The 57,671-nt window shown below is 36.8% G+C and carries 46 protein-coding genes and 1 tRNA gene (1 of these 47 running past the window's edge); 25 read left to right on the top strand and 22 right to left on the bottom strand.

Going from position 1 to position 57,671, the window contains the following annotated elements:
• A protein-coding gene (locus tag ACFIM1_RS04800; protein WP_375609378.1) for an AI-2E family transporter crosses the window boundary here: on the bottom strand, positions 1 to 840 show its 5' portion. 372 nt of this gene lie to the left of the window's left edge; the window shows 840 of its 1,212 coding nt (coding positions 1–840); the start codon lies at positions 838 to 840; its stop codon lies off the left edge, out of view.
• Between the two features lie 158 nt (positions 841 to 998).
• Between ACFIM1_RS04800 and purM the strand changes: the two genes are divergently transcribed.
• On the top strand, positions 999 to 2,090 hold the full coding sequence (gene purM / locus ACFIM1_RS04795) for a phosphoribosylformylglycinamidine cyclo-ligase (RefSeq protein WP_375606627.1): 1,092 nt from the start codon (positions 999 to 1,001) through the stop codon (positions 2,088 to 2,090).
• Entirely contained in the window at positions 2,087 to 2,698 is a 612-nt protein-coding gene (gene purN, locus ACFIM1_RS04790; RefSeq protein WP_375606628.1) for a phosphoribosylglycinamide formyltransferase, read from the top strand. The genes purM and purN overlap by 4 nt, the downstream gene beginning before the upstream one ends.
• Before the next feature lie 284 nt (positions 2,699 to 2,982).
• On the opposite strand, the gene ACFIM1_RS04785 is transcribed toward purN, so the two are convergent.
• Positions 2,983 to 5,517: a response regulator gene (locus ACFIM1_RS04785; RefSeq protein ID WP_375609377.1), complete on the bottom strand. Its 2,535-nt coding sequence runs from the start codon at positions 5,515 to 5,517 to the stop codon at positions 2,983 to 2,985.
• 218 nt (positions 5,518 to 5,735) lie between these two features.
• Between ACFIM1_RS04785 and ACFIM1_RS04780 the strand changes: the two genes are divergently transcribed.
• Entirely contained in the window at positions 5,736 to 6,212 is a 477-nt protein-coding gene (locus ACFIM1_RS04780; RefSeq protein WP_375608311.1) for a hypothetical protein, read from the top strand.
• Positions 6,213 to 6,269: 57 nt separating this feature from the next.
• On the opposite strand, the gene dksA is transcribed toward ACFIM1_RS04780, so the two are convergent.
• Positions 6,270 to 6,686, bottom strand: coding sequence for an RNA polymerase-binding protein DksA (gene dksA / locus ACFIM1_RS04775; RefSeq protein WP_015856486.1), 417 nt, complete (start codon positions 6,684 to 6,686; stop codon positions 6,270 to 6,272).
• Between the two features lie 308 nt (positions 6,687 to 6,994).
• Positions 6,995 to 7,534 carry a flavin reductase gene (locus tag ACFIM1_RS04770; protein WP_375606632.1) on the bottom strand — a complete coding sequence of 180 codons (540 nt, stop codon included), beginning with the start codon at positions 7,532 to 7,534 and terminating at the stop codon, positions 6,995 to 6,997.
• Between the two features lie 146 nt (positions 7,535 to 7,680).
• Here ACFIM1_RS04770 and rpe point away from each other — a divergent pair, with 146 nt between their 5' ends.
• The 10 genes from rpe (at position 7,681) to ACFIM1_RS04720 (ending at position 16,775) form a co-directional block, all read left to right on the top strand.
• Positions 7,681 to 8,367, top strand: a complete 687-nt coding sequence (gene rpe / locus ACFIM1_RS04765; protein ID WP_375608312.1) for a ribulose-phosphate 3-epimerase — start codon at positions 7,681 to 7,683, stop codon at positions 8,365 to 8,367.
• Positions 8,367 to 9,674, top strand: a complete 1,308-nt coding sequence (gene purB / locus ACFIM1_RS04760) for an adenylosuccinate lyase (RefSeq protein WP_375606722.1) — start codon at positions 8,367 to 8,369, stop codon at positions 9,672 to 9,674. Before rpe ends, purB begins: the two co-directional genes overlap by 1 nt.
• A 68-nt stretch (positions 9,675 to 9,742) precedes the next feature.
• Positions 9,743 to 10,291 (top strand): RBBP9/YdeN family alpha/beta hydrolase, encoded by a 549-nt coding sequence (locus ACFIM1_RS04755; protein WP_375606634.1) that lies wholly within the window; start codon positions 9,743 to 9,745, stop codon positions 10,289 to 10,291.
• A gap of 173 nt (positions 10,292 to 10,464) precedes the next feature.
• A complete protein-coding gene (purC, locus tag ACFIM1_RS04750) occupies positions 10,465 to 11,229 on the top strand; it encodes a phosphoribosylaminoimidazolesuccinocarboxamide synthase (RefSeq protein WP_375606723.1) in 765 nt (254 codons plus the stop codon).
• 79 nt (positions 11,230 to 11,308) lie between these two features.
• Positions 11,309 to 11,548, top strand: coding sequence for a phosphoribosylformylglycinamidine synthase subunit PurS (gene purS / locus ACFIM1_RS04745; RefSeq protein ID WP_375606635.1), 240 nt, complete (start codon positions 11,309 to 11,311; stop codon positions 11,546 to 11,548).
• Between the two features lie 11 nt (positions 11,549 to 11,559).
• Entirely contained in the window at positions 11,560 to 12,231 is a 672-nt protein-coding gene (gene purQ / locus ACFIM1_RS04740; protein WP_375608313.1) for a phosphoribosylformylglycinamidine synthase subunit PurQ, read from the top strand.
• Positions 12,232 to 12,512: 281 nt separating this feature from the next.
• Positions 12,513 to 14,723 carry a phosphoribosylformylglycinamidine synthase subunit PurL gene (gene purL, locus ACFIM1_RS04735; RefSeq protein ID WP_375609376.1) on the top strand — a complete coding sequence of 737 codons (2,211 nt, stop codon included), beginning with the start codon at positions 12,513 to 12,515 and terminating at the stop codon, positions 14,721 to 14,723.
• Between the two features lie 59 nt (positions 14,724 to 14,782).
• Positions 14,783 to 15,016, top strand: a complete 234-nt coding sequence (locus ACFIM1_RS04730; RefSeq protein ID WP_375606724.1) for a BolA/IbaG family iron-sulfur metabolism protein — start codon at positions 14,783 to 14,785, stop codon at positions 15,014 to 15,016.
• 98 nt (positions 15,017 to 15,114) lie between these two features.
• Positions 15,115 to 15,447, top strand: coding sequence for a Grx4 family monothiol glutaredoxin (gene grxD, locus ACFIM1_RS04725; protein ID WP_375606638.1), 333 nt, complete (start codon positions 15,115 to 15,117; stop codon positions 15,445 to 15,447).
• Between the two features lie 71 nt (positions 15,448 to 15,518).
• Complete coding sequence (locus ACFIM1_RS04720) at positions 15,519 to 16,775, top strand: multidrug effflux MFS transporter (RefSeq protein ID WP_375609375.1); 1,257 nt, start codon at positions 15,519 to 15,521, stop codon at positions 16,773 to 16,775.
• 553 nt (positions 16,776 to 17,328) lie between these two features.
• Here ACFIM1_RS04720 and parC read toward each other — a convergent pair.
• The gene (parC, locus tag ACFIM1_RS04715; protein ID WP_375609374.1) at positions 17,329 to 19,578 is read right to left on the bottom strand and encodes a DNA topoisomerase IV subunit A; all 2,250 of its coding nucleotides are present in this window, start codon (positions 19,576 to 19,578) and stop codon (positions 17,329 to 17,331) included.
• 797 nt (positions 19,579 to 20,375) lie between these two features.
• Positions 20,376 to 22,169 (bottom strand): aspartate--tRNA ligase, encoded by a 1,794-nt coding sequence (gene aspS, locus ACFIM1_RS04710; protein ID WP_375609373.1) that lies wholly within the window; start codon positions 22,167 to 22,169, stop codon positions 20,376 to 20,378.
• Between the two features lie 132 nt (positions 22,170 to 22,301).
• On the opposite strand from aspS, the gene rnd reads away from it, so the two are divergent.
• From rnd to ACFIM1_RS04695, 3 genes are all read left to right on the top strand, one after another.
• The gene (rnd, locus tag ACFIM1_RS04705) at positions 22,302 to 23,456 is read left to right on the top strand and encodes a ribonuclease D (RefSeq protein ID WP_375606642.1); all 1,155 of its coding nucleotides are present in this window, start codon (positions 22,302 to 22,304) and stop codon (positions 23,454 to 23,456) included.
• 146 nt (positions 23,457 to 23,602) lie between these two features.
• Complete coding sequence (locus ACFIM1_RS04700; protein ID WP_375608318.1) at positions 23,603 to 23,746, top strand: hypothetical protein; 144 nt, start codon at positions 23,603 to 23,605, stop codon at positions 23,744 to 23,746.
• A gap of 345 nt (positions 23,747 to 24,091) precedes the next feature.
• Positions 24,092 to 24,295 (top strand): DNA-binding protein, encoded by a 204-nt coding sequence (locus ACFIM1_RS04695; RefSeq protein ID WP_375608337.1) that lies wholly within the window; start codon positions 24,092 to 24,094, stop codon positions 24,293 to 24,295.
• Between the two features lie 270 nt (positions 24,296 to 24,565).
• Here the strand turns inward: ACFIM1_RS04695 and ACFIM1_RS04690 are convergent, their stop codons facing one another.
• Together ACFIM1_RS04690 and ACFIM1_RS04685 are read right to left on the bottom strand one after the other, a co-directional pair.
• Complete coding sequence (locus ACFIM1_RS04690) at positions 24,566 to 26,083, bottom strand: Ppx/GppA family phosphatase (protein ID WP_375609372.1); 1,518 nt, start codon at positions 26,081 to 26,083, stop codon at positions 24,566 to 24,568.
• A 6-nt stretch (positions 26,084 to 26,089) separates the two neighbouring features.
• Positions 26,090 to 28,270, bottom strand: coding sequence for an RNA degradosome polyphosphate kinase (locus tag ACFIM1_RS04685; protein WP_375609371.1), 2,181 nt, complete (start codon positions 28,268 to 28,270; stop codon positions 26,090 to 26,092).
• A gap of 327 nt (positions 28,271 to 28,597) precedes the next feature.
• Here ACFIM1_RS04685 and ACFIM1_RS04680 point away from each other — a divergent pair, with 327 nt between their 5' ends.
• Positions 28,598 to 28,846 (top strand): zinc-finger domain-containing protein, encoded by a 249-nt coding sequence (locus tag ACFIM1_RS04680; RefSeq protein WP_375606646.1) that lies wholly within the window; start codon positions 28,598 to 28,600, stop codon positions 28,844 to 28,846.
• Between the two features lie 52 nt (positions 28,847 to 28,898).
• On the top strand, positions 28,899 to 30,149 hold the full coding sequence (locus ACFIM1_RS04675; RefSeq protein WP_375609370.1) for an FAD-binding protein: 1,251 nt from the start codon (positions 28,899 to 28,901) through the stop codon (positions 30,147 to 30,149).
• A 191-nt stretch (positions 30,150 to 30,340) separates the two neighbouring features.
• On the opposite strand, the gene dnaE is transcribed toward ACFIM1_RS04675, so the two are convergent.
• Positions 30,341 to 33,829, bottom strand: coding sequence for a DNA polymerase III subunit alpha (gene dnaE, locus ACFIM1_RS04670; RefSeq protein ID WP_375609369.1), 3,489 nt, complete (start codon positions 33,827 to 33,829; stop codon positions 30,341 to 30,343).
• 366 nt (positions 33,830 to 34,195) lie between these two features.
• On the opposite strand from dnaE, the gene recG reads away from it, so the two are divergent.
• Complete coding sequence (gene recG, locus ACFIM1_RS04665; protein WP_375609368.1) at positions 34,196 to 36,304, top strand: ATP-dependent DNA helicase RecG; 2,109 nt, start codon at positions 34,196 to 34,198, stop codon at positions 36,302 to 36,304.
• Between the two features lie 388 nt (positions 36,305 to 36,692).
• Here the strand turns inward: recG and glmS are convergent, their stop codons facing one another.
• The 5 genes from glmS to ACFIM1_RS04640 all read right to left on the bottom strand — a co-directional run bounded on the left by glmS (position 36,693) and on the right by ACFIM1_RS04640 (position 42,252).
• Complete coding sequence (gene glmS / locus ACFIM1_RS04660) at positions 36,693 to 38,516, bottom strand: glutamine--fructose-6-phosphate transaminase (isomerizing) (RefSeq protein WP_375609367.1); 1,824 nt, start codon at positions 38,514 to 38,516, stop codon at positions 36,693 to 36,695.
• A gap of 172 nt (positions 38,517 to 38,688) precedes the next feature.
• Positions 38,689 to 40,053 carry a bifunctional UDP-N-acetylglucosamine diphosphorylase/glucosamine-1-phosphate N-acetyltransferase GlmU gene (glmU, locus tag ACFIM1_RS04655; RefSeq protein ID WP_375609366.1) on the bottom strand — a complete coding sequence of 455 codons (1,365 nt, stop codon included), beginning with the start codon at positions 40,051 to 40,053 and terminating at the stop codon, positions 38,689 to 38,691.
• 14 nt (positions 40,054 to 40,067) lie between these two features.
• Positions 40,068 to 40,856, bottom strand: a complete 789-nt coding sequence (locus ACFIM1_RS04650; protein ID WP_375609398.1) for a cytochrome c biogenesis CcdA family protein — start codon at positions 40,854 to 40,856, stop codon at positions 40,068 to 40,070.
• Positions 40,857 to 40,899: 43 nt separating this feature from the next.
• Positions 40,900 to 41,889, bottom strand: a complete 990-nt coding sequence (locus ACFIM1_RS04645; protein ID WP_375606727.1) for a carboxypeptidase regulatory-like domain-containing protein — start codon at positions 41,887 to 41,889, stop codon at positions 40,900 to 40,902.
• Positions 41,890 to 41,928: 39 nt separating this feature from the next.
• Positions 41,929 to 42,252 carry a HesB/IscA family protein gene (locus ACFIM1_RS04640; RefSeq protein WP_375609365.1) on the bottom strand — a complete coding sequence of 108 codons (324 nt, stop codon included), beginning with the start codon at positions 42,250 to 42,252 and terminating at the stop codon, positions 41,929 to 41,931.
• A gap of 108 nt (positions 42,253 to 42,360) precedes the next feature.
• Here ACFIM1_RS04640 and ACFIM1_RS04635 point away from each other — a divergent pair, with 108 nt between their 5' ends.
• The 3 genes from ACFIM1_RS04635 (at position 42,361) to ACFIM1_RS04625 (ending at position 48,019) form a co-directional block, all read left to right on the top strand.
• Positions 42,361 to 43,563 (top strand): deoxyguanosinetriphosphate triphosphohydrolase, encoded by a 1,203-nt coding sequence (locus ACFIM1_RS04635; RefSeq protein WP_375608325.1) that lies wholly within the window; start codon positions 42,361 to 42,363, stop codon positions 43,561 to 43,563.
• Between the two features lie 30 nt (positions 43,564 to 43,593).
• Positions 43,594 to 45,351: an arginine--tRNA ligase gene (gene argS / locus ACFIM1_RS04630; protein ID WP_375609364.1), complete on the top strand. Its 1,758-nt coding sequence runs from the start codon at positions 43,594 to 43,596 to the stop codon at positions 45,349 to 45,351.
• Between the two features lie 151 nt (positions 45,352 to 45,502).
• Positions 45,503 to 48,019, top strand: coding sequence for an SPOR domain-containing protein (locus ACFIM1_RS04625; protein WP_375609363.1), 2,517 nt, complete (start codon positions 45,503 to 45,505; stop codon positions 48,017 to 48,019).
• Between the two features lie 183 nt (positions 48,020 to 48,202).
• Here the strand turns inward: ACFIM1_RS04625 and ACFIM1_RS04620 are convergent, their stop codons facing one another.
• Positions 48,203 to 48,478, bottom strand: a complete 276-nt coding sequence (locus ACFIM1_RS04620) for a hypothetical protein (RefSeq protein WP_375609362.1) — start codon at positions 48,476 to 48,478, stop codon at positions 48,203 to 48,205.
• Between the two features lie 288 nt (positions 48,479 to 48,766).
• On the opposite strand from ACFIM1_RS04620, the gene ACFIM1_RS04615 reads away from it, so the two are divergent.
• On the top strand, positions 48,767 to 49,873 hold the full coding sequence (locus tag ACFIM1_RS04615) for a branched-chain amino acid aminotransferase (protein WP_375609361.1): 1,107 nt from the start codon (positions 48,767 to 48,769) through the stop codon (positions 49,871 to 49,873).
• Positions 49,874 to 49,983: 110 nt separating this feature from the next.
• Here ACFIM1_RS04615 and glpX read toward each other — a convergent pair whose 3' ends face one another.
• Complete coding sequence (glpX, locus tag ACFIM1_RS04610; RefSeq protein ID WP_375606658.1) at positions 49,984 to 50,970, bottom strand: class II fructose-bisphosphatase; 987 nt, start codon at positions 50,968 to 50,970, stop codon at positions 49,984 to 49,986.
• 143 nt (positions 50,971 to 51,113) lie between these two features.
• Positions 51,114 to 52,430, bottom strand: coding sequence for a homoserine dehydrogenase (locus tag ACFIM1_RS04605; RefSeq protein ID WP_375606659.1), 1,317 nt, complete (start codon positions 52,428 to 52,430; stop codon positions 51,114 to 51,116).
• Between the two features lie 1,121 nt (positions 52,431 to 53,551).
• Between ACFIM1_RS04605 and ACFIM1_RS04600 the strand changes: the two genes are divergently transcribed.
• Positions 53,552 to 53,626, top strand: a tRNA-Glu gene (locus tag ACFIM1_RS04600).
• Positions 53,627 to 53,786: 160 nt separating this feature from the next.
• Here the strand turns inward: ACFIM1_RS04600 and ACFIM1_RS04595 are convergent.
• On the bottom strand, positions 53,787 to 53,954 hold the full coding sequence (locus tag ACFIM1_RS04595) for a hypothetical protein (protein ID WP_375609360.1): 168 nt from the start codon (positions 53,952 to 53,954) through the stop codon (positions 53,787 to 53,789).
• A 117-nt stretch (positions 53,955 to 54,071) separates the two neighbouring features.
• Here ACFIM1_RS04595 and ACFIM1_RS04590 point away from each other — a divergent pair, with 117 nt between their 5' ends.
• Positions 54,072 to 55,985 carry an ATP-binding protein gene (locus ACFIM1_RS04590; protein ID WP_375609359.1) on the top strand — a complete coding sequence of 638 codons (1,914 nt, stop codon included), beginning with the start codon at positions 54,072 to 54,074 and terminating at the stop codon, positions 55,983 to 55,985.
• A 287-nt stretch (positions 55,986 to 56,272) separates the two neighbouring features.
• Here ACFIM1_RS04590 and ACFIM1_RS04585 read toward each other — a convergent pair whose 3' ends face one another.
• The 4 genes from ACFIM1_RS04585 to ACFIM1_RS04570 form a co-directional block, all read right to left on the bottom strand.
• On the bottom strand, positions 56,273 to 56,476 hold the full coding sequence (locus ACFIM1_RS04585; RefSeq protein WP_375614107.1) for a hypothetical protein: 204 nt from the start codon (positions 56,474 to 56,476) through the stop codon (positions 56,273 to 56,275).
• The gene (locus tag ACFIM1_RS04580) at positions 56,409 to 56,636 is read right to left on the bottom strand and encodes a hypothetical protein (RefSeq protein WP_375614106.1); all 228 of its coding nucleotides are present in this window, start codon (positions 56,634 to 56,636) and stop codon (positions 56,409 to 56,411) included. Before ACFIM1_RS04580 ends, ACFIM1_RS04585 begins: the two co-directional genes overlap by 68 nt.
• Positions 56,633 to 57,295, bottom strand: coding sequence for a lysozyme (locus ACFIM1_RS04575; protein WP_375609357.1), 663 nt, complete (start codon positions 57,293 to 57,295; stop codon positions 56,633 to 56,635). The genes ACFIM1_RS04580 and ACFIM1_RS04575 overlap by 4 nt, the downstream gene beginning before the upstream one ends.
• 63 nt (positions 57,296 to 57,358) lie before the next feature.
• Positions 57,359 to 57,671, bottom strand: a 313-nt coding sequence (locus ACFIM1_RS04570) for a hypothetical protein (protein WP_375609356.1), incomplete at its 5' end; no start/stop codon positions are given.

Here is a 57,671-nt window from a genome sequence, read left to right as displayed (position 1 = left end):
CATACCCATCAAAAGACTAAAATTGAGTCCTGCAATCGTTAAACCAATAGCATAATAGCCTCCCAATATGAGACAAACTGTTCCTTGTCCACGAACAAAGCCTGCAATAGCTCTATCCATTTCATGAAAAATACTACGGACGGTTTCAAGATGATCACGCGGTATTAACGAATCGATTGCTGTTACCATACGTGGCCAATCTAATAACATATAAAATGCCACCACAGGTGCCACAACAAATAGGCTAACGATATTAACGATAGATTTTCCTGACTTTAAAAGTGAATTCAAAAGAGACGTAATAAAATCCGAACCTTCGCCCAAAAATCCTTTAATATTATTCCGTAATTCATTTGGATCACTTCCAAAATAGCGCCTTAACCAATCAAAATCATGCTCAACAAAAAAGGTTTGAATACGATTAATATAAACAGGTAAACCATCACTCATAAATTGCTGTATTTGCCAACTAATAACAGGAATCAAAATAACTAAAGAAGCAACAAAGGTAATAACAATAAATAAGGTAATAAGGACAGTCCCAAACACACGACGAATACCAAATTTTTCAAGTAATTGAACAATGGGATTGAGAAAATAAGCCAACACAATCCCTGCCACAAAAGGAAGCAAAATCGATCCAAAAACAAACATAAAAAGAATGAAAAAAATCAGCGTACCCAGCCAAAAAAAGATTTGTCTTTTCATATTATTCGGCAACGGTAATTGAGTATACGCTGGCACATAAGTCTTATAACGATCACGAGATGTATTCTCACTCACTTTCTTTCTCATAAGTTTCCAAGAAGACTGTCCGTGATTATCTGATATCTTGCTCATAAAATATCCTAAAAAAAACTTCACAAAGAATTATAAACAACTTCAAAATAAGCTACAAGAAAAGTTGCTTATTTTCTTATCAATATCTCTTGCAGAGAGAACTCTATCATGGCATTGCATAATATCAAAACCTGATTTTCCATTAAAGGAAGGCTCCAATGAGCAATCAAGATCTTATAAAGAATAAATCCAAAGTCGGCCTTACCTACGCAAAAGCCGGTGTAAACATCGATATGGGTAATGCCATGGTAGAAAAAATCAAACCCTTTATACGCGCTACAAAACGAGCCGGAGCAGATGCAGAAATTGGTGGGTTTGGTGGCCTTTTTGATTTAAAAGCCGCTGGCTTTACAGATCCTATCCTCGTAGCAGCCAATGATGGAGTGGGAACAAAATTAAAAATTGCTATCGAAGTAGGTCACCATAATACTGTAGGTATTGATCTCGTTGCTATGTGTGTCAATGATTTACTTGTACAAGGAGCTGAACCGCTTTTTTTTCTGGATTATTTTGCAACTGGAAAGCTCGACCCTGAACAAGGGGCTGCGATTGTTTCTGGTATTGCAGAAGGATGTAAACAAGCCGGTGCTGCTCTTATTGGAGGAGAAACTGCAGAAATGCCAGGAATGTATGCAGAGGGAGATTATGATCTAGCCGGTTTTGCTGTAGGAGCATGCGAACGCAGCAAGCTACTCCCTTCAAAAGATTTGATAGAAGGTGATGTTATATTAGGTCTAAGCTCCTCTGGAATTCATTCCAATGGCTTTTCGCTTGTTCGACGAATCATCCAGCAAAATTATCTCAAATGGAATGACCCTGCCCCTTTTTCCCCTGAAAACAGCCTTGGTATAGCACTTCTTACACCAACACGCATTTATGTAAAATCGCTTCTTCCCATCATGCGAAAATATGAAGGGATTAAAGCTCTTGCTCATATTACGGGTGGAGGCTTTCCTGAAAATATTCCACGTGTCCTTCCATCTTCTCTCTGCGCTGAAATTAATCTTTCTACCATCAATGTTCCAGCAGTATTTTCATGGATTGCCAAACAAGGTAAAATAGAAGAAACAGAAATGTTAAGAACATTCAATTGTGGTATTGGCATGATCATTATCGTAGCACAGCATGCAGCTGAAGCAATTACACAAGCTCTTGAAAGAAAAGGAGAAACTGTAACTCCACTTGGCATTTTAATAAAACGCCAAGATCAAAATAAAGGAATACTTTATAAAGGGGTACTGAATTTATGAAAAAAAAAATTGTCGTTTTTATTTCTGGTAATGGTTCGAATATGGTCGCCCTTGCTCAAGCAAGCCAACAAACGGAATATCCTGCTGAAATTGTCGCTGTTATTTGCGATAATCCGCGTGCAAATGGTATTGAAAAGGCACAAAATCATAACTTACCCATTCATATTGTTGATCGTAAAGTTTACAAAACAAAAGAAGAGCATGAAGAAAATATTTTTACGATTTTAGATCAATATAAACCAGATTTTCTCTGCTTTGCAGGGTATATGCGCCTTATCTCACCACGTTTTGTAAAACTTTATGAAGGACGAATTTTAAACATTCATCCTTCTCTTTTGCCTTCATTTAAAGGCTTAAACACACATGAAAAAGCTTTACAAGCAGGTGTAAAAATTACGGGTTGCACTGTTCATCTTGTTACAGAAGACGTGGATGCAGGAAAAATCCTTGCCCAAGCAGCCGTTCCAGTCTATCCCCATGATACTGCTGAGCGCTTAGCAGAAAGAGTTCTTAAAGTAGAGCATAAACTCTACCCCGAAGCCTTAAAAGCATTTATTGAAGGAAAGAGCAAAATGATAGATACGCAACAACAGCTTTTATCTTTTTGAGTGTATCAACAATCTATTAATCAGCATATTTCAATGCTTTACACATAGTTTCTGCTCAGTATCTACAATTGAAAATCTCTATGAAATGTTGACATAATAGAGCCCATCTCTTCAATAAATTTTTGCACAAAACATGTGATTTTTTTGAATTTTATTTCATTTTCAAAATTCTTCTTCTTTATTTAATTCTATGACATTATCATAAGCTCTATTTATCAAAATGCTCTCGTATTTAGCCTAAAAAATCTTAAAATACGCACTTTTTCTATTGCATAAATTTTTGCTCATGACGAAAGTGTTTCTTTAACTGTTACAGCTAACTGTTTGAGTGTAAAAGGTTTAGATAAAAAACCAAAAACAGCATCTTGTGGAAGATTTTTAGCAAAAGCATCTTTTGCATATCCAGAAACGAAAAGAAATTTGATACCAGGATAGTTTTTACGGACTTCCTTCAATAAAGTGGGCCCATCCATTTCTGGCATCACCACATCGGAAACAATAATATCAACATCTCCTTTTTGTTCCTCAAGAATAGAGAGTGCTTCCACCCCACTTGCAGCCTCTAAAACCGTATATCCTCTCATTTGAAGAGCTCTTACCCCCCCCATTCTGACCGCATCTTCATCTTCAACCAATAAAACAGTCGCAGATCCTGTTAAGTCTATATTTTTATCTTTCTCTTCATCTTTTTCAACCTTTTGAGAAATTTCTCCTTTTATATTGGGGATATAACGGGGAAGAAAAATATGAAATGTTGCTCCTTCACCTTCTTTACTTTCACAATAAATATACCCACCGCTCTGCTTGATAATTCCATAAACCATTGATAAACCAAGTCCTGTTCCTTTTCCAACTTCTTTTGTTGTAAAAAATGGCTCAAACATTTTTTCTTGTATAGCAGCAGATATACCAGCTCCTGTATCTGAAATAATCAATTGCACATACTCGCCAATTGCTAATCCAAGATGATTAAATTCAGCACTTTGTTGCTTTGTAATATTATTTGTCGCAATCGTAACAATACCTCCATCTAACATGGCATCACGCGCATTAATAACCAAATTCATAATAACACGCTGAAAAGATGCTTGATCAACTTCAACGCTCCACAAATCTCTTCCATGAATAATTTTTAACTGAATATTATTACCCAAAAGTGGTAAAATAAGATTGCGAATGTCTGATAAAAACTCTGTAAAATCAACTTCTTCAGGTCGAAGTGTTTGCTTTCTAGAAAAAGCTAATAATTGCTGTACAAGAGCAGCTGCACGATTAGCATTATTTTTAATATTGATCAGATCAGCATGAGCAGGATCAGAACTACGATGCGTATTTAAAAGAAGATCACACGACATTAAAATTGCTGTTAAAACATTATTAAAATCATGAGCAATGCCGCCAGCTAATTGTCCTACAGCTTGCATCTTCTGACTTTGCATCATTTTATCTTCAAGAGTTTTTTGTTCGGTTGTTTCAATCACAGAGATAATAAGCAAATCTTGCAATACATCACCATGATAGGGCGGTACAGACATAATATGGAGCCGTAAATGGCATTCTTCATTTTTTTCTAAAACAGTTTCTAGAGAAACAAAATAATTTTTATTTGTTGCAATTCTCTGAAAAGAACGCTCTAACTGCACACAATCACGACGAGAAATAACATCATAAAAATTGACAGCTTTGTCCATACATCCCGTGAGTAATGAAAAAGCTTTATTCATATGAACCAATTGCCCTGCATGATCCACCACGGCTATTGCAAAAGGACTCGCATCAAAATATTCTCCTAATATACGGGGTAATTTTAATTGATCGTCCTCTTCTTTTTGTATTTGTTGTGGAATGATCACAATACGATAAATAGCCTCCTCTTCTAAGAGAGAAGAAACAGATATAAGACAATGGAATATTTTCTCACAAGTCGTGTGTGAATTTAAACATAACGAAAGCCTATAAGGTAAAGAGTAACCTGAACTTTGATATCTGTTGGTTTGTAAACAGATATCACTCCATGAGCTCTTAGCGCCAACGCTATCAAATAACAAATCAAAATTATATTGACCAATTGAGAAATTAGCTAAATCAATTGAAAACCATTCTGCAAAAGTCGCATTGGCATAAAGAATAGTTCCTTGTCTATTAACGGATACAAAACCAATAGAAGCTTGATCCAAGTGATTGATAGCCTCTTGAAGGTTCGAGAAAAAAACTTCTCGCGTTTGTTGTAAGTGCGAAATATCAGTAATACGCCAAAATAAAAGCTTTTTTTTCTGTTTTGTGATAGGTTGAATGGAAATATTATACCAAACAGACTTTTTTGGTGTAGAATCGGTAAAAATTGGCTGTTCTACTCTTAATTCCTCTTGCGCTGCAAGATTATTACAGGCTGCAACCTTTAAGCGGTACGAGAGGGCACCAGCTCCTGGAAGATCCGCAATAACCCTATAACAAGACACTTCAGGCCTATAGGTCAGAATTTTTCGATAGTTTTGATTAGAATAATAAACAAAACCAGAAAGATCAGAGATTACAATTGCATCATCGCTCCTATTAAAGATGCTAAAATCAAAATCTTCATGCGACCATACATGATATCTTAAAATTCCCATTCCACACAAAACGAGTGTTGCAACACCGATCATTGCTAGAATCAAAAAAGATATTGATATCGCCTGTTGCAAATAGTTTTGTGTATAAAAAAAACCTAAAATACCCACAATGAAAAGAAAACCTAATACAAAAACAACACCAAAAATAACAACTCTCCGATGAAACGAAGACGCTGATCTTTCATTATTCTCAAAATCTTTATCCATCTCTCTTTGCCTTAGCTTATAGCTATTTCTTATGTCACAAAACTTCCTTTATATTCGTTGTTATGTTGTTATAAAGTATATACTATGATATTATCTAAGATAAGATCGCTTAATATTCAAAAGTTTATTTCTTACGTTATAAGTGAACCTTTTGAGGGTATGTTTATAAATTTATCTCAATAAAAAATAATATTTCCATACAAAATGGGAGAAAATCTATGTATATCTGGTTATCAGAGCAAATAGGTGTATCTGCGGCAAACATAACGATAAGCTTTTTGATTTTTTTAATAACAATCGCAGCTATTACCATAATTATCGTATTTTTACGCCGTTTAAATACAAGAAGATTCAACATTAATAGAAAAAAAAGCCTATCGCGATTAGCATTATGTGAAGTAATTTCTATAGATCGAGCACGCCGCCTTGTTTTAATCCGTTGCGATAATAAAGAACATTTGCTCCTTATTGGTGGATTAACAGATATGGTTGTAGAATCCGATATTACCGGTACATCCAAAATACAAAAGAGAGAAACACACACACATCTAAATTCCACCCCTACAGAAAGAAACGATATATCGGATAAAAGTCCCTCTCCTTTTACGAATCAAGCGGTAAAAGATTCAGCCATCACCGCCGAAATTGAGGGGCGGCAAGAACCATCTTTATTCATTCCTACCCCTCAAAAATAAAAATATACAATTTTATCACCACGAATTTCGTTTGTTTATCATCTTAATAACCTTACCTTAATCATCGCGATAAACTCTTTCACGTCGTTCGTGACGTTCTTGCGCTTCCAATGACAAAACGGCTATCGGCCGAGCCTCAAGACGCTTTATACTAATGGGTTCGCCGGTTTCTTCACAAAAACCGTATGTCCCATTATCAATGCGCTCTAAAGCAGCATCTATTTTTGAAATAAGTTTCCTCTGACGATCACGAGCACGTAATTCGATTGTACGATCAGTTTCACAAGAAGCCCGATCAGTCAAATCGGGTTGACCAACATTCTCTTCCTGCAAATTTTCCAAAGTCTCACGAGCTTCTTTTAATATATCATTCTTCCAAGAAACCAATTTAGCACGAAAATACGCCTTTTGCCGCTCATTCATAAAAGGCTCATCTTCACTAGGGCGATATTGACCATCAATCTCTTCGCTCATGCAATAAAAAACCTCCACATATGCTATGTGCGGTCTATATATTGTGCAATACCCATCAACACAAGAGTAAAATGTTTTTTCATAACAATCAACGAATATATCTAAATGCACTGTTTAGGTTTTATCGCTTTTTTATGTAGATTGAACTCTTGATTAAATCTCATCCAGAATCATTTTTCTCGCTTATTGAAAAACCTTAAAAAGAAGGAAATCAGATATCAGAGCCATCTCTCCCCTACTCTCTACATTGTTTAAAATCTAAATGAAGCAACAATAAATCATTTCATCAATGCAAAAAAATAAAATCTTTATAAAGGCAAAGTGTGATATTCACGTTTCAAATACATCAGAGCATCTTTTTCTTTATTACAGTTAATTGCAACAACCTCACCAATCAAAACACAATGAGTTGCGTGTTCGTGCCAACAAATCAAACGACAATCAAACGACGCTAGAGCGTCTGAAAGACTAGGCGCCCCCGTTTGCAAAGCTCCCCATTGAGCAACATCAAAACGCTCATTTTGTGTAGAATTGCAACGCCTCGAAAAAACATCCGCTAATGAGCGATGTTTTCCTGCCAAGCTATTAACACAAAAATTTCCATTCTCCATAAACACCTGATTCTTTAAATTATGACGCATAAGACAAACAAGAAGGGTTGGAGGATTATCAGATAAAGAACAACACGCCGAAACAGTCACCCCGCGTCTTCCCTTAATACCATTTGTTGTCACAATATGCACAGCTCCTGCAAAAAGACTCATGGCATCTCGATATTCTTGGGAAGAAACCGCAATAGTATGTTTATGTTGAAGTTCAGGCATCAAATATGTTTTATGATTCGACATATCTTTCACTTATAAAGCTTTAAAATTTCAAGCGATCTTTCCATAAAAAGACCTATAATACATATTTTTTCTTTTCCGTCATAACACAAAAAATATTTGTGTATACACAGCGATATGATAAAAACTGCCAATCTAAGGAGATTTTAATGCCCCATGCTCATCTCATTTCACCTTCTCTCTTGGCTTCTGATTTTTCTAAACTTGGACAAGAAATGTTAGATGTTGTTGATGCTGGTGCAGATTGGCTTCATCTTGATATTATGGATGGGCACTTTGTTCCTAACATCACCTTTGGTCCTGAAATCGTCAAAGCTCTGCGCCCATTAACAAAAGCAATATTTGATGTCCACCTGATGATCGCACCAGTAGACCCTTATTTAGAAGCTTTTGCAAAAGCAGGTTCAGATATTATAACTATTCATGCTGAAGCAGGTCCACATCTTCATCGTTCACTCCAAACAATCAAAAAAATGGGGAAAAAAGCAGGAATCGCACTCAATCCAAGCACCCCTGAACATATGCTTGAATATTTGCTTGATCAATTAGATCTCATTCTCATCATGACGGTCAATCCCGGTTTTGGTGGACAAAGTTTTATTCCAGAAATAAAAGATAAAATTAAGCGCGTTAAAAGCATGATTGCAAACCGCCCTATTGACCTTGAAGTTGATGGTGGTATCACCGTTGATACAATTGGGATAGCTGCAAAAGCTGGTGCAAATGTATTTGTCGCAGGCTCTGCAATTTATAAAGATGGAAATAAAGAGCTTTACAAAACACGTATTAGTGCATTGCGCCAAGCCGCAATCCTCTCACAACAAGGAAAAAAATGATGATCGCACGTTATTCTCGCCCTGCAATGGTAACAATTTGGTCTCCCGAAACAAAATATCGTATTTGGTTTGAAATAGAAGCCCATGCCTGTGATGCCCTTGCTCACTTAGGGATTATTCCGAAAGAAGCCGCCAAAGTCATTTGGGAAAAAGGGGCAGCAGCTAAATTTGATGTCAATCGCATTGATGAAATTGAAGCAATTACCAAACATGATGTTATCGCATTTCTAACCCACCTCGCTGAATTCATTGGACCAGAAGCACGTTTTATCCACCAAGGTATGACATCATCTGATGTTCTCGATACAACGCTGAACATTCAATTGATGCGTGCGAGTGATATTTTGCTAGAGGATATAGATCAACTTCTTGAAGCATTAAAAAGACGTGCTTTTGAGCATAAAGAAACAATCACCATTGGGCGGAGTCATGGCATTCATGCTGAACCGACAACTTTTGGAATCAAGTTTGCTCTTGCATACGCTGAATTTTCCCGTTGTCGCAAACGTCTTCTTGCCGCACGAGAAGAAATTTCTACTTGCGCGATTTCAGGAGCTGTAGGAACTTTTGCTAATATCGATCCACGCGTTGAAGAACATGTAGCAAAAGCCTTGAGGATGCGTGCTGAACCGGTTTCCACCCAAGTAATACCAAGAGATCGTCATGCTATGTTTTTTGCAACACTTGGTGTTATTGCTTCCTCTATTGAAAGGCTAGCAATAGAAATACGCCATTTACAACGAACAGAAGTTCTTGAAGCAGAGGAACATTTCTCACCTGGGCAAAAAGGTTCATCGGCAATGCCTCATAAACGTAATCCAGTTTTAACAGAAAATTTAACTGGACTAGCCCGTATGGTACGTGCATTTGCACTCCCCGCCATGGAAAATGTAGCTCTTTGGCATGAACGTGATATTTCCCATTCATCTGTTGAGCGTTATATTGCTCCAGATGCGACGATTACACTTGATTTTGCTCTTTCTCGCCTCACATCTGTCATTGAAAATCTCATTGTCTATCCAGAAAATATGCAAAAAAATCTCAATAAATTCCGCGGTCTTGTTCACTCACAACGGGTTCTTTTAGCACTCACACAAGCAGGGATTAGTCGTGAAGATTCTTATCGGATTGTACAACGAAATGCGATGAAAGTTTGGGAACAAGGAAAAGATTTTTTAGAAGAACTCCTCAACGACAAAGATGTTACCAAAGCTTTAAGTGAAGAAGAACTTCGCGAAAAATTTGATCTTTCTTACCACACCAAACATATAAATACGATTTTTAAACGTGTTTTTGAAGAACAATAAAGCGACATAGAAAACCAAAATCCATTCCACCTATGATCAAAAATCTGTTGTAACAAAGAAAACAATTTATGAAAGCAAATCAACTCGATATTCTTATTGTTCCTGGCTACAAAGGATCTGGTCCAGATCATTGGCAAACACGCTGGGAAAAAAAATTGTCGACAGCCCGCCGCATTGAACAACTCCATTGGTCAAAGCCTGTTTGTGAAGAGTGGGTTAACAAAGTTAAAACCGCCATCGCAAAAGCTCAAAGGCCTGTTATGCTTATTGCTCATTCATTAGGAGTTCCCAGTGTTATTCATGCAACTGTACAAAATACAGAAAAAATTTGTGGCGCTTTCTTTGTTGCACCTCCAGATGTCGCCAATGAAAAAATACGTCCCAAACATTTAATGACATTTGGCCCCTATCATCGCCAAAAGCTTTCTTTTCCTTCTATTGTCATAGCCAGTCGCAACGATGAGTTTTGTCAATTTTCAGTAGCAGAAAAAATTGCCAATGATTGGGGATCACTCTTTGTTGATGCTGGGTATTCTGGCCATATTAACGCAGAATCCGGACACGGACCTTGGCCTGAAGGGCTTATGGTCCTCTCTCACTTTCTTGCAAAAATTTGATCCAAAAGAGATGATCTTCTTTCTCACCGCTTATGTATCTTCACCTTTGGATAAACGTGTAATGACAAAAATTATAAAAGTATCATAGCAATATCATTGAGAAATTCTATCAATTAGGATAGTATCATTTATCAATGTTATTAAAAACCTCTCAAGATAAATAGAGAATCATGATGAATCGTCGCCACCGTATTTATGAAGGCAAGGCTAAAATTTTATATGAAGGACCTGAACCAGGGACTTATATTCAGTTTTTTAAAGATGATGCAACTGCCTTTAATGCAAAAAAACATGAAATTATCGATGGAAAGGGGGTTTTAAACAACCGAATTTCGGAACATATTTTTAGCCATCTTGGACGTTTGGGCATCCCAACACATTTTATCAAACGTATAAACATGCGCGAACAGCTTATTAAAGCGGTGGAAATCATTCCGTTGGAAGTTGTTGTTCGCAATGTTGCTGCCGGCTCTCTTGCTAAGCGTTTAGGACTGGAAGAAGGAACCCCGCTTCCGCAATCCATCATTGAATTCTACTATAAAAATGATTCTCTCGATGATCCTATGGTAACGGAAGAACATATCACAACTTTTGGGTGGGCTGTCCCACAAGAGATAGAAGATATCATGCAACTTTCAATTCGTATTAATGATTTTCTTTCTGGGCTTTTTGCCGGTGTTAACATCCAATTAATTGATTTTAAAATGGAATTTGGTCGCCTGTGGGAAGATGAAACAATGCGCATTGTTCTTGCTGATGAAATCTCTCCTGATTCTGCACGACTATGGGATATGCACACACAAGAAAAAATGGATAAAGACCGTTTTCGTCGTGATATGGGTGGGCTTATTAATGCCTATCAAGAAGTTGCCAAACGTCTTGGTATTATGAATGAAAATGAACCTACACGACCAAGTGGTCCCGTTCTCGTAAAATAAAAACAAGGTAAAATATTATCACCTTATATAAATACCCCCTCTTCAAAGGAGAGGTTCTTTTAACAACAGGAAGCAAAAAATGAAAGCACGCATTACAGTTACTTTAAGAGAAAGCGTTCTTGATCCACAAGGAGAAGCAATTGTTGGTGCTTTAAAAAGTTTAGCTTTCGAGGGCATTCATTCCATTCGTCAAGGAAAGGTTTTTGATATTGTTCTTGATGATCTACCTTCTGAAAGCGCAAAGAAAAAACTTAACCAGATGTGTGAAGAGTTACTCGTAAATACTGTCATCGAAAATTATACAATCGAACTTCTTTAAGTGGAACGCTCATGAAAACTGCTATCATTCAACTTCCTGGATTAAATCGTGACCGAGATATGATTGCAGCATTACATCATATAACGGGAGTTGAACCACTAAAAATTTGGCAAACAGAAACAACAATTCCAGATGTAGATGTTATTATTATTCCTGGTGGTTTTTCTTATGGCGACTACTTAAGGTGTGGCGCTATTGGAGCGCGAACCCCTATCTTAAAGGCCATTCGTGAAAAAGCACAAGAAGGGACTACAATAATAGGGATCTGTAATGGATTTCAAATTTTGTTGGAAGCTGGATTATTACCCGGTACTTTAATGCGTAACGCTTCTTTAAAATTTGTTTGTCGTGAAATCAAACTTGAAGTCGTCAACGCCAAGACAAAATTTTCTCGATATTATTCTAAAGGACAAATTATTCGTTGTCCCGTTGCCCATCACGATGGGAATTATTTTGTTGATAGTGAAACATTAAAAAAAATGGAAGATAATCAACAAATTGTTTTTCGTTATGCAGAAAATACAAATCCTAATGGCTCAATGAAAGATATTGCTGGTATTGTTAATAAAGCTGGTAATATTCTTGGTATGATGCCTCATCCTGAAAACTTTATTGAACCCGCTCATGGAGGTGTTGACGGTCGTTTACTTTTTCAAAGTGCTTTAGAGTTAGCAAATGGATGATACCGCAAAATTCTTGTGCTCCATAATTATAAAAAACAAAGGTCTATATCTTGCGTCGTAAATCCATGAACGGAATTATTCACAAACAACAATGGATATTATTTTCTAAATACATAATTATTTAAGATCGTTTTTGGTCTTAAATCCCATCAAACAAACGAATAAAATCTTCAGCTTACGGTCTATGAATATTTTTATTATTAAACAACATTATTGCTTATAATAGCTGCTAGATAGAAACTAAAATGCTAAATTTCAGTTAATTTAACGGATAAATACTCATGAAGCCTTGCGATAACATCACTATTACACCAGAGCTCATTGCACAACACGGGCTAAAAGAAGATGAATATCAACGTATCCTGACGTTAATCGGTAGAGAGCCAACATTTACTGAACTAGGAATTTTTTCTGCAATGTGGAACGAACATTGTTCTTATAAATCCTCTAAAAAATGGCTAAAAACTCTTCCAACAGAAGGAAAGTGTGTCATTCAAGGGCCTGGTGAAAATGCTGGCGTTGTTGATATTGGTGAAGGGGAATGTGTGGTTTTTAAAATGGAAAGCCATAACCATCCTTCTTATATTGAACCTTATCAAGGTGCAGCAACAGGTGTTGGTGGTATTTTACGTGATGTCTTCACAATGGGAGCCCGTCCTGTCGCCGCTATGAATGCATTGCGATTTGGCGCTCCTGATCATCCACGAACACGCCATCTTGTTTCCGGTGTTGTTTCTGGTATTGGTGGTTACAGCAATGCTTTTGGCGTTCCAACGGTTGGTGGAGAAGTAAATTTTGATGAGCGTTATAATGGCAATATCCTTGTTAACGCTTTTGTAGCCGGTATTGCAAAGACAGACGCCCTTTTTTATTCTAAAGCGCAAGGCATCGGACTCCCTGTTGTTTATCTTGGGGCAAAAACAGGGCGAGATGGTGTCGGTGGAGCAACAATGGCTTCTGCTGAATTCGATGATTCAATCAGTGAAAAACGTCCAACCGTTCAAGTCGGTGATCCTTTTACAGAAAAGTGTCTTCTTGAAGCATGTTTAGAGCTCATGGAACTTGGAGCTGTGGTTGCTATTCAAGATATGGGAGCTGCAGGTCTCACCTCTTCTGCCGTTGAAATGGGTGCAAAAGGCAATCTAGGAATACAGCTTAATCTTGATGCAGTTCCCGTTCGTGAAGAAAACATGACAGCCTATGAAATGATGCTTTCTGAAAGCCAAGAGCGTATGCTCATGGTTCTTAAACCAGAGTTAGAAAAGCAAGCAGCAGCAATTTTTCATAAATGGGGGCTCCATTTTTCCATTATTGGAAAAACAACCAATGATCTACGTTTCCGTGTATTTCATCAAGGGAAAGAAGTTGTTAATCTTCCCATCAAAGAACTTGGTGATGAAGCACCTGTTTATGACCGTCCTTGGAGTGAACCTGCAAAAAAAACACTCCTGAAAACAGAAGACGTCAAAAAAGTTAACAATCTTGGTGATGCGCTTTTGAGCTTATTGAATTCTGCTGATCAAAGTTCACGACGATGGATTTATGAACAATATGATACCCTTATCCAAGGAAATAGCCTTATCCGCCCAGGAGGCGATGCAGGCGTTATCCGTGTAGGCAACAATAGCAAACGTGCTCTTGCTTTTTCTTCTGATGTAACACCTCGCTATTGTGAAGCAGACCCTTATGAGGGAGGAAAACAAGCTGTCGCAGAATGTTGGCGAAATATTAGTACGACAGGTGCAACGCCGTTGGCTGCTACAGATAATCTCAATTTTGGTAACCCTGAAAAACCTGAAATTATGGGACAACTGGTCTTGGCTATTAAAGGGATAGGGGAAGCTTGTAGAATCCTCGATTTCCCTATCGTTTCAGGCAATGTTTCTCTTTACAACGAAACAAATGGAGAAGCTATTCTTCCAACCCCTACAATTGCTGGTGTAGGACTTCTTGGTGATTGGTCTAAAATGGTAACAATAAAGGGGATGCAAAATGGAGATTATATTGTTTTAGTGGGAGATTGCGGTTCTCATTTAGGACAATCAATCTATGCGCGAAACATTTTAAATATTGATGCAGGTGCCCCCCCTCACGTAGATTTACAACTTGAAAAAAAGCATGGTCAATTTGTTCGAGATGTCATACATCGTGGTTTTGTTCACGCCGCCCATGATCTTTCTGATGGAGGATTAGCGATTGCGCTTGCAGAAATGGTCATTAAAGCAGGTAAAGGGATCAAAACAAAATTAAGCAACCAATCACCAGAACATGCAGAACTTTTTGGAGAAGACCAAGGACGTTATCTTTTAGCAGTCAAACCTGAAGCACTCAATAGCCTTAAAGAGCTCGCACAAATAAGTGCAGTTTCTTTAATAGAGCTAGGTAACGTTGCAGGTGATGCACTTGATATAGATGGAATACTAAAACTTTCTATAGACAAACTCACAAAAGCCTATGAAAACTGGTTTCCACAATTTATGGATGAAGAGTAAAAATTGTTTTTTCTCTTAAACAGCCTTTATAAAAAAATGAATAACATAGGAGAATAATGATGGCGATGAGTGCCCATGCAATTGAAACGCTTATTCGTGAAAGTATTCCTGATGCTATTGTAATAGTTCGTGATCTTGCTGGAGATGGAGAACATTATGCTGCAGAAGTTATTTCTGAAAGTTTTCGTGGTAAAACCCGTGTTCAACAACATAAAATGGTTTATGATGCCCTTAAAGGCAATATGGGAAATGACCTTCATGCCTTAATGTTGCAAACAAATATTCCAAAATAATCTAAAATTTCTTCTTGCATTCACACATTTAATACGATTAAAAACAGTATGAATATAAATTACACACTGATAAAAATCTGAAATATCGAGGGATAAAAATGACCACTGTTCATGATTTTATTGATAACGAGATTAAAACAAACGACGTCATTTTATTCATGAAAGGAACACCTGACGCTCCGCAATGCGGGTTTTCAGGACAAGTTGTTCAAATCCTTGATTATTTAGGATTGAATTATAAAGGGATTAATATCTTAACTTCTAACGAATTGCGTCAAGGGATTAAAGATTACTCGAATTGGCCAACAATTCCACAGCTTTATATCAAAGGTGAATTTATCGGAGGCTGTGATATTGTTAAAGAGATGTTTCAAAACAATGAGTTACAGGAACTTTTGAAAGAAAAAAATATTCCCTGCAATCAATCATAGGTATCTTTCATTTTATTCAGACTCTTAAAAAGAGCTGTTTTCAGACGAAATTTTTATTTCAAGGATGCCATATGTCATATTCACTCAATGAACAAACACATAGTGATGCGATTAGAAAAAAAATTGGCTATAAAGAATTTGTTGTTCTTATTGCTTCTCTCATGGCTATTAACGCTATAGCTGTTGATATTATGCTGCCAGCTATGCCCAACATTTTAGACGGCTTAAATGTTCTTAATGAAAATGATCAACATTATATCATTTCGAGTTATCTTATTAGCTATGGTATTGCTCAAATATTTTTCGGTCCCATAAGCGATCGGTATGGACGACGTAAACTTATCCTTATTGGTCTTGCTTTTTATTCATTTACGGCGATTGGCTGTGCCTTTGTAACTGATTTTTCTCTCTTACTTATTTTGCGTATCTTGCAAGGTATTGGAGGAGCTGCTATGCGGGTTCTTACAGTTTCCGTCGTACGTGATCTTTACAGTGGTCGAAAAATGGCAGAAGTTATGTCTATTGTTATGATGGTTTTTCTTGTTGCACCAATGGTTGGTCCCGCAACAGGACAGGTCATTTTACTACTCGGACATTGGCAATATATTTTTATTTTCATGGCAATGATTGGTTTCGGGCTGATGATTTGGATTCAATTCCGCTTGCCTGAAACACTTCATGAACAACGCCCTCTTTCCTTTTCTTCAGTCAAACACAATTTATGGATTGTTGTGACAAATCGTACAACACTTTGCTATACACTTGCAACTTCTATCATTTTAGGGTGCATTTTTATTGCTGTTAATACATCACAACAAACCTATGAAGGAATTTATAACTTAGGCTTTTGGTTTCCTATCGCATTTGCCATCGGTGCTGCATTTCAGGCTTTCTCATCATTCATGAATTCTCGACTTGTCGGACGTCTTGGAATGAGACGTATTGCTCATACTATGCTTTTGCTCTTTTGTGCCACTTCATGCATTTGGTTTATTGGCTCCATCTTAGCAGGTGGTGTTATCCCTTTTCCTTTTTATATGACGTTATATTGTATATTAATGTTTACCTGTGGTGGCATTATGGCCAATTTCAATACACTTGCTCTCGAATCTGTAGGCGAAATTGCTGGAACAGCATCTTCTGTATCCGGCTTTCTTCAAACATCTATCGGTGCAGGACTTAGCTTTTTTATTGCCCAACAATTTGATGAAACAACCATCCCAAACTCAGCAGGATTTTTCTTTCTGAGCCTCACTGCCATACTTCTTGTTTTATGGGCTGAACGTGGTCATCTTTTTAGGCAATATCATAATAACCCTAACGAATAAAGACTGCTTTATGAGACAATTAATAATATCTCTCTTGAACAATAAGGAAATGCCTATAATATAAAATAGGACACTCTTGTGCTGAACATTCACATATTTGTTTTAAAAATAAACTTCTCAAATCATTTCACGACAACATTCATGAATGATATAAGGTTAAAAAAACAGTGAACTGTATAAAATCATTGAAAAGCAGTATCTTTACTTAATAAAGACGCAAATCGTCATCATAATACTATTCCCAGTTTCCAAAAATATAATCACTGATTAAAAAACAAACATACCTATTGTTGCAATAGCTCTTATATTTCAAACGGTCTATAAGAAATATTTTTATTCTTTTCTTCAATAGTTTTTATGCACACAATCCCCCCCTCATCTTATGACATGCAAGCAAATATTTTTTACTGATTTAACCTAAACAAGACAAAAATTAAGAAAAAAACTCACACTTTAGGTCTTTCTTTCAATATAAAAGTGATACGTTATCTTTATAAATCAATATATTGCATATCATAAAGTCATACGGCACTTTCCCGTTTATAAAATAAATTTAATTGATAAATTTTCCCGATTTTGGAAATCCCCTTGGAACCAAACGCCCGACGCCCGCACGCGTTCCCATCCATTCAATGAGATCATCAGCTTGGCGGTTAAAGATTCGATCAGCTGTATCTTGCCAACTTAAACCTTCTGATAAATTAAAAGTTTTGGCATCAACAATGCCACCCTCTTTGTAACGCTGTAAACGAACACCTTTACCACGATTCATTTCTGGTATTTGTTCAATAGAAAAAATAAGCATTTTACGGTTTTCACCGACCACAGCAACATGATCACCATTTACCGGAACACAAAGTTTCACCTTATCAGGAGATTTGACATTCATCACTTGCTTTCCTTTTCGTGTATTGGCGATCACTTCTGAAGCAAGGACAATAAAGCCATTTCCATGAGACGAAACCAAGAGCAATTTTCCCTCTGCATGATGCACAAAAGCTGTAAAAATATCGTGCTCATCGTCCATATCAACTAAAAGACGAATAGGTTCACCATGTCCCCGCCCTCCAGGTAAACTATTTGCACCAATAGCAAAAAACTTTCCCCCCGTACTGATCAGCACAATCTTGTCGGTCGTAAATGCTGGAAAGGCTAACTTTAAACTGTCTCCTTCTTTAAAAGAAAGTGCTTTATAATCGTTTAAATGCCCCTTTAAAGCACGCACCCACCCCTTTTCAGAAATAACAATAGTAACCGGTTCTTTTTCGATCATTGCTTGTTGAATATCATCAAGATCATGTCTTGGTGCCTCTTCAAACGTCGTACGTCTTTTCCCCAAGAGTGTTTCAGGACCAAAAGTGTTTCGAACTTTTTTGATTTCTTCTGAAATTATTTTCCACTGTTTTATAGGAGAAGCTAACAAATTCTTTAGCTTTTCTTTTTCAGCTTTCAAACTTTCAAATTCCTTACGAATTTCAAATTCCTCAAGCTTACGTAAAGAGCGCAAGCGCATATTAAGAATAGCTTCTGCTTGATTTTCTGTTAATTCAAAACGACTGATAAGCTGCTTTTTAGGTTCATCCTCTTCACGAATAATCTTAATGACCTCATCGAGATTTAAATAGGCAATAAGATATCCATGGAGAATTTCCAATCGGCTATCAATTTGATCAAGCCGATAATGAGAGCGACGAATAAGCACTTCTTGACGATGTTCAAGCCATTGATGCAAACTTTCTCGCAAAGAAAGGACATTGGGTATTTTTCCCAAAGACAAAACATTCAGATTAAGGGGAAATCTTACTTCAAAGTCAGTCAATTTAAAAAGAGACTCCATAAGGAGCTCCGGATCAACCGACCGATTTTTAGGAACCAGCACGATTCTGATATCTTCTGCTGATTCATCTTGGATATCCTCAAGCATTGGTAATCGCCGAGCAAGCAGTAACTCTGCTGTTTTTTCAATAAGACGTGACTTTTGAATCTGATAGGGAATTTCAGTCACCACAATCACATAAGAACCACGGCTACCAGATTCCTGATGCCAACGTGAACGCAAGCGAAAAAAACCCCGACCAATACGATAAGATTCCTCAATACTCTTTTTAGGCTCAACTAAAATGCCACCAGTTGGAAAATCAGGACCAAGAACGAACTGATTTAATTCCTCATCATGTGCATCGGGATGTGCAATTAAATGGAGCGCCGCATCACAAAGCTCAGCAACATTATGGGGTGGAATAGATGTTGCCATACCAACAGCGATCCCTGATGAACCATTTGCTAAAAGATTAGGAAAAGCCCCAGGCAAAACAACGGGCTCTTCATCTTCCTCATTATAAGTTAAACGGAAATCAATGGCGTTTTCATTAATACCTTCAAGCAACAATGCTGCCACTTCAGTCATCCGTGCTTCCGTATAACGCATGGCAGCAGCATTATCACCATCAATATTGCCAAAATTGCCTTGTCCATCAACCAACGGATAACGAACTGCAAAATTTTGAGCCAAGCGCACCAAAGCATCATAAATAGATGCATCCCCATGAGGATGAAATTTTCCCATGACATCACCGACAATCCGCGCACATTTCGCATAAGACTGTCCAGGATTTAGTTTGAGAAGCCGCATCGCGTGAACAATCCGCCGATGGACAGGCTTCAATCCATCACGCACATCAGGCAATGCACGGTGCGTAATCGTAGAAAGCGCATAAGCCAAATAACGTTCCTGTAAAGCAGAACGTAATTCTATTGGCTCAATATGTTCTTTATCAAAAGGTAAATTCATTTTATCAGACATAATATTAGAACAAAAGTTCCCACAATAATAAAAAGTTATTTTATAGGATTTATTTAAAACAACCCTTTATGAGTCGACTTTTTTATTAAAAGTCAACGACATAAAAATAAGTGCTGCAATTAAAACATGAACAGAAAATTATATCAATTTGAAAAATTTATACATGTTCTTCCCTCTTGTCCTAAGCAGTATATGAAAATACTTCATACATTATCGAAAACTTTTTAAATATCCTCTTTAAGTGATAAATAACAAAGAAAGTAAATCATTTTTTCAGTGTTAAATAGAGAAACTGACATTTTCAAAATAAATAATATATTGATATATAAAGATAATTCATTTTTTTACAACTTAAATGAAACTCCAGAATATTGTAGAATTCTCTCATTTCTTACAATCAATCAATCACAAACATTTCCCCGCTTATCATAAGCGGAAAAGCTTCTATATGAAGAAAGGAAGAAAAATACCTCTTATAAACCCATTTGCTTACAAGAACTATCAATAATTGAAATCTAGAAAGTAAAACGGTGATTATTAGTAAAGATAGTGCTACACAACGATTTTTATATCACTCATGAGGCTTTTATAGTTATACCTTTCATACGAAAAAGCATCGTAAAACACAATTGAGAGCATTGAGAGATATTTTTTTAAAAATAATACCCTCATAAAAAATCAAAACAACAGCATTTTTTGTTTATCTCAATTTTTACAAATAGTACACACACTGACCCCATAGAGAAGCATCAACGCTTCACTTTATGTAGAAAGATGACAACAATCCACAACCAACTTTATGAACTATTTTTATGAGTAGGAGCCATGCGGATTCCTAAATCACGTAATTGTGTAGGAGAAACCTCAGACGGAGCACTCATCAAAAGATCAAGTGCTTGTTGATTCATAGGGAATAAAGCAACTTCACGCAAATTTTTAACACCTTGCAACAGCATAATGATGCGGTCGATTCCCGCAGCCATGCCACCATGTGGCGGAGCCCCATAATGGAATGCACGATAAAGACCACCGAAACGATCTTTCACAACTTCCTTAGAAAGCCCTACAAGTTCAAAAACTTTAAGCATCATTTCTGGTAAGTGATTACGAATTCCACCTGATGCAATTTCATAACCATTGCAAACAAGATCATATTGAAAAGCTTTAATAGTAAGAGGATCTTGACAGGCAAGGGCATTTTCTCCCCCTTGAGGCATGGAAAAAGGATTATGTCCAAAATCAATCTTTTTTTCATCTTCATTCCATTCAAAAAATGGAAAATCAACAATCCACGCCAAAGAGAAACTATCTCTATCAAGAAGATCTAATTCTTCCCCTACCCTTGTGCGTGCCGCTCCAGCAAAAGATGCGAATTTTTTAGGGTCTCCAGCTACAAAAAAACAGGCATCCCCACTTTCAAGCCCAAGCTGTATACGGATTGCTTCAGTCCTCTGTTCACCAATATTTTTGGCGATAGGCCCTGCTCCTTCAAATTTTCCTTCTTCTTCACGCCAGAAAATATAGCCAAGTCCTGGTTGCCCCTCGCCTTGTGCCCATACATTCATACGATCACAAAAAGCACGACTTCCACCCGTTTTAGCTGGAATAGCCCACACTTGTGCATTCTCATCATTCGCTAAAATTTGAGCAAAGACTTTGAAACCAGAATTATAAAAATGCTGAGAAACATCTTCCATAATGATCGGATTACGCAAGTCAGGCTTATCAGAACCATATTTTCGCATTGCTTCATCATAAGAAATGCGAGGAAAGCTTTGTGTCACAGTTTTTCCATCCGCAAATTCTTCAAAAATAGAACGCATAATAGGTTCCATAGTTGCTAAAACATCTTCTTGCTCAACAAAACTCATTTCAACATCTAATTGATAAAATTCACCAGGAAGACGGTCGGCCCTTGGATCTTCATCTCTAAAACATGGAGCAATCTGAAAATAACGATCAAAACCTGACATCATCAACAATTGTTTATATTGCTGTGGCGCTTGCGGTAACGCATAAAATTTTCCCTGATGAACACGACTTGGAACTAAAAAATCACGCGCCCCTTCCGGCGATGAAGCTGTCAAAAGTGGCGTCGTAAATTCCGTAAAACCATTATTTTGCATAGCCCGTCTCATAGCTGCAATAATTTCAGTCCGACGCATGATATTTTTGTGCATAGTCTCCCGACGCAAATCAAGAAAACGATATTTTAATCGAATATCTTCTGGATAATCAGGCTCACCAAAAACCGGTAAAGGAAGCTCATCAGATTTTGAAAGAATTTCTACCTCTTGTGCAAAAATTTCAATCTCACCTGTTGGAAGCGTTGCATTAATAACCTCATCAGAACGAGCACATACCTCCCCATCCACACGAATAACCCATTCAGAACGCACTTTTTCAATAACTTTAAAAGCTGGTGAAGCAGGGTCAGCAACAATTTGTGTGATTCCAAAATGATCACGTAAATCCACAAAAAGAATCCCTCCATGATCACGAACACGATGAACCCATCCTGAAAGACGAACTTGTGTTCCTACATCACATCTACGAAGAGCCGCACAATGATGACTGCGATAACGGTGCATGTTTTTTGCCTTTGATTATAATATTCACATGCGCTACAAACGCTTTTTAATAACCATTTGTCAAGATATGAGAATAAAAACTCAGAAATAAAGTCAATAAAGCACAAATTTAATTTATCGAATTATAATAAAATGATGAATCTTATTACAAAAACAACAGATCTTAAAATTGCACTTAACGCTCTACGTACCTCTGATTTTGTAACTGTCGATACTGAGTTTATCCGCGAAACAACTTTTTGGCCTCAACTGTGTTTAATCCAGCTCGCATCACCAGATGTCACAGTTTTGATTGATCCCATAGCACCAGATATTGATTTACAACCATTTTTTGACCTTATGGTCGATAAAAAAGTTGTAAAAGTTTTTCATGCTGCGCGCCAAGATATTGAAACAATTTATCACCTTGGAGGTGTTATTCCTTCCCCTCTCTTTGATACGCAAATAGCAGGATCAATTTGTGGATTTGGTGATTCTATCTCCTATGATCAAATTGTACAACGCTGCACAGGGCATCATCTTGATAAATCCTCCCGCTTTACAGACTGGAGTTGCCGACCTTTATCTGAAAAACAACTGCTCTACGCACTTGCCGATGTAACTTACTTAAGAGATGTTTACCTGTTATTGAAAAAACGGTTAGAAAAAAATCAACGTGCTCACTGGATGGACGATGAAATAACAATCCTTTTAAATCCTAAAACCTATGACATGCCAGAAGATGAAGCATGGAAAAAAGTGAAAGGACAAATTAAAAAGCCACGTGAACTTGCTGTATTACAAAAGATAGCAGCTTGGCGTGAACGTGAAGCACGAAAATACAATATGCCACGTCGTCATATTATAAAAGATGAATGTCTTATAGAAATAGCAATCCAACAACCAAAAGATGAATCTGCATTAAAACGGTTACGCAGTCTTAATAAGAATTGGGATAAATTCTCAATTGCTCAATCATTAATCAAAGCTGTCCACGAAGGATTAGAGGTGGATCTTTCCACTTTACCCCCCATTCCTAAACATAATCCACTCAATGATACGACAGCCGCTGTTATCGATCTGCTCAAAGTGTTATTAAAAATTGTTGCAAATGAAAACAGCATTGCCCCTAAAATTATTGCAACATCTAATGATTTAGAAAAAATTGCCAATGGAGGAATAAAGAAAAATATTCCCGCTATGAATGGCTGGCGCTATGAAATATTTGGTCAAAAAGCCGAACAACTGCTAAAGGGCCAGATAGGTTTTTACTTTCACGATGGGAAAATAAGCACAAAACAGCTTTAATTTACATTTACATTTTTATTTTAAAAAATCCATTACGCTACTCATTATCTACATCAATTGGTATGCCCTATAGGCCAATGCAAACAGGATAAATAAAGCCTACTTCTGATAAAGTTAAAAAATTAAATAGTGAACTCTTATTAAAAATGACAGCTAAATCTTTATCAGGTCAATCAAATAGCAATCCTATTAAAAATAATCTAAAAAAACAGACCGCTCCTTATTTAAAAGCTTTAAAAAGAAAAAGCTCTGATAATAAAAGCGCATTCATTACAAAAATAGCAGCCTAGCAATAGAAAAAAACAAAGATATAATGCCTCACGTCACCATATCGTATAAAAAAACTACCGAGATTGCAATCTAACAATCAAAAACGAGCCAGCATAACAACTAAAATACCTAACAAAGGCAATATATTGATTTATAAAGATAATCTAGCGTTATTTATATTGAATTAGAACTCCGAATATCGTAGGATTCTCTCATTATTATCTCAATAAGACTCATAAAGTATCACATAAGAAATTATATGATAAAGCGCTGTTTTTTATAGATTAAGCATCTTACAAAGGATTCAAAAATATGATTAATAAATAGTTATGATTTGTTTCTATTTTTTATAGTGAAAGGATTTTATAAAGTCAGAAAATGATATTCTTTTGCCAAACCGTGAAAGTGCAAAATTACTTCATATAAGTGGTTCAACATTCCGGCGTCATATAACCAATGGATCTCTCCAAAAATCTTTAAAATTTGTTTTTTTATCGCGTTGGCTACAATCAAATCTTATCAATATAATCAAGAAAGCTAAACAGAAACGTTATAACGACGCAGCATAAAAAGAAAACCTTGTCACGTAAGGACGGACAAGGCTTTTATTTTTACATGAAGCTTATGAAATGCAAATCACATCCTGTGACGCAAATAACAGAATAAAAAATTATATTTTCTTTTATGAATGCTCAGGGCATTACAAATGCCTTGCGTAGAGTCTGGATCAGGCATTATGAAACAACCAGTTGTTCAGCTCATGATGACAGGCTACCTAGCTTATCCCTCGTCAATGGCTTTATTATAAGACATAAAACACGAATAAATTAGGAAAAAAATCAAAAAATTTCAAAAGCGAGAGGTTGTTTTATTATTGTTGATAACTTCTTTAATCGTCCAAGAGGACGTTCTCCTAATAATCCAGCGTAATTCTTTGGGATTTGCAAGATAATATGATCTGCTTTTTTATGCCACAATAAATGAGGTAAAATTCCTGCAACAGAAGCACTAAAAAGATGAGCAAGACGCATAGTTTCACCGAGAATACGTGCTTTATCAATTATATTTTGAGTTGCTAATTGAAAAATGGGAAGAGATTCTTTATCAACCAATAAACTCGTATTGCGAAAAAAAACAGAAAGCGCCGCATAAAGGCGCCCTTCATGAGAAATTCCTGGATAAGATCCTAAAGCTATTTGATTTGCTGCTTCATTGCCTCGATAATCTGGATGTATACGCCAACCAATATCCGCAAGAAGACAAGCGGCTTGACGATAACGGCATTCATTTTCAGTTTCTGAAATTCCAAAAACTTCAAAAGCATTCGTCGTAAAATCAATGAGTTCTTCTGCTTGTTTTGGTGAACGTGCCCGTAAAATAGCCATTTCTGTGCATGCTGCAATGAGAGGATCAGAAAGTCGAATCGCCTGCGGCAATCGTGAATAAAGAAAACCTTCACGAACGCCAGCACCAGAAAAGATTATCTTTTCAAACTCCATACACTGAATGAGTTCAATAAGAACTATTGCCCCATAAGATAAAAGTTTTCGACGGTTCTGAGAAACCGCTGCAATCCCTCTCATATTATCAATATTGCCACGCGCTACAAGACGTAAAAAGTTCTCCATTTCAACAGCATCAACTTCATAGCCATGCATAACAGGAAGCCGATAGTGTTTCATTGCCATATGGAGTTTTGCCAAATTACGCCATGTCCCCCCTACTGCATAAAAATAACGTGCTATACCTTTACGAGCACGAACAACAGACGATTTATAAAATTGCTCATGTACAATTTTTGTAGCTACAGCACTATCATTATTTGATATATACTGTAGCCTTAAACCACCCAATGGGAGCGTTATCCCTTCACCAACATCAGAATGATCAATATCAATCAGCTCAAGACTTCCACCACCAAGATCCCCAGAAATACCTTTTGGTTGATAAAAGGTAGACACAACTCCATAGGCTGAATACATAGCTTCTTCACTTCCTGAAAGAAGATATATTTTATTTTGCAAAATATCTTCAGCATGCTGAATAAATGCTACGCCATTCTGTGCATCTCGTGCTGCTGCTGTTGCTAAAGTATAGACCTCATCTGCCCCAATCTGTCGACAAAGCGTACGAAACCGTTTCAGTGTTTGCAACGCCATCTTCATCGATTTTCCTTCTAAAAATCCCGTTTTCGCCACACCATGACCGAGACCACAAAGAATCTTTTCATTAAATAAAACCGTTGGTGATCGAACAAGCCCCTCATAAATAACCAACCGAACAGAATTTGAGCCAATATCAATAACAGCAACAGGCTTACGCCCTTTTAACCGACCTTGAGCATCTCTATATGTCATTGGATTTTAGTCTTTATGTATTTCGGCTTGTTGCCGATGCAACGCAACCAAGCGCGAAACAGAAGACTCAAAAGACTCATTTTCCCCCGCAAAACTTGTATTGGCCATAAAATACTCCTGCGCATTAAATAGACTTTCACCTCTCTGCGGTGTAATACGTTTTGATGTTCCATCCTTAAGTATATCAAAGCTTTGTTGATTATCAATGATATTAGCTAACATAATCTGTAAAAGAATTTTTTGACGCACTATTTTATTAAAAACTGGAACCAATATTTCAATACGATAGTCCAAATTACGAGGCATCATATCAGCAGAGCCTAAGTAAACGAGTGCATTTTCATTAGGCAAATCTTGACCATTCCCAAAACAAAAAATGCGACTATGTTCAAGAAAACGCCCGACGATTGATTTTACACGAATATTATCCGAAATTCCTAGAATACCAGGACGTAAACAACATATCCCCCGCACAACCAAATCAATTTGCACCCCTGCTTGACTGGCACGATATAAAGCATCAATAATTTCAGGATCAACCAATGCATTAACTTTCATCCAAATAGCAGCAAATCTTCCCTGTTGTGCATGAACAATTTCTCCCTCAATATGCTCTAAGATACGACCACGCAATGTTAAGGGTGAAAAAGCAATCTTTATTGTTTCATTTGGACGCTCATATTGCGCAATATAATTGAACAATAACGCAACATCATGAGCAATAACATCATCCGTGGAAAAAAAAGAAAGATCGGTATAAGTTTTAGCGTTAATGGGATGGTAGTTTCCTGTTCCAAGATGAACATAAGAGCGAAGACGTTTTCCCTCACGTCTCACAACCAATGACATCTTAGCATGTGTTTTTAATGCAATAAAACCAAAAATAACTTGAACCCCAGCACATTCAAGATCCCGGGCCCAACGAATATTTGCTTCCTCATCAAAACGTGCTTTAAGTTCTACCAAAGCAGTCACAGACTTTCCCTGTTCAGCTGCTTCAATCAAAGCGCCAACAATTGGACTATCATTTGATGTACGATAAAGTGTTTGTTTTATTTCTACAACATCAGGATCGCAAGCAGCTTGACGTAAAAATTGGACAACAACATCAAATGTCTCATAGGGGTGATGAATCACAATATCATTTTCACGAATAGCTGCAAAACAATCCCCATGATGTTCACGAATACATTTCGGAACACGAGAAATATAAGGAATAAATTTGAGATCATCACGGGGAATAGAAACAATCTCTGATACCATATTAAGCGCCAAAAATCCATCAAGAACATTAATACAATGATCAGGAACAGCAAGACTATTCGCTATAAATTGGCGTAAACTCTCTGGCATTTTTGCGTCAAATTCAATTCGAATAACCTGTCCACGTCTCCGCCTTTTAAGAGCAGTTTCAAAAAAATGAACAAGATCTTCAGCTTCCTCTTCTACTTCAATATCACTATCTCGGATTATTCTAAATGTACCAATTCCTTTAATCTCATAGTTAGGAAATACATGTTTAATAAAAAGGCAAATAACATCTTCAGATGCGATAAAACGAAAATGATTACCTTCTTGAGGAAGAAGAATGAAACGCCTTAAAAGCATTGAAATAGACAACAACACTGTGTGTGAATTCTGATCAGCTTCTCCAGACAATTGAAGCCCAATAGAAAGCCCTAAATTAGGAATAAATGGAAAAGGATGAGTAGCATCAACAGGCAAAGGTTTTAAAACAGGAAAAATTGTCTCAAGAAAATATTTTTCAAGCCATGATTTTTCAATTTCTGAAAGATCATCAGAACAAATAATTTCAATATCATTCTTTTTTAATTCATCACGTAAAACATTCAATTCTCGTAGTTGGTGAGCCTGCAGCTTTGAAATCTCAGCGAGCACAATATCAAGTTGTTCCTGTGGAGTGTGCCCATCTGCACTGCACGCTGTAACGCGAGCACGAATTTGAGCTGCTAGTCCTGCAACACGAACCATAAAAAACTCATCAAGATTTGCAGCTGAAATAGAAAGAAATTGTAGACGTTCTAATAAAGGATGTTTCGAATTAGCTGCTTCCATCAAAACACGATTATTAAATTGTAGCCATGAAAACTCTCGATTAATAAACCGTACCGGATTTTTCATTGTTATATTTGATATAGAAATTTTATCTTTCACCCTCTTTTCCATATATTCTAACTAAGCTTCTTTTATATTTTCTAAAATCCTTGACGAAATATCTCACATAATATTTTATAATATGTTATCATCATAATAATACATCAATGCCCCATTTTTCTTGTCATGTTTCCATTTAATATTTTAAAATACTTGGAACGAGGTTCTATGCGCAAAGCGCTAAAAGTAAGACAACTATTCTGATTATAGCATAAAAGAGGAGTAGTTTGTCTTAAAAAGCATCTTGCATTATGATACGCTTTATTACAAACTCACACTTATAAAATAGAAGAGCCTTATCATAACTAATGAGACAATTTATTCTGGAGTTTGTACGCCATGGCTGATCACAATATTCCCCATTTTCAAAATGACCTTGGATATAAAACAATCGAAATTGGTGTGAAAGAGTTTATGTGTGTAGGCGCTACACAACCATTCGATCACCCTCATATTTTTATTGATATGGGCGCTGCTGATGAGAAAATTTGCCCTTACTGCTCAACCCTTTATCGTTATGTTCCCTCGTTATCGTACGATCAAACAAACCCAACAGGATGTTTATATCATCCAGACAAGCTATTATAATGTGTTCTAGGGCTTTCTTAAATAACTACTCTTTTAATTCTGCTTGTTTAATATGAAATCGTTTGTAGAACAATCACCCATCATCGTTGGAGGAGGAATCGCTGGTTTAAGCACCGCTTTAGCACTCGCTCATAAAGGAATTGCAAGCATCATTATTGAAAAGTGTAAAAAACTTGAAACGATAGGCGCTGGTATTCAACTGACACCAAATGCAACATCTATTCTTGCTCGCTGGGAACTTCTTAACAAACTCACTGAAGTTGCGACAATCCCACATTTTCTTGAGTTAAAAGATGGAATATCTTTAAAAATACGTCTACGTTCTCATCTTATCACTCTAACAGAAAAATACTGGAAAGCCCCTTATATGACGATTCACCGCGCGGCTTTACAAAAAATTTTATATAATGCAGTGATTGAAAATCCTTTGATCAAATACAAAGCAGGCGAAACGATTGTATCTTCTACCCAATCGGCAACCAACATTAAAATAACCACAATAAAAACAGATATAGCAACACAACAACAGCTTTATTCAACCCCTCTCCTGATCGGATGTGATGGCGTTTGGTCAACACTACGGCAACAATTTCCTTTTCATGAAAGAGCAAATTTTAGTGGTTTTATTGCTTGGCGAGCAACAACAGTACTTGATAATCTTCCTCAAGACTTTCGTTCTTCATTGCAAAATATGAAGACAATTACGGCTTGGATGGGGCCTCAAAATCATCTTGTTGTTTATCCCATTAAATCGTCAGAAAAAATTGTAAATTTTGTCGCTATTACACATGGGGATAATTCAAAAGAGGGATGGGCCTATAAAGGAGATAAAGAAAAACTTAAATCTCTTTTTAAAGCTTGGAATTCAAAAATCTTACAAATCTTTAATCATATTGATGAATGGAGATATTGGCCACTCTTTCAGATGAAACAAAATCGTTTTCTAGGCCTAGAGAGACAAGTGTTTGTTGGCGATTGTGCGCATGCAGCCTTACCTTTTGCAGCACAAGGTGCCGCTATGGCAATCGAAGATGCTGCTACATTAGCAGAAGTACTTTCATTGAAAAATCTTTCATTAATGAAAGCACTTTCGCTTTACGAAAAAACACGTACCACCCGTATTGCAGCAGTAAAAAAACGCGGAGATTTCAATAGATTAACCTATCATGCAACGGGGCCCATAGCAATTGCACGTAATCTCATGATGAAAATTCGTACACCAGAGAGTATTATGTCAGATCTCAATTGGCTTTATATGTATGATGCGATGAATTCTATAAAAAATCGTGATAAAAACTTATAAAATTCTTCCCGTACTTTGAATATTATGAAAGAAAGAGATTTTTTGATTCTATGACACTAAAAAAATATCATAATTTACTCAAATAAAAGCAATATTTTTCTAAACCTACAATCCGATTTTAAAAGCTCAATTTTTAACTCTCCTAAAAGCAAAAACACCACTCAAAATCAGCTCCCATCTTTAATCTTTCTTTAACTCAACTCTACATCAACAACACCCTGAATTAATTTCATAGCATTTGCGACATGTGAATTTACCTTATATCGCTTAGGAAGCGCAATTTCAACTTCTCGCAATCCATCCTCTTGAATTAAAATAAGTCCAACCTCTCCATTTCCCCCAAGATTTAAATTTTGTTCAATTTGTGGAAGCATATCAACTGTTTTTATAAAAAGACGCATCATTTTATGCTGCTGTAACGCTTCTTTTTCCAAAGACTGAATTGTCTCAATTCGCAAACTAACTCCTTCAGAGCGATTTTCTGCGCTCACCGTAATAATAAAAGATTTTCCGGGTTCTAGCATCTCTTCATAATCCGAGAGTGCCTCAGAAAAGAGAACTGCTTCATATTGTCCACTTGTATCAGAAAAATGAATAATTCCCATTTTTTTACCAGATTTTGTTTTGCGCACGTTTTTTGCCACAACAGTTCCAGCAAGCCGTGCAGCCGTTGCTCCCCCTTTAACGGCATTGGAAAAATTACCCCAAGTCTGAACGCGTTTTTTAGCGAGAATGGCTTGATACTCATCCAATGGATGAGCTGAAAAGTAAAAACCTATAGCTTGAAATTCTCGATAAAGTTTTTCAGCCAACAACCAAGGGGTCGTTTGCGATAAAATCAAGGGCTCTTTTAATCCGCCTGCCATTCCAAATATGTCAACCTGCCCGCTAGAATTGTCATCGAGAATACGAAGCGCTCGCGCATGAAGGGTTCCAAGATTCGCTAATAAAACTTCGCGTGCAATGTTAAAACAATCAAAAGCGCCAGCACAAACTAAACTTTCCATCGCACGCTTATTAACAATACGAGGATCAACACGCGCACAAAAATCTTCCAAATCCTTAAAAATCTCATTTCCACGACAAGTGACAATATGATCTACAACCGTTTCTCCCACACCTTTAATGGCCGCAAGAGAATAATAAATACAGTTATCACCAACCTCAAAAATACGATGAGATGTTTGTATAGAAGGTGCAATAACTTCAATACCCAGCCTTAACGCTTCACGCCGAAAATCATTGAGCTTATCGGTATTCGTCATATCATACGTCATTGAAGCAGCTAAAAACTCAACGGGATAATTGGCTTTCATATACGCTGTTTGATAAGAAACAATCGCATAAGCAGCAGCGTGTGATTTATTAAAACCGTAATCGGCAAATTTTGCTAAAAGATCAAATATAATATCAGCTTGCTCTTTATCAACACCACCAGCAACAGCACCATTGACAAAACGCGTACGCTGTTTTTGCATTTCTGCATGAATTTTTTTCCCCATAGCGCGCCGTAATAAATCAGCTTCTCCAAGCGAGTAACCAGCCAGCACCTGAGCAATCTGCATCACCTGTTCTTGATAGACTATAACACCTTGTGTTTCTTTAATCAGATGATCTATTTTAGGATGAATAGAAGCTATCTCCTCTTCCCCGTGTTTACGTGCATTATAGGTTGGTATATTCTCCATTGGACCAGGACGATAAAGCGCAACCAGCGCAATAATATCTTCAATACGGTCTGGCTTCATTCCAATCAGCGCCTTGCGCATACCAGAACTTTCCACCTGAAACACACCAACCGTTTCACCACATGCCATTATAGCGTAGGTTGCTTCATCATTTAGAGGGATATTTGACAAATCTATTTTGATCTTCTTTCTGGCAACAAAATCAACAGCCATTTTCAAAACAGTCAGTGTTTTTAGTCCAAGAAAATCAAATTTTACCAACCCTGCCTGTTCTACATATTTCATGTTAAATTGTGTAACAGGCATATCAGAACGAGGATCACGATACATCGGGACAAGCTCCCAAAGCGGCCGATCTCCGATAACAATCCCAGCAGCATGCGTTGAAGCGTGACGATAAAGCCCTTCCAACTGAAGTGCTATATCTAATGCGCGTCCAATGACGGGATCTTTTTTCTTTTCCTCTTCAAATTTAGGTTCATCCTTAATAGCATCCGCTAATTCTACCTGACTTCCTGGGGTGGCAGGAATTAATTTTGTAAGATAATCCACCTGACGATAAGGAACTTCTAAAACACGCCCCACATCACGCAAAACTGCACGTGCCTGTAACTTACCAAAGGTAATAATTTGAGCAACTTGATCACGTCCATATTTTTTTTGAACATATTGAATAACTTCTTCACGCCGCTCTTGACAAAAATCGATATCAAAATCTGGCATCGAAACACGATCTGGATTGAGAAAACGTTCAAAAAGAAGGGAAAAACGCAATGGATCAACATCGGTAATCGTTAATGCATAAGCAACAAGTGAACCAGCACCAGATCCCCGCCCTGGACCAACAGGAATATCATGAATCTTCGCCCATTTTATGAAATCTGAAACGATAAGAAAATATCCAGAAAATTGCATACGCGTAATAACTGAAATCTCATAATCTAATCGCTGCTCATAATCTGCAATCGTATACCCTTCAGCCAATCCAATTGTTTCAAGGCGCATCTTCAAACCAGCTTTAGCTTGATTTAACAATTCACTATCTTCTGCTTCTAAAGTATTTTCTGAATTAGAAGATTGTTCTATAAAACGAGGCAATATCGGTTTTCGAAGAGGCGTGGCAATATGACAACGCAATGCAATTTCAACACTATTTTCTAAAGCTTCTGGAAGATCAAAAAACAGCGCAACCATTTCATCTTGTGACTTCAAGTAATGATCTGGCGTCACTCGCTTGCGATCTGGATTAGAGACGATTTGTCCTTCTGAAACAGCCATCAATGCATCATGCGCTTCATACCCCTCTCTCTTCAGAAAAAAGGCTTCATTCGTTGCAACAAGAGGAATTTCATGTGCATAAGCCAATTCAATAAGGTCTGCTTCTACTCTTCGGTCATAAGAGCCATGTCGCTGTAATTCCACATAAAGACGATCAGAAAAAATTTTTTTTAAATAAATTAAGCGCTCAACAGCGCGTTCTTTTTTTTCTTCTAACAAAGAACGATTAATAGGTCCTCCCTTTCCACCCGTTAAAGCGATTATACCTTCACTGTGTTCTGACAACCAATCAGCTTTAATATGAGGAGGATCAGTATCACATTTATCAAGATAAGCACGGCTTACAAGACGAACCAAATGAGCATAACCGGTTTCGCTAGAAGCGAACAGAACAATAGAGCAGAAATCAGAAGCATTACGTCCTTTAACCAAATGTGAATGATCATTTTCATCACAAAAATCAACGGTAAGCTGACAACCAATAATGGGTTGAACCCCATGAGAAAGACAATACTGCGAAAACTCCAAAGCACCAAATAAATTATTGGTATCGGTAATAGCAACCGCTGGAGCATGATCTACAATCGTCTGTTGAATAATTTGTGGGATTTTTAAAGCTCCTTCGAGCAAGGAATAAGCTGAATGCACTCTCAAATGAATAAAGCGAGGAAGAGAATTTTTGTACTCTTGCATTTTATTTTTATCTTTAACCACTCTCACAATTTCCTACTATAAACTAAATGCCAAACAGCCCCCTTAAAGAAAAAAATTCAGGCTAGCATAACTTTAAAGCTATAAATTTTATCATCCCACATAGAAAAAATGCCCTAATTTTATTGATATTTATAAGAGAGTTCTATCAAGAAAGTACCTCTATTCACAGCAAATAAATACCTAAAATAAAAAGAAGCAAAATATGCCATAAGCACTTTCATTTTTTTATTTTATTTCTCTTTTAAAGATAATTTCTCTTTTTACAACGCAATGTGTAAATAAAATATCATCTTCTTTAATGACTTTATCCCCAAAAAGCTCTTCTAAAGGTCTAGAAAAAACAAAAAGAGCAGGTTAAATTTTCTCATGCCTCCAAGTCTTCTTGCCCCTCTTTTCAACTCTATTCGAACCCTTTCTGGTATTACACCTAAAGTCTATGGCTTACTGACCAAACTCTTAAATGTTAATCCTACACAACGGGAAGCAACCCTTATTGATCTCCTTCAATTAATGCCCCATTCCGTTATAGACCGCAGAATGCGTCCCAGCATTGCTTGTGCAAAAGAAGGAGATACTATTACACTTGAAATTGTCATCGATAAACATCAACCACCCCCACGTGGTCATAACCGAATTCCCTATCGTGTTATTGCGCATGATCAAACAGGAAAAATAAATTTAGTCTTTTTTCATGCTCAACCTCTTTGGCTAAAAAAACAACTTCCCGAAGGAAAAAAAGTCATTATATCAGGAAAAGTTGAATGGTTTAATGGACAGCTTTCAATGGCGCATCCAGACTATATTGCCCCAAGCGAACAATCAAATCAGATACCTCTCATCGAACCGATTTATCCATCTACTGCAGGACTAGCGGCCAAGACACTAAGACGCGCCATACAAAACGCTCTTGATTTTATTCCTCTTCTACCGGAATGGATAGATGAAAATGTAAAAAAGCAGCAAAATTTTCCTTCTTTTTCTGTTGCTTTACGCCGCATCCATGCGCCCATTATCCCCGATGATCTATCCTTAGAAAGTACAGCACGCAAACGCCTTGCCTATGATGAATTGTTTGCTTGTCAATTGGCGCTAGGACTCGTGCGTTTGAAAACTAAATCTCTTGTTGGCACTTCTCGACCAGCAACAGGAATTTATACTAACAAATTGCTCAATATCCTCCCCTTTCAACTCACAACCGGACAAAAAAAAGCAGTAGAAGATATCGCAAATGATCTTGCTTCACCAGAACCGATGCTAAGACTACTCCAAGGTGATGTAGGCGCAGGAAAAACTGTCGTTGCATTAATGGCAATGGCACAAATTGCTGAAAATTCAGGACAATCAGCTTTAATGGCACCAACCGAAGTGCTTGCCAGGCAACATTTTGCCACTATTGCCCCTCTTGCCGAAAAAATCGGATTACAAACAACGCTTTTAACAGGACGAGAAAAAGGAAAATTGCGGACAAATATCTTAAATGATATTCTGTCAGGTCAAGTTTCTATTGTTATCGGAACTCATGCTCTCATACAAAACAGCGTTACTTATAATAATCTCGCTTTAACCATTATCGATGAACAACACCGTTTTGGTGTCCATCAACGTATCGCTCTTACAGAAAAAGGCAATAAAGCTGATATGCTGGTTATGACCGCCACGCCCATTCCGCGCACACTTGTCTTAACAGCTTTTGGTGATATGGATGTCTCTAAAATTACAGAAAAACCAATTGGGCGACAACCCATTACAACAGCAACCCTTTCTTTAAAACGTCTTCATGAACTTATAGAGCGAATCGCATTTGCATTAGAAAAAGGAGAAAAGCTCTATTGGATTTGTCCTTTAGTGGAGGAATCGACAGCTCTTGATCTCACTTCAATTGAAAACCGCTTTGTATTTCTTTATGAGCGCTTTGGAGCACACGTTGGTATGATCCATGGAAAAATGTCTACAGCAGAAAAAGAAGCCGCTATGGCATCTTTTAAATGTGGAAATACACGTATTTTAGTTGCAACCACCGTCATTGAAGTGGGAGTAGATATTCCAGATGCTTCGATCATTATCATCGAACACGCGGAACATTTTGGTCTTTCTCAATTGCACCAATTACGTGGACGTGTAGGACGAGGCGATAAAAAATCTTCCTGCATTTTGCTCTATAAAGATCCACTGACTAAAACAGCAGCAACACGCCTTAATATTATCCGCAATACAGAAGATGGTTTTGAAATCGCTGAAGAAGATTGGCGCCTACGAGGCGAAGGAGAGCTTTTAGGTACAAAACAATCAGGAGTCCCTGAATTTCATATAGCAAACCTTGCAATTCATAGCGATCTTTTGTCAATGGCAAGAAAAGATGCTCATTTATTTTTACAACGCGATCCTCATCTTTCTTCTGAGCAAGGACAAGCTTTACGATTGCTACTTTATCTTTTCGGACACAATGACGCTACACGCCTCTTACGAGCAGGATAACAAAGACCCTCTAATAAAAAACTTAACTATCTCTCTGCTCAAATATGGTTTTTTCTCTTAGAATTACCCATAAATGATCTACGCAGTCTCTTACCATCTTTATGCTTCATGAACGAATAATAAATCAACAGCACTATCTTCTCTCTCAATCTGAATTATTCTTGTATTAAAACAGTAGAAGCAATATTGCGTCTTTTTTTACTATTATATTCACATAACTGATCTCTTTTTGATAGGTAAGAAGATATTTTTTGTTTTATTGTAAAGATTGAGAAAGAAAAAACTTTCTTCAGTATTCTCGTTCAACAGAGAAAAATGAAAAAATAAATTTCATTATAAATCAATTTCTTACATTTGATTATTCTCCAAAATATTCAGAAATATACTTTTATTCAACCGTAACTGATTTTGCTAAATTACGGGGTTGATCAACATCTGTTCCTAATAAAACAGCCGTATGATAAGCAATTAACTGAATGGGGAGAGCATAAATAATAGGAGCAATAAATTCTGAAACATCTGGCAAAGTAATCGTTGATAAAGTCTTAAGACACGCTACCTCTGCTCCTTTTTTATCGGTTATTAAAATAATACGACCATTGCGCGCTACTACTTCTTGCATATTAGAAAAAGTCTTTTCAAACCATCGATCATAAGGCGCCACAACAATAACGGGTATTGTCTCATCTACCAACGCAATTGGTCCATGCTTCAACTCACCCGCCGCATAACCTTCAGCATGAATATAAGAAAGCTCTTTCAATTTAAGGGCTCCCTCCAAAGCAATCGGATAAGAAGTTCCACGTCCTAAATAAAGAACACTTTTTGCATTCACCAAATCACGACAAATAGATTCAACTTTGCCTTCTAATTTTAAGACCTCATTTAAAATACGAGGAACTTCTGCCAACTGCTGAACCAATTGCTGTTCCATTTGAACTGTAAGATAACCACGTTGTTTAGCAGCACTAAGAGCAAGTGAAGCAAGCGTTGCCAATTGACAGGTAAAGGCTTTTGTTGAAGCAACACCAATTTCTGGTCCGGCAAGTGTTGGGAGAATAAAATCAGCCTCCCTTGCCATTGTTGATTGTTCAACATTCACAATTGTTGCTGTTTTTATACCCCGTTCACGACAATAACGCAAAGAAGCCAATGTATCCGCTGTTTCACCAGATTGAGAAACAAACAATGATAACGCATCAGACGTTATAGGAGGTTCGCGGTAACGAAATTCCGAAGCGACATCATTATCAACACTTAAAGCGGCAAATTTTTCAAACCAATAGCGCGCAACTAAGGTTGAGTAATAAGCCGTTCCACAACTCGCAAAAAGAAGCCGATGAATATTTTTCCAATCAATCAAATTCTCAAGTGGTCGAACTGCATAATTCCCAAGATCAAGATAATGCGCCAAATTATGAGAAATCACTTCAGGTTGTTCAAACATTTCCTTGTGCATAAAATGACGATGATTACCCTTAGAGATCAATAAAGCCCCTTCAAGTAATGGTGTCACAGGACGTTTTATCAGTTGGTTGTTGGCATCGTAAATTGTGACACCCTCCCGTGTGATAACAGCCCAATCCCCATCTTCCATATAGCTAATATGATCAACGAATGGCGCTAAAGCAATGGCATCTGATCCCACAAAAAATTCATCTTTTCCATAACCGATTGCCAGCGGTGGACCAGAACAAGCCGCAATCATAAGATTATCTTCACCTTCAAAAATAAGAGCAATAGCAAAAGCCCCCTGCAACCGTTTCCAACTTGTACGCATGGCTTCTTGCGGAGAAAGACCACTTTTTAATGCACGCGTTATTAAATGTGCAATAACTTCTGTATCTGTCTCTGTTTCAAAGATATAACCATCCTCAATGAGTTCCTTTCGTAATTCTATAAAATTTTCAATAATACCATTATGAACAACTGCAAGCTTTTTAGTTACATGGGGATGCGCATTGCGTTCAACAGCAATTCCATGCGTAGCCCAACGGGTATGGCCAATCCCTAAACTTCCCTCCAGAGGTATTTTTTTTAATTTTTCTTCTAAACGAACAAGTTTTCCTTCAGCACGTACACGATAAAGATGCCCATTATGGACTGTCGCCACCCCAGATGAATCATACCCTCTATATTCAAGACGTTTTAAACCCTCAACCAAAGAAGACGTAACACACCTCTTTCCAAGAATTCCAATAATTCCACACATTAAAAAGCTCCAACCCACATCTTAAGATTTAAATCTTATAAAACAATCCAACAACCTTTATTTAAAACTGTAAATAATAAAATAATTCAAACATGGAGTACGGCAATCTTTAAAAATAAATCGCCTCTCCATCGTTCGATCAGCACTAAACAAAGAAATAGACTGAAAATGATCATTTTTTTTGTTTGTTTTCTGACAATTTTTTCTCTAACAAGCGCGCACGAAATTTTGTCGCATAGCCCTCTTTTATAACCTGTCGTGCACGCCCAAAAGCCATACTGTTCATAGGAATATTTTCAGTAATAACACTTCCTGAAGCAACATAAGAACCATCCCCTATCACCAATGGAGAAACAAGCGCCGTATTAGACCCAACAAAAGCATGATCACCAATCATCGTTTTATATTTGTTAAATCCATCATAATTGCAAGTAATCGTACCGGCTCCAATATTGGTATGTGCACCAATTTCGGCATCACCAATATAACTCAAATGATTAATTTTAGAAGCTTCTCCTACCTTAGCTTGTTTAACTTCACAAAAATTTCCAACCTTTACAGCCTTCGCCAACTCTGTTCCAGGACGCAAACGTGCATAGGGACCAATCTGTGCATCTCTACCAACCACAGCACCTTCGAGATAACTAAATGCATGAATAACCGCACCAGAGTGTATTTTTACGCCTAACCCAAAATAAACATTTGGCTCTATCACTACGCCTGGTTCAATTTCTGTATCATAAGAAAAATAGACTGTTTCTGGTTTTAAGAGTGTAACACCTGATAACATTAAATCGTATGCTTTACGTTTCTGCCATAAAGAATCAGCCCTCGATAGCTCAAAACAATTATTAATTCCTACAATATCTTCAAAAGGAACTTCAACAACGCGTACATCTAATCCTTCACGTGTTGCAAGAGAAGCAACATCTGTTAAGTAATATTCTTTTTTTATATTGTTATTATCAACCTTCTCTAAAAGAGAAAGCGCATGTTTTCCGCGCATAGCGAGTATTCCACCATTACAAAAAGAAATCTTTTTTTCTCTATCGCTAGCGTCTTTTTCTTCTACAATTGCGATCAATTTACCATTTTTCTCGAGAAGACGCCCATAACCTGTTGGGTTTTGGGTATGAAAACCTGCAAAAACAACATCTGCTCCATCAACAAGCTGTGCACGCATTTGGTGCAATGAATCTTGCTGAATGAGAGGCGTATCCCCAAAAACAATGAGAACATCATCCACTTCCTTTTGCAAAGCTAAACGAGCAGACAAAACAGCATGGGCAGTTCCTAAACGCTCTTTTTGTTCAAAAATCATTACATCTTTTACAAATGACTGAACAACGTGCGTAACCTCCTTAGCACCACATCCCACAACAACGGCTAATTGCGAAGAGCCAGCCAATTCTATTTGTTTTAAAACATGGCATATAAGAGGCAATCCAGCAATTTTATGAAGTACCTTAGGCAGAGGCGATTTCATGCGCGTCCCCTCACCTGCAGCAAGAACAATAGAAAGACAACTTCTAACCATAAAAACACATAAGACTAACGAGAAAATCCAAAAAAAATCATAATATTGTGCCAACGAATATCTTCAATATAACTCAACGAAGGATAATGTTCTAAAAGCCAAAATGAAATATCCTGCATAGAACCTGTTAAAAACAAAATCCCTGTAAGAAGAAGAAAAATACCAATAATTTTTTCAACTTTTCCTAAATGAATACGAAAAGCGCCTAAAAATCGCATAAAACTGCTCGAAAATAAAGCTGCCAACACAAAAGGGACAGCAAGACCTAATGCATAAACTGCTAAGAGAATAGCTCCCTCGCCCACCGTCTCTTTTGTTCCAGCAAGCGTTATAATAGGCCCTAAAATGGGGCCAATACACGGTGTCCAACCAAAGGCAAAAGCTAAACCAATAATATACGCGCCTAAAGGACCAGCAGGTGTTTTATGGGTCTGAAAACGCGCTTCACGAAATAAAAAAGCGATCTTGAAAATCCCCAAAAAATTTAAACCAAAAATAATAATGACAATTCCAGCAGCAAGTGCAAACCAATCACGATAATAACCGATGAATTTCCCAATTGTGCTAGCACTGGCACCTAAAGCAACAAAAACAGTCGTAAACCCAAGAACAAAAGCAATAACAGAAGACAATAAAGTCCACCGTATAAAGACTTTCTCATCACGATTTTCTGAACGAAAATCATCAATACCAATCCCTGCCATATAACACAAATAGGGAGGAACTAACGGCAAAACGCATGGTGACAAAAAAGAGAGTGCCCCAGCAAAAAACACACCAACTGTTGAAACTTCAATCAAAATTCATACCCCATCTCTCATCATAGTTTACCCCCATGAACAACGATCAATCCACATCTTCATCAATTCGTTGCATATTTTGTTCATTCGCCACCACACTTATATCTTCATCATGACCAGAAACGACTGAAAAAACTTTTTGATAAATTTTATCTTTATTTTTAGCAATTGCAATATACTCTCCCTCCGCTAACACGAGTGAAACATACGCACCAACTGTTTCATAAACGATATCACCAGAATCATTGGCAAGAGACCAACTTGTATCTGCAAGTGCTTCTCCTCCTTCTTGTCGGACCAGCTTTAAGACAATTTGAGCGGCCTGATGTTCAAGAGTAACTTCTGTTATTTTACCAGCATCCACTTGAATATCCGAACGAGCCGTCGCATTAATAGAACCATAATGGGAAGCAACATGGTAGCGGCCAGCTTTTAAACGCACAACTGAGTGGGGTTTAACATTTGATATAATCACTCCCGTATCATCATTTTCTTTTTCATCCTCATAAATGGTAAAACGGAGTTCCTTTTCATTCATTACGCCATTGAGCAGTGTTGCATTTAAAATAACACCACCAGCCTCAAGATTAAAGTTTTTTACAAGACTTTGCCCATTTTCTAAACGAATATGGCGCACAGCACTCGTGTGACCAAATGAGACATGAACAAGATAATTTCCTGGTTCGAGATTAAAACGTGCACTTCCCCCCTTATAGGTTGCCACTAATGGTAATTTATTATCAATCCCTAGAATAGGGGCATAAACCCGCCAGACAAGCCCTTTTTCAATATCCGGATGACTATTTGTTAATCGAGCATTCAAAATGAGTTGTGTTTGAGATGCTAAGTTTTCATTTTCCTGCTCTTGAGTCTTTACAATAAAACTCCTTGATTGTCTCTGCTGCTGATCTTGCCCTTCTCCTGCTTCAGAAAAAGCACAGTGACTCCAAGTCAATAAAGCAAGCACCACGCACAACCATACACATCGGTGCACTATTTTTATAAGAATACCCATTTTTGCATTGTTGACCAACATGATCTTTTTTTCAAGAAACAATATCACACAGCCATCATTTTAAATTGAGAAACTTACACCACAACCACATGATGAAACAGCATTGGGATTGTGGACTTGAAAAGACTGCCCCATAAGATCATCAACAAAATCAATCTCAGCTCCTTCCATAAAAGGAAGTGATAGTAAATCAATAAACACAACTGCCCCGTCTTTTTTGAGAACGAGGTCATCTTCACACATTTCAGAAACCAAGTCATATTTATAAGAAAAACCAGAACACCCACCACCTTCAACAGAAATACGTAATGCTATTTTATCGGGTTCACGCAAAAGTATCTGTGCAATTTTTTTGGCAGCAACATCTGAAATTTTCACATGCATTTTATATATCCTTGCATTAAACCATCAAGAAAGAGTATCCTACACTCAAAGAGCAGTTTATTTGTCATAAACCACTCTCAATTTTAAGATGATAATAGACAGCTTGCAATGGATATAGGAAATATCGACTTCAATTACCAATCTCGAGCAGTATACAGTGCTCATCCACAAACAAGCCGTGGTCGATTATACCATGAAACGATGAGCACCACACGCTCACCTTTTCAACGAGATAGAGATCGTATTATCCATTCTAATGCATTTCGACGTCTTAAACATAAAACGCAAGTGTTTATTGCTGATGAAAGCGATCATTATCGTACTCGCCTAACCCATTCCATAGAGGTTTCTCAAATTGCAAGAACATTAGCCCGTGCCCTGTGTCTTGATGAAGACCTTGCCGAAGCCATTGCCCTTGTTCACGACTTTGGACACACACCCTTTGGCCATGCTGGAGAAGATGCTCTTAATGAAGCCATGGTATATTATGGCGGCTTTGATCATAATGCACAAGCATTACGCATTGTAACAAAACTAGAACAGCGCTATGCAAATTTTGATGGACTTAACCTTACATGGGAAACCCTCGAAGGACTTGTAAAGCACAATGGTCCCCTTTTAGGGCCTTACGCGAAGAATAAGGAGGTTCCTATCGATATTTTACAATACAATGTAAAGCAAGATCTTGCACTCGATTGTTTTGCAGGATTAGAAGCGCAATGTGCTGCTATTGCAGATGATATCGCATACAATGCGCATGATATTGATGATGGTCTACGTTCGCAATTTTTAACACTCGATCAATTTGAACATGTTTCACTAACAGCAGCAATATTAAAAGATATAACAGATGAGCATCCCCACCTCGACCAAACGCGTCGCGGTTACACACTTGTACGAAGACAAATAACAACCATGGTTGAAGATGTTATCAAACAGTCACAAAAAAATTTAGCACGCATCAAACCAACAAGCATAAACGATATTCACCAAGCAAAACAAACCATTGTTACCTTTTCACCGACAATGACCGTTTATGAAAAAGAACTAAAAAACTTTTTATTTAAAAATCTTTACTACCATGAACAGGTTCTTAGTCGTCGCAATGCAGCAAAATGCATTGTACAAAAATTATTCAATTGTTATTATGAAAATCCAAATACAATGCCTGAAAGTTGGCAGAGCAAAGCAGTGCACTTAAAAAATCAAGAGTTAGCACGTTTGATTGCTGACTTTCTTTCAGGCATGACGGATCACTACGCTCTACGTGAATATCAGCGTTTATTTGACCATACAGATAATTTCGTTTAATGGCTTTTGGCATCATCATGGAAGCTAAATATGAATATCTTTAAAAACTTCGAAAAAAAAATTAAGAGATCAATTGAATTATCTGATATAAAAGGAAAAAATGGAGAAGATCTAGATTTATCAAAAATCACTGTTGATCCTCCGCGTGATTCCTCCCATGGTCATTTATCAACCAATGCTGCTATGGTGCTTGCAAAATCTATTGGAATCAATCCACGTGCACTTGCAGATAAAATCATAGAACTTCTTAAAAATGATTCCTCTATCGAAAATATAGATGTTGCCGGTCCTGGTTTTATAAACATAAAGCTTACAAAATTATTTTGGCAAGATGCTATAAAATCTATGCTTGAATTAGGCACTTCTTATGGTCGTATTCCAATGGGACAAGGAAAATGCGTCAATGTTGAATATGTCTCAGCAAATCCGACAGGACCAATGCATGTAGGACATTGCCGCGGAGCGGTTGTTGGGGATGTTCTCTCCAATTTGCTACAATTTACGGGCTATAACATTACAAAAGAGTATTATATCAATGATGCGGGTCAACAAATCGAAGTCCTCGCCCATTCGGTACTATTGCGCTATCGTGAAGCTCTTGGGCAAAAAATTAATGAAATTCCAGAAGGACTCTATCCTGGAGAATACTTGATACCATTGGGTCAATCGCTTGCTCAAGAGTTTGGTGACCAACTCCTCACAATGGATAAAGATGAAGCCTTATCTCTTGTGAAAGAACGTGCAATTCATGCAATGATGTCCATGATTCGCGAAGATTTGGCTGCTCTTAATATTTATCATGATATCTTTTTCTCTGAGCGAATGCTTTATGCAGATAATGCACGCGCCATTCGTAACACTATCAACGACCTCACTTTAAATGGTTATATCTACAAAGGAAAACTCCCCCCTCCCAAAGGACAAAACACAGAAGACTGGGAACCAAGCGAACAAACTTTGTTCCGTTCAACAAATGTCGGTGATGACCAAGACCGTGTTTTAGTCAAATCTGACGGTTCTTACACTTATTTTGCTGCTGATGTTGCTTATTTTCGGGATAAATTTAATCGTCATTTTGATGAAATGATTTATATTTTAGGCGCAGACCATGCTGGCTATGTAAAACGACTAGAGGCAATGGCAAAAGCGATTTCTGGTGATAAAGCCAAATTAAGTGTTTTCTTATGTCAATTGGTAAAACTCTTTCGCAACGGTCAACCTGTCCGCATGTCAAAAAGAGCAGGATCATTTGTCACTCTACGGGATGTTGTCGAAGAAGTTGGTCGTGATCCTGTGCGTTTTATGATGTTATACCGTAAGTGTGAAGCGCCTCTTGATTTTGATTTTGCAAAAGTAACAGAACAATCAAAAGATAACCCCATCTTTTATGTACAATATGCAAGTGCACGTTGTCACTCAGTCTTTCGTCAAGCACGAGAAGCGCTTCATATTGAAAGCTTTTCAAATGATACATTGATTGCCTATCTTCATCGATTAACAGATGACCATGAAATATTGTTAATACGCAAACTTTCTGAATATCCACGTATCATTGAACAGGCCGTAGTTCATAAGGAACCGCATCGATTAGCGTTTTATCTTTATGACCTTGCCTCCAGCTTTCACACCCATTGGAATAAAGGGAGTGAAAATCTCAATTTACGCTTTATTCAACCCGATGATAAAGAGTTATCCTTTGCAAGATTAGGATTGATACAAGCTGTTATCAATATTTTATCATCAGGGCTTACCATCATAGGAGTTGAGGCCCCCATAGAAATGCGTTGAAAAAGTTCTATAAATACATACAATAGGTACTCTATTGATAAACTTTTTCATGTATCCTTGCATGAAAGGGGGAAAATTTATAATTTTAATATAACAAATCAAAATCAACCATTGATTGCACGTAAGTGCAAACTATCATGTGAGAAAAGCTATGAGCGATAACGATCGCAAAAATCTACACGAAACAAAACACGATCATGAACACCATGATCCTTTAGAAAGGCTTACGCGCATTTTTAATCCGCACAAACAAAGCGGAAACCAAAATGAGCAATCTTCTTTAAAAACAGATCGATCAACATCTCACCCCGAAATATCATCCCATGATGATGATTTTGATTTGTCCTTTCTAGAAGAGGAACTTGAAAATAATTTAGCACATGACTTACCGTTTGATGATCAAAAAAAACAATGGGGCTTGCATGCAACCAGCAACGCAAAAGCCTCAGATATTGCACAAGCTGCTTCTTTCAACCATTCAAAACAAAATAATTTATCTGAAGAGAAATATTCTTCATCTAGCAGTCATGATGAAGAACAAATTTTAGATGCGCTTTCTCCATTACCAATCCCCAAAAATCAATCACATCAACAGAAAACAACAGCAACCAGTGCTGATCCTTTTCTTGAAAAAAGTAATCTTATGTCACAATCAGAATCAGAAAATTTCTTTTTTGATAAATCTGAAAGGCGTGAAAATAAGAGAGAGACACCAGAAGATGTTGAACAAACCAATCGTTTTTCACAAATAAATTCACAACAACCCGAGGCTACGAATATACAAAAAACTTATGATGACAATCAAAACCTCTATGACACTCCTATAAACCATCCCTATAAAATTTCAGCTGATCAAGAAAATTGGATTAAAAAAGATTATCCTGATTCCTCCTCTTCTACAGAGGAAAATGAGTTTTTCTCATCTTCTAATCTTGTGTCAGAAAGACAAAACACTACAAGAAATCAAACAACAAGTACCTTCTCCTCACCTTTAGATTCTCCGCCAGTTGATAGACAATCTTATTTAAAGGGAGCTTCACAAGAAGATCATACAACCAATTATCCCCATTTTTTTGGAGAAAACCCCTCACAACAAGAAACTTATAGCGAAAAAGTTCCGATATATGATGAGGCTCGAGCCCAATACATCAATAACGCCGAAGGTGCGTCCAACCAAAATAGAGAAATTTCATATAATGAAAATAATTTAGATGAGTTTCTTTCCTCATCCCCCTCTTTAAATACAAAACAAACGGATGGCTTTTTTACCCATAACTATACGCACAGAGATACTCCCCCTCCCAATGTTGATACTTATAAATTTTCAGAGGAAATCGTAGAAAAAACTGGTCCTATTATGGTTCCAGAAGTCCCGTATGAAGCGCCAGAATATGATGTGCCAACTAATGGTGGTTTAGAAGAAGAATTTGCTAATGTACTCAATGTAGGGAATGTCCCAACGGATAATTTTTCTCAAAAACAACAGAAAAATGAGGTTTTTAGTGAAGTTTTTCATCAGTCTATGCAAAATTCAAAAGAAGATGTTTATATAAACTCTAAAGAACAAAATTCCGACTATTTTTCTTCTGCCAATATGGAATATAATTTTCCCTCTTTTAGCGAGAATTCATCATACACAAGCTCAGATGAGGTTCCCACGCATCCATCAGCTCCTCCTCCCTTAAAAAGTTTTATTTTTGGTAAAACTTTCATTAAAGGTTTTTTTATACTTATTTTAATAGGAATTGGGTTTGCTGGTTATTCTCACTTTTTTATGTCATCACAAAAAAATGAAGAAACAGCTATTATTCAAGCTGATAATACGCCTTTTAAATTCAAATCGGAAACAACTGAAACAAAAAATGATATCGCACATAATTTAGATATCTATAAACAAACAACTGAACAAAATGAAAAACAAGAAAATGCGCAACAATTTCTCATTGATAACTCTGAACAACCTGAAAATTTAGAGAAGTTAAATCCAGAAGCATCTTCAAATTTTTCATCATCTTCTTCAAATGAATCTGATGTTGAAGACTCCGTTACAGAAGCTGTCAATCATACTATTCCCACACGAGAAGTACAAACTGTTATTGTAAATCAAGATGGTACAGTAACACTCGCTCCCGCGCATCAAACAGAGAGCAAATCTGCCGCTCAATCTGAAGAAACCATTACTCAAACTCCTGATGAGCTTCAAGATCCGTCCCTCGTTTCATCGCATGATTCCGATAGAAACGATCAAGAAAGTGATCATGATCTCAACAATAATATTGATAAAATAATAGCTGAAAATACTTCTAGCTCAAATATTGAAGGAAAATTTATCCCAATTCCTTCTCATGCAGAGAGAAATGCACAAGTCGAAACAGAGACTGCATCTCGCCCCACCTCATCAAACAGAGTTGCACCACAAAATTCAGAAAGTTATTATGTACAACTTGCATCTCAACCAACGCATGAGCTGGCTAGAGATTCTTTAAAAAATATGAAATCTAAATTTGGGTTCCTTATCGGTGCCCGTCCTTTAAATATTCAACCGGCTTTTATACCAGAAAAAGGTACCTATTACCGTGTTCGTATCCAAACACATAACCGTAATGAAGCCGTAACCCTTTGTGAAAGTATTAAAAATTCCGGTGGAAGTTGCTTCATCACACGCTAAACCAATAAATGCAACGGTTTTTAATAACCGTTGCATTATTTATTTCAATACCAGCTCATTACTTATCGAAAACGTTAGAAATTACAATTCCCTCAATCTTTTTCGCTTATACTTTTGCGCTGACTTTATTCTTTAAGCTCCATCGAGTTTCGCCTTATCTAAAAGATTATATTTACGAAAAAATCACTGCATATCCTTATAGGTATAAGGTACTGGAGGAAGAGAATTTAAATCTTTTTGGGGCGTTGTTACAGTGTGACTTGTTTCTGGAGTATTATAATGCGAAATATGTTCAGGAGATTTTGCAAAAAAAGATCCTAAAAAACCAAAAATAAACCAGATAATAGCGAGCGCAAGAAGAATAGCAAAAATACCTTTAGCGATTGAAATACGCTGTTCACGTTCTTTTCTTTCTGCAGCCATACGTTCTTCATATGTGTGATAATTTTTATCAATCATAGTGGATTCCCTTTCTCGATACCCTTACTTTTAAATTTCTAGAAAATATGCATATATGAAATTATTCAGATGTTTATTTTGAGAAAACGATAAATATAGATAAAGGTTCCAGACTACTTCATAAAGTTGAGAAAAAGAGCCAAGAATAAAATCAACAATAGCGACCATAACCCTGAAGTCTATAATAAAACATTGACATAAAGGTTTTGCTAATAATAGAGTTGTGATCAAAATATCCCATTATTTATTTCTATTAATAAAAATAAAACATACCAAAAGGTTTTTCTTATGAAATCTCCCATATCATCGCTTCTATTTAAAATAGAAAAACACCCATCACCTTTGTCAGAAGAAAAACGTGAAAAAATTCTACAAAGTCCCGGTTTTGGTCAGTTTTTTACAGATCACATGTGTACTATTCAATGGACTGAAGACAAAGGCTGGCGTAATGCCATTATTTCTCAATACAAAGCTTTAGAAATTAATCCTGCAAGTACCGTTTTGCATTACGGACAAGAAATTTTTGAGGGCTTAAAAGCATATCGTGCAAAAGATGGGCGCATCTTACTCTTCCGTCCTGATGCCAATGCACAACGGTTTATAGAGTCAGCACAACGGTTAGCGATGCCAGAATTACCAAAAAATATTTTTCTAGATGCCGTTCATCAATTAGTAAAAATTGATCAAAAATGGGTTTCCGATCATCCCAATGCTAGCCTCTATATACGTCCATTTATGTTTGGCAATGAAAGCTTTTTGGGTGTTCGCTCTTCTCAAGAATATCTTTTTTGTATCATAGCCTCTCCAGTTGAATCCTATTTCAAAGGAGAAGAAAAATCTGTCAGCGTTTGGATTGAAACAGATTATAGTCGAGCCGGTCCAGGGGGGACAGGGGCTGCCAAATGTGGTGGAAACTATGCAGCGAGCTTACTTGCACAAAAAAATGCAACTGAAAACAATTGTAGCCAAGTGCTCTTTCTCGATATGGTTGAACATGAATGGATTGAAGAACTTGGTGGTATGAATGTCTGCTTTATTATGGACAATAATACACTCGTAACTCCTCCACTTAATGGAACAATCCTTCCAGGAATAACACGTCATTCGCTCTTAGAATTGGCAAAACAAATAGGATTAGAGATAGAAGAGCGTCCTTATTCCTTTAAATCTCTCCAAGAAGATGCAAAGAGTGGACATCTTAAAGAAGTCTTTGCTTGTGGTACAGCTGCCGTTGTCACATCAATTGGTCGTTTTAAATATAAAGGGGGAGAGTTTATTATTGGAAATGAAACAGTTGGAGAAATTACAAAGCAGCTTCGTACACAATTGGTTGGCCTTCAAAAAGGGGACATAGAAGACAAAAACGGCTGGGTACATTCTATCCAGCTCTCATAATAATGAGATATTTTTATATTTATAACGCTTCCATGAATACATATCTACCTTCATGGAAGCGTACGTGCTCACTAAAAAGTTTCTCTATTTTTTAGCGACTACAAAAAATATTAATCAAATTTTGAATAATCTTTATGCTGTGCTTTAATATTGCGGACTGTTCCCGTATGGGAACGCATTACGAGAGTTTCTGTTTGAATATAGCGAGGCGTGAATTTAACGCCAGAAAGCATATTACCATCTGTCACCCCTGTTGCTGAAAACAAAACATCACCCTTTGCCATTTCTTCCATTGTATAAACCTTATTGGGATCACTAATCCCCATTTTAGCTGCACGAGCAATTTTCTCTTCTGTATCAAGCAGCAAACGACCTTGCATCTGTCCCCCAATGCAGCGCAAAGCAGCAGAAGCTAAGACCCCCTCTGGAGCTCCACCAATCCCCATATAGATATCAATACCTGTTTCTTCTGGATCAGTTGTATCAATAACAGCAGCCACATCTCCATCCCCAATCAAGCGAATCGCTGCTCCTGTTGCTCGTACTTCATCAATCAATTTTTCGTGACGAGGTCTATCCATAATACAAACAGTAATCTGATTAACGGCTACTCCTTTAGCCTTTGCAAGAGCATGGATATTATCGGCAGGACAAGCATCTATATCTACTATTCCCTTTGGATAACCAGGACCAATAGCAATTTTTTTCATATAAACATCAGGAGCATAAAGGAGGTTACCCTTTTCAGCAATTGCAACCACAGCCAAAGAATTGGCAATATTTTTAGCACAAAGTGTTGTTCCCTCTAGTGGATCAAGTGCAATATCGATCGCCAATCCACTTTGAAGACCTACTTTTTCTCCAATATAAAGCATAGGCGCTTCATCCCGCTCACCTTCACCAATCACCACTGTACCATCAATAGGCAATCGATTAAGTTCCTGCCGCATTGCATCTACAGCAGCTTGATCCGCAGCCTTTTCATCGCCACGTCCGCGCCAGCGTGCAGCAGCAACAGCAGCACGTTCAGTAACACGTACCAATTCAAGTGTCAAAATACGATCAAGTCCATTTAAAATCTTCTGAGTTGTGGGCATATGAAAAAATCCTACCGAATGAATACCAGAAAAAATATGAGTCCTTATTAAATACTAAGAATAAAGTTTTTGGCAAAGATGAAAATTTTCCACAAGAGACAAAAGAACTCAAGCTTACCTTTTTGTCATTATCAAGAAAGTTATCAATTCTCTGCCATAGGTTCAATACGAATAAATTGAGATTTTGCAACAAGATGTCCATCTTTTTCAATTTCTGCAAGTGCCTGTCGTACATTCACCTCTGTTGTTTCATGCGTAATTAAAATAATTGTTTTTTCAATTTGATCTTCTACAAAAGATCTTTGAACAATCGACTCCAATGAGATGTGATTATCAGCCATATGCCTTGCGACCGCGGCAAAAACACCAGTACGATCATGAACATTTAAACGAATAAAATAACCACCTGCATGATGCGAAATACGTGCTTTTTTATGAGGAGCAAGTTCTAATGCTGGGCGTCTTAAAACAGGTGCATACTGAAAACCAGAACGTGCTTTTGCTATATCAGCCAAATCACCAATAACGGCTGATGCTGTTGCCTTTCCTCCGGCACCGGGACCAGAAAACAGTAATTCACCTAATAAATCACTTTGAATAGAAAGAGCATTGGTTACACCATTTATCTGTGCAATCATCGAGGATGTTGGTACCATTGTTGGATGAACGCGTTGCTCTATTCCAGAATCCGTTTTTAATGCAACCCCTAAAAGCTTAATCCGATACCCCAATTCATCAGCTGCTCGAATATCAATTTGCGAAATATTATGAATTCCTTCAACATAAACATCATCTAACGAAACAGCAGTTCCAAATGCCAAGCTTGTCAACAAAGCTAATTTATGAGCAGTATCATTTCCCTCAATATCAAAACTTGGATCTGCTTCAGCATACCCAAGTCTCTGTGCATCTGCTAAACAATCTTTAAATGAAAGACCTTCCGTAAACATACGTGTTAATATATAATTACAGGTTCCATTGAGAATACCATAAATTCGCGATATGCGATTACTAACAAGTGATTCTCTCATCGCTTTGATAACAGGAATTCCCCCAGCAACAGCTGCTTCAAAATGAAGAAAAACACCTTTTTTTTCTGCAATTATAGCGAGCTCTACTCCATGTTGAGCAAGAAGAGCTTTATTGGCTGTTACAACATGATGTCCCGCCTCAAGCGCTCTCTTAACAGCGGTATACACCACATCCAATTCACCACCAATTAACTCTACAAAAACATCAATCTCATCAGAAGCAGCCAACTCCACAGGTGAATCAAACCATTTTATACCACTAAGATCAATTCCACGATTGCGGCCTTTATCACGCGCACTAACAGCAACAACTTTGATGAATCGTCCACATTGACAAGCTAAACTATTCGCTTTTTCACATAGAGTTCGAACAACTGAAGTACCAACTGTACCAAGTCCCGCAACACCAACTTTTAAAGCTTCTGCCATTATTAACCACTGATCCCTATCTTCATTGAAAAATCGTTTAAATGATGTGCCAATCAACACAAAAAGTACTTATGTTCATAAAAACAAAAGAAATACCCTGCTCTATTCATTTCATTTTTTCTAATAGAATTATCCCCGCTTGTTCAATCAACATTCCTAAAAATATAATATTTATTGTCTTCAAAGATTTCAGAATCTTTATAAAATATCTAATTCAGAATGAAAACCTGCAAAACTCATAAATGCAAGTTACCATAAAAAATTGCTTTGCTTTTTCAAAAGTAAAAAAATCTTCTCATAAAAACTAAACTCTATCAACAAAGGATAGAAAAAATCTCTCAAAAAACAATCAATAACACGCGAAAAAATATTGAAAACTTGGAAAGAACACACACACATCTCTTCTAAATCAACAAACATTAAACAAAAAACACTCTCTCATATGAGACGCAAAAAGAATGAAACAAATAAAAGAGCTTTTAATTTTAAATTTCTTACAACCATATAAAATTAAAGATGATAAAAAACAATTTTTAATATATTCTGTAAAACTTACTTTAATAATTTTCATTTTGATCATACAGACTTTTTTTATTTTATATTTTGCTAAACTGACAGGATTCTGAAGCTTATGCTTCAAAAGAAACTTTTGTATGATTCGTATTATTTGTTACCTTGGTAATAAATATCGGCTTTCTACTTCATAAAATATACAACTTTTTAGTTTTTATTTTATGATAAACTCAAGCAAACAAGTTTTGTATAAAAGCTCTCTCAAGCAAGTTAAATAATATTCTCATGTGCAAGCATAAGATAACAAACAATAAAATATGCAAAAAATAAACATATTTAAAATGCTGTTAAAATGTTGTCTTGATCGTTTTACCTACGCCTCAAACCAAAAATAAACGAAAATATCATTCACTGGGACAAATCTCACATCACAACTTTCTATCAATCATGATAACTCTATATTTTTTCTATAAAAAATCTTAAAAAATAAAATGATCCAACCAAGAGTCTCTCAAAAATTATTCAAGAAAACACACTTTTTTCAAAAAAAATGACACAGAGGGCTTGCGAAGTAAAAAGATCCTCTCTATAAGCCTCATAATTGGTTTGCGCCCATCGTCTAGCGGTTAGGACATCGCCCTTTCACGGCGGAAACAGGGGTTCGATTCCCCTTGGGCGTACCATGTTCTTTTTACTGTACACAATCTATCGATTTTATATATCTTTTTTAAAGTACGGGGTACGTGGATAAAAGTTAGGGAATAGGATTCTCAAACTTGCTTTTACAAAGAGCATTCTTTTTTGCCGACTTTCTCTAATAATTTTTTGAATTCTGATAAATCCTTAATGTTCTTCTGCTTTCTGATCTAAAGCATAGAGTTCAGTTATCTTTTCCTTCATCCCCACAAGAACAAGTCTTTTGCCAATCTCGACAAAAGACAAAAGTAGTACATTATTTTTTACAAGTGGAATATTTTCCACGATCACTGTACAAAAACCATTATCAAGCATATACAATATCTATTATGGTAAGAAGTTATTAATTTTCATCAGGCACAGTGCGTTTAATATCATCATAAAATTTAAATATTACAACGAGATATATAAATAAAATATATTGGTGTACTCATGCTTGTCAATCTTAATGCTATAATTCGCGATCTTTCTCCAAAAACGAATATCGTTACAGTTCTTAAGGAAGCTATAGTTAATTCTATACAAGCTCATGCGACAAAAATTGATATTTTATTTCAACTTTATGGCAATACGGATTTGTGGAAGAATCAACCAGTTTTTTCTATAAGTGTTTTTGATAATGGAGATGGATTTACAAAAGAAAATATCAAATCTTTCTCTACCTACAAAAGTGATTATAAAATTCAAGAAGGATGTAAAGGGATTGGACGTATTACTTACTTGAAAATATTCAAGGAAGTTAAAATTGTTAGTTTTAGCAAAAATGAACATCATACTAAAATTTCACTAAATTTCACTCCGCAGTTTACACAAGATTCTTTTAAAAAGGAAAATAGCGAAAACTATAAATGGTGGACTACACATTTGCATTTACAAGAAACTCATGAACAAACTGATTTAGATATAAATTTAGTCCGTAACGAAATTTATTATCATCTCCTTCCTTTACTTTTTTTACTGAAAGAAAAAAATATTCAAATTAACTTTTATGTACATGATGTAAAAAATTTAGAAGATTTAAATAACTTAAAGGACATAGAAAATTTAGAAGCTATAGAAAACTTAGAGAAAAGAACAATAAATACGCAAGATTTACCTTACTTAGAAAATAAAATTTTTGAAGTTGGTCCTTTAAAGATTCCCTTCACCCTTTCTTATTATTTCGAACAGAACGTAAACTCTAAAGCTAAAATAGAAGCTTTCTATTGTGCTAATAATCGTACTGTCATGCCTTTTTCAAAGTTTATAAATATCAATCCAATAAACGATATGATTATGATATTTTTATTGGAATCTCCTGTTTTTGACAAATATATTAACGATGAACGAAATGAGTTTGAGATTAATGAAACAAATCCTGACTTAGAAACGCAACTATCTTGGTATGATATTAATCAAAAACTAGAGAGTATTTTGGATGAAACAATTAATATAAGATTTCCAGAAATTAAAGAAAAAAAGAGCGCTCTTCTCAAAAAAATTTCTGAAGAATATCCTTATTTAGTAGATTTTCTAGACACAAAGTATGTAGTTGGTGGTTTCTCAAAAGAAGATTCATTTATTGAAAAAGCAGAAAGAGAATATTCAAAAAAGAAGTTGACATTTAGAAAGATTCTTCGTGAAGGTAAAGGAACACCGAAAAAGAATTTACAAGAAGCACGAAATTTTGCTAGTCTGGAGTTAACTCAATATATTCAATTCCGAGATGATATTTTGAATGAGCTCTCTAAATTATTAAAACCTAATACCTTAGAGAAAGAAATTCATAATTTATTTATTCCACAACAATGCACTGCTGATAAAACCTTATCTTTACCATTAAAAGAGAATAATTTGTGGATACTTGATGACAACTTAATGAGCTACAGCTATTTACAAAGTGAAAAGGAAATAAAGTCCTTTATTACTAAGGTTAATTTGCTTTTATCGACTTCTGAGGAAAGTAATAAAAAATTACGGAGTCGACCTGATATAGCTGTGTATTTTGACTCTGAGAATGGGAACCGTGCTGTCTTAATAGAGTTTAAAGGTCCTACAGCAGATTACAAAAATTCAGGTGTTTCTCAATTAATGTATTATGCCGAAACACTTCAAAGCGCCGGTGTTAAAGAAATGTATCTCTATCTCATTGCTGAAGTAGATGATGCTTACGAAAAGGTATTACTTGTTACAAATAATTTCACTAAAATTTTTTCTCCAGAAGGAAAATATTATCGACGTTATTGGCCTACATTAAATGCTTGTGTACACGTTATCTCTCTACACACTATTTTAAGTAACGCAAAATCACGAAATAGCACTTTTATGAATATTATTAAACAGGATTTGTTATGCCATCGATCATAGAAAACCAGTGAAGCACTCTATTATTCGGCTTTTAATTATCCGCTTTTTTAAGTGTGAGAGGATGTTATCTGTCGCATCCATAAAACAAGCAAAATTAATAATCCATTTGCTAAAAAATTTTGCGCGTCCAGAGTGTATTTAGAGTTGGATATTTGATTTTTGTGTAAAAATATTTTCCAATGCCTCTATGAGATGCAAAAAATCAAGCGCTAATAAATACAATCTGTTTGGTATAACGTGACATCACTTTTCTGCTTCTATAAGTTCTGTATCGTTTTGTGTTTTTTCTAGCCATCTTTCCAACCACATAAATGTTCTCCCTGCTTGTTATGCTTTAAAATATCTCTTGCAAGGTTGGAACTGATGACCTCAACATCCTGATTATCCAAATAAATGGGCAACCAGCCACCACAAGAAACAGACCTATTTGCCGCGCACCCAACGAGAAAGTTCAGAGCGCACACCAGCATCACTTTTTCGATTAACTTCATTTTCTACCTCAAGACGGGTTGTTGCTGTCTTTAAAGCATGCTCTGTTTGCTTTTGCCGTTCGCTTTGCTTGCCAAGCTGAAACGCCTTGGCTAAAGCCATAAAAAAAACGGCTAAAGCCGCTGTAAACATAAGAGAATATTTCTTTAGCCAAAAAATCATAAGCGTTGCTCCCCAAACCGCTTGGCGACAATCACTATGCCCGTTACAGCCGCTAAAACCATGATGCCTGCTAAAGCCCATTGCACCGGACCATTGCCAACCAACAAGCCTCCAAACCCAGAACAAGACCCTATAATCGGGGCAAGCGCTTCTATTTTTAAAAGACCGCTTGCTGTTTTCGTTTCTACCCTTTGATAATTCGAAGAAACATAAGCCCCTTTTACCCATAATCCCGCTTCTGCTGCTCGACGGTTGGCTAAACCCGCAAGAGGCTTCCCACCGACCTTATTCCATTTCTGTAATTCTAAGGGTACAGCTTCATAATCACCTTGATTAAGCTTCTTCAACAAGGTTGACTTGCAAAAAGCTGCTGTTCCTACATTATAGCAAAATGATACCAATGCCGCGAATTGGCAATCCGTTAACGAAACCGTCACCGCTTCCTCGACTGTCTTCTCAAATTGCTTTAAGTCTTCACAAAGGATTTCTTCAGCTTGCTTTTGCGTAATACGCATGCCTTTTTTGACAAGCGGTTGACCTGCATTGCTGGTATGACCATAACCAATGGTCCAGATACATGCTGTATCTCTATAAGCCTCTAAACGCAATCCTTCCCACTGTTTGATAAGCTCCAAACCTTCTTGCGATATCTTTCTCATCTGACGCTCCATAAAAAAAGCCCCACAAAAGTGAGGCTGGATAAAAATGTTTTCTTATGATCTCTATTGGCTATGCTCTTTGATCAGCTGCTCGACTTCTTCAACACGAAAGCCAAGTTGAAAGAGCGGCGCATAGTCGCTTTCCTGTAATTCATACTGACAACGCTTTTCTACAAAATCACCATTTAAATCAAACGGCATGGTTGTTGTTAGACAAACCTTATGCGTGTCATCTTCAATCCCCTCTTCTCCCTCTCCAAGCTCTTTAACAAAGACCCAATAAAAACGTGTTGCTAAAAGACCCTCTAGCCTTCTTACCGTTTCAGCCTTATCAAATTCAAGCATGTTCAGATAATCTTGCTTCGTATTTAAATGC

This window comes from Bartonella sp. AC158YNML, assembly GCF_042196725.1.
GTDB lineage: Bacteria > Pseudomonadota > Alphaproteobacteria > Rhizobiales > Rhizobiaceae > Bartonella.
This window is presented reverse-complemented; position numbering and strand designations above follow the sequence as displayed.

Excerpts from the sequence above, each read along its gene's own strand:
- dksA (WP_015856486.1), bottom strand. The coding sequence starts at position 6,686 with ATGAGCGAAGAGATTGATGGTCAATATCGCCCTAGTGAAGATGAGCCT.
- purQ (WP_375608313.1), top strand. The coding sequence starts at position 11,560 with ATGAAAACTGCTATCATTCAACTTCCTGGATTAAATCGTGACCGAGAT.
- argS (WP_375609364.1), top strand. The coding sequence starts at position 43,594 with ATGAATATCTTTAAAAACTTCGAAAAAAAAATTAAGAGATCAATTGAA.
- ACFIM1_RS04680 (WP_375606646.1), top strand. The coding sequence starts at position 28,598 with ATGGCTGATCACAATATTCCCCATTTTCAAAATGACCTTGGATATAAA.
- ACFIM1_RS04685 (WP_375609371.1), bottom strand. The coding sequence starts at position 28,270 with ATGGAAAAGAGGGTGAAAGATAAAATTTCTATATCAAATATAACAATG.
- ACFIM1_RS04780 (WP_375608311.1), top strand. The coding sequence starts at position 5,736 with ATGTATATCTGGTTATCAGAGCAAATAGGTGTATCTGCGGCAAACATA.
- ACFIM1_RS04580 (WP_375614106.1), bottom strand. The coding sequence starts at position 56,636 with ATGATTTTTTGGCTAAAGAAATATTCTCTTATGTTTACAGCGGCTTTA.
- aspS (WP_375609373.1), bottom strand. The coding sequence starts at position 22,169 with ATGCACCGTTATCGCAGTCATCATTGTGCGGCTCTTCGTAGATGTGAT.
- ACFIM1_RS04720 (WP_375609375.1), top strand. The coding sequence starts at position 15,519 with ATGTCATATTCACTCAATGAACAAACACATAGTGATGCGATTAGAAAA.
- purS (WP_375606635.1), top strand. The coding sequence starts at position 11,309 with ATGAAAGCACGCATTACAGTTACTTTAAGAGAAAGCGTTCTTGATCCA.
- purM (WP_375606627.1), top strand. The coding sequence starts at position 999 with ATGAGCAATCAAGATCTTATAAAGAATAAATCCAAAGTCGGCCTTACC.
- ACFIM1_RS04755 (WP_375606634.1), top strand. The coding sequence starts at position 9,743 with ATGAAAGCAAATCAACTCGATATTCTTATTGTTCCTGGCTACAAAGGA.
- rpe (WP_375608312.1), top strand. The coding sequence starts at position 7,681 with ATGCCCCATGCTCATCTCATTTCACCTTCTCTCTTGGCTTCTGATTTT.
- rnd (WP_375606642.1), top strand. The coding sequence starts at position 22,302 with ATGATGAATCTTATTACAAAAACAACAGATCTTAAAATTGCACTTAAC.
- ACFIM1_RS04590 (WP_375609359.1), top strand. The coding sequence starts at position 54,072 with ATGCTTGTCAATCTTAATGCTATAATTCGCGATCTTTCTCCAAAAACG.
- purB (WP_375606722.1), top strand. The coding sequence starts at position 8,367 with ATGATCGCACGTTATTCTCGCCCTGCAATGGTAACAATTTGGTCTCCC.
- ACFIM1_RS04625 (WP_375609363.1), top strand. The coding sequence starts at position 45,503 with ATGAGCGATAACGATCGCAAAAATCTACACGAAACAAAACACGATCAT.
- ACFIM1_RS04730 (WP_375606724.1), top strand. The coding sequence starts at position 14,783 with ATGGCGATGAGTGCCCATGCAATTGAAACGCTTATTCGTGAAAGTATT.
- ACFIM1_RS04690 (WP_375609372.1), bottom strand. The coding sequence starts at position 26,083 with ATGACATATAGAGATGCTCAAGGTCGGTTAAAAGGGCGTAAGCCTGTT.
- ACFIM1_RS04700 (WP_375608318.1), top strand. The coding sequence starts at position 23,603 with ATGACAGCTAAATCTTTATCAGGTCAATCAAATAGCAATCCTATTAAA.
- glmS (WP_375609367.1), bottom strand. The coding sequence starts at position 38,516 with ATGTGTGGAATTATTGGAATTCTTGGAAAGAGGTGTGTTACGTCTTCT.
- purL (WP_375609376.1), top strand. The coding sequence starts at position 12,513 with ATGAAGCCTTGCGATAACATCACTATTACACCAGAGCTCATTGCACAA.
- ACFIM1_RS04785 (WP_375609377.1), bottom strand. The coding sequence starts at position 5,517 with ATGGATAAAGATTTTGAGAATAATGAAAGATCAGCGTCTTCGTTTCAT.
- purN (WP_375606628.1), top strand. The coding sequence starts at position 2,087 with ATGAAAAAAAAAATTGTCGTTTTTATTTCTGGTAATGGTTCGAATATG.
- ACFIM1_RS04645 (WP_375606727.1), bottom strand. The coding sequence starts at position 41,889 with ATGTTGGTCAACAATGCAAAAATGGGTATTCTTATAAAAATAGTGCAC.
- ACFIM1_RS04585 (WP_375614107.1), bottom strand. The coding sequence starts at position 56,476 with ATGAAGTTAATCGAAAAAGTGATGCTGGTGTGCGCTCTGAACTTTCTC.
- ACFIM1_RS04615 (WP_375609361.1), top strand. The coding sequence starts at position 48,767 with ATGAAATCTCCCATATCATCGCTTCTATTTAAAATAGAAAAACACCCA.
- parC (WP_375609374.1), bottom strand. The coding sequence starts at position 19,578 with ATGTCTGATAAAATGAATTTACCTTTTGATAAAGAACATATTGAGCCA.
- ACFIM1_RS04595 (WP_375609360.1), bottom strand. The coding sequence starts at position 53,954 with ATGCTTGATAATGGTTTTTGTACAGTGATCGTGGAAAATATTCCACTT.
- ACFIM1_RS04640 (WP_375609365.1), bottom strand. The coding sequence starts at position 42,252 with ATGCATGTGAAAATTTCAGATGTTGCTGCCAAAAAAATTGCACAGATA.
- glmU (WP_375609366.1), bottom strand. The coding sequence starts at position 40,053 with ATGGTTAGAAGTTGTCTTTCTATTGTTCTTGCTGCAGGTGAGGGGACG.
- purC (WP_375606723.1), top strand. The coding sequence starts at position 10,465 with ATGAATCGTCGCCACCGTATTTATGAAGGCAAGGCTAAAATTTTATAT.
- grxD (WP_375606638.1), top strand. The coding sequence starts at position 15,115 with ATGACCACTGTTCATGATTTTATTGATAACGAGATTAAAACAAACGAC.
- recG (WP_375609368.1), top strand. The coding sequence starts at position 34,196 with ATGCCTCCAAGTCTTCTTGCCCCTCTTTTCAACTCTATTCGAACCCTT.
- ACFIM1_RS04675 (WP_375609370.1), top strand. The coding sequence starts at position 28,899 with ATGAAATCGTTTGTAGAACAATCACCCATCATCGTTGGAGGAGGAATC.
- ACFIM1_RS04620 (WP_375609362.1), bottom strand. The coding sequence starts at position 48,478 with ATGATTGATAAAAATTATCACACATATGAAGAACGTATGGCTGCAGAA.
- glpX (WP_375606658.1), bottom strand. The coding sequence starts at position 50,970 with ATGCCCACAACTCAGAAGATTTTAAATGGACTTGATCGTATTTTGACA.
- ACFIM1_RS04605 (WP_375606659.1), bottom strand. The coding sequence starts at position 52,430 with ATGGCAGAAGCTTTAAAAGTTGGTGTTGCGGGACTTGGTACAGTTGGT.
- ACFIM1_RS04635 (WP_375608325.1), top strand. The coding sequence starts at position 42,361 with ATGGATATAGGAAATATCGACTTCAATTACCAATCTCGAGCAGTATAC.
- ACFIM1_RS04575 (WP_375609357.1), bottom strand. The coding sequence starts at position 57,295 with ATGAGAAAGATATCGCAAGAAGGTTTGGAGCTTATCAAACAGTGGGAA.
- ACFIM1_RS04770 (WP_375606632.1), bottom strand. The coding sequence starts at position 7,534 with ATGTCGAATCATAAAACATATTTGATGCCTGAACTTCAACATAAACAT.